Raw genomic sequence first — 56283 nt, 5'->3', positions numbered from 1 at the left:
CCGAACTTGCTCGCCAGCTGCACCTCATCGCGTCGGGTGGCGATCAATCGGGCAATGGTGCGTTCGCTCAACCCGTTGCCGTAGACGTTGGCCGTGTCGATGAAGGTGAGGCCCGAGTCAACGGCGTGCGTCAGCGTGCGCAGGGCATCGTCGGGATCGATCGGGCCGTAGACCGGCGTGAGCGACATGCCTCCATAGCCCTGCGGGCTGACGGTGAGTCCGTCTCCCAGTGTGACTGCGGTCTGGATGGCGGGCGATGAAGTCATCTTGTCAGGATAGCCGCGCGGTGCCTCGGGGTCCCTCGTGTTACGTGCCGTCTCACGAGAGCGCAAAAAATGCCCGATTGAGAGGTCCAATCGGGCACTTTTTGCGCTTTCGCGTGAACACCTAGAGGAACGGCTCGCCGATGAGGGTCTCAGCTCGCTCCCAGAGACGACTCGCGACCGCTCGGTCTCGGGAGGTGCGGGTCGCCGGCTGACGGGTTGGCGCACCGCGGGTGAGCAGGCGCGGGCCGAAGTAGTCGCCGCCGTGGGCATCCGGGTCGATCGCGGCACGCACTGTCGACCAGGCTCCGTGATGCTTGCCCTGCGCGCCGACCAGCGTTTGCAGGCCGTCGATGACCCGCTTGGCCGGGGTGATTTCGTTGACACCGGGAAGGGTGGGGGTCAACCCCGAAATCGAATATCCCGGATGCGCCACCAGCGACTGCACCATGCCCGCCCCATTGGCCCGCAACCGTCGATCGAGCTCGAACCCGAACACCTGCATTGCGATCTTGGACTGCGCGTACGCCTTCCACCCGTTATACGTGGTGGCCAGCTGCAAATCGTCAAGCGAGGAATCCATCAGCCGGGAGATCAGCGACCCGAGGGACACGACCCGGCTGCCGGGAGTACGCCGCAAGGCCATGAGCGACCCCGCAGTCAAAGCAAAATGCCCGAGAAAGTTCGTCGCAAAGACCAGCTCGTTGCCGTCGAGGCTCACGGCGCGATCCGTCGGCGGGTGCACGATTCCAGCGTTGAGAATCAGGCCGTCGAGGCGAGGAAAAGCGCGCAGGGTTTCGCTGACGTCGCGAACTGACTGCAGATCGGCGACATCGAGCTGCAACCCCGAAACGGATGCCCCCGCCACGCGGGCGCGAATCGCCGCGGCCGCGGCATCCGCTTTCACCGGGTTACGGCAGGCGAGCACGACGTGGGCGCCCGCGCCGGCGAGCTGCTCGCTAGTGAAGTAGCCGAGGCCGGCGTTGGCACCGGTGACGACAAAGGTCTTGCCGGTCTGGTCGGGCAGAGCCCGCGGGTTCCAGTTCATGAGTCCTGCTCGGCGACGAGCTGACGCCCGAAAACGTCTGTCTCGACGGTCACAGCGCCGAGATCTCCGAGCCGGCGGGAGTCACGACGCCGAGCTCGGTACGTGCGCGGTCGGCGGGTGCGGAAGCGGGTGCGGCTGCGCGGGAGCGGCCTGCTCGGCGACAGCAGCGGAAGTCGGTGCAGAGCCGGCGGCCCGCCCCGGCTGCACAGCATCCCCTCCGGCGATCTTCACGTGGTGGTGGATGACCTCGGCGATGATGAAATTGAGAAACTTCTCGGCGAAGGCCGGGTCGAGGTGGGCCTCCTCGGCGAGGCCGCGCAGCCGATCGATCTGCATGAGTTCACGCGCCGGGTCAGCGGCCGGCAGCCCGTGCGCTGCCTTGAGCCGCCCAACTTGCTGGGTGAACTTGAATCGCTCGGCCAGCAGATGAATGAGCGCGGCGTCGATATTGTCGATGCTTTCGCGAATGCTGTGCAACTGCGCAATCGCAGCAGCGTCAGCGTCGCCGGGTAACTCCTCGTGTACGACCATACTTTTACGATAATGCATGGCCTAAGCGGATGCCGCCGCCTCCCGGCCGCCGGGCCGCAGCCAGCTGAATCGCAAGCGTTTCTGCGTCAGCAGGATGCCGAGCAGCACCAACAGCGCCCCGGTCGGCTCGTGCCAGGAGAATGTTTCGGCCAGCACGAGCACCCCCAGCACCACGCCAACGACGGGCGTCACGTAGGTAACCGTGGACGCGTTGGTCGGCCCCCAGGCGCGCAGAACGTTGATGTTCCAGATGTAGGCCAGGCCGGTGCCGAGCGCGCCGAGGGCCAGCAGGCACAGCACGATCGGCAGCGTCAGGTGCACCGGGCTCGAGGCCAGAACTGGGGTGAGCAGCAGCATGATCCCGCCAGCGATGCCGATATTGAGAAAAGCAAACGTGCTCGCGGCAATTGGGCGCCCACTCAGAAACCGGCGGGTGTAGCCGAAGGTGAAGCCGTAGCAGACCGCAGCGCCGAGGCAGGCGAGCTGGCCCCAGAGGTCGCCGGTGAGCGAGGAATATTGCCAGGGCCCGATGATCACGACGACACCGATGATGCCGAGCACGACACCGGCCACCTGCGCACGCACGAGCTTCTCCACCCGAAACGCGAGTGTCGCCATGAGCGCGGTCATGATCGGAGTGACGGCGTTGTAGATGCTCGCGAGGCTCGAGGAGACGTACTGCTCGGCCCAGGCGAAGAGCAGGTGTGGAATCACGCATCCGCTAATTGCAATCACCAGAAAGTGCAGCCACACCACGCCTTCCCGCGGCAGTACCGGCCCGTTGCCTATGCGCGGACGGTTCACCAGCACGATCAGCCCCAGGGTCAGCCCACCGAGCACGAGCCTCGACCAGGCGATCTGCCCGAAGCTGACCCCGTCGAGAGCGATTTTCATGAACAGAAAGCTAGAGCCCCAGATCAGCCCCATACCGAGAAATTGCAGCAGGATGAGGCTCTTGCTGGCGGGAGGGGTCGGGGACACGTTCCGAGCCTATAGCTGGCGTCGGCGCACCAGTGCCGGCGCCAGAGCACAAGGTCGGAAAAGCGCCGAAGAATGGCAGCGGATGCTGCACGCCCCCCGCCTGACGTCCACCCCGGTCAAGGCGACGAAACCCGGTCTCGCCGGGTCGTCGCCGCATAACTCCTGCAATCTGTCGCCGGCGGCAGTACCGTGCCCCCGATTATGCGGAACTGAAAGTCCGCCATGAGCAATTTGCAGGAATTATGACGGATGGCTCGGGCTGCCTCGGTGGCTAAGCCAGGAAGTCCTCGCCAGGACCGGCCGAAACGGCCTCGAATCGGCCGTCGCGTCCCAGATTTTCTGAATTCGCCACCAGCCAGGTGCCGAACACAACACCTACTGGGACGTGTCGGCCCCGGCGCTCTGCTCCGCATCGCTTCCAGATTCCGGGACCGGACCGGCCGCACCCGAAGCAGCCTCAGGAGCACTTCCCGCGCTCGGACCAAAGCCGCCCCGCGGCCCGCCGCCGCTGATGGTGCCGCTTGGACCGGCCGGTCGCAGGCTGCGGTAGGTGACGAACCGGCCCTCGAACGCATCAAGGCGTGCCTCGAGCCCGGCGCGCACGGCCGGCCACTCGTCGGCGAGGATCGAGTAGACGGCGCTGTCTCGCCAGGTTCCGTCGGCGCGCGGGCGGTCGCGGCGCAGGATGCCCTCGAATGTGGCCCCGATGCCGAGGATGGCGGCGCGGGAACGCTCGTTGATGGCATCCGCTTGAATCTTGACCCGGCCGAAGCCGTTCTCGAAGGCGGTGCCGAGCACGAGCAGTTTGGTTTCGGCGTTGACAGCGGTGCCCCAGACCCGCGGGTCGTAGGCGGTCCAGCCGAGGTGGATCGACTCGTTTACCTCGTCGATGTCGGCGAGGGTCGTGGTGCCGACGACGTCGCCATCGTTGGGGCCGCCGAGCAGACGCACCACGTAGGGCAGGCTTTCCCACTGAAAGTAGTCGTGTGCCCATTTGATGAAGCTGTCGACATCGCGGTGCAGCGTGGCCGGGCCGCCGCCATAGCCCGCGGCGAAGACTTCGGGGTGCGCGATGGCGCGCGCCAAGTCGGGCAGCACCGCACTTCCGAGCGGTTGCAGCTGCACAAAACGACCGGTCAAGGTCAGGGAATGGGGTCTCACGGCGTTCACTCGCCTAGTGTGACAGGTCAAAGTGAGGAATTGTGCCCTGATTGTGCCAACCGGGCAGATTGGGGGCCCGGTTGGCGATTACTTCTAGTCGATCAGGTCGTGCCGCACCACGATGGCTTCACGGTCGGGGCCGACGCCGATCGCGGAAATGCGCGATCCGCTCATGCCCTCGAGGGCGAGTACGTAGTTCTGCGCGGCCTGCGGCAGGTCGTCGAAGGTGCGCACGCCGGTGATGTCCTCGGTCCAGCCGGGGAAGTTCTCGTAGATCGGAACGGCGTGGTGAAAGTCGCTCTGCGAGACCGGAACTTCTTCAACGCGCACGCCATCGACCGAGTAGGCCACACAGACGGGAATCTCGGCCAGACCAGTGAGTACGTCGAGCTTGGTCAGCACGAAGTCGGTGACGCCGTTGATGCGCGCGGTGTAGCGGGCGATCGGGGCGTCGTACCAGCCACAGCGGCGCGGGCGCCCGGTGGTGGTGCCGAACTCGAAGCCGTTGGAGCGCAGGTATTCGCCCGACTCGTCGAACAGTTCGGTGGGAAACGGGCCGCTGCCGACGCGGGTCGTGTACGCCTTGACCACGGCGATGACGCGGTCGATGCGGTTCGGGGCGATGCCGCTGCCGGTCACCGCGCCGCCGGAGGTGGCGTTCGACGACGTGACGAACGGGTAGGTGCCGTGGTCGACGTCGAGCATGGTGGCCTGGCCGCCCTCGAACAATACGGTCTTGCCGGCGTTCAGGGCCTGGTGCAACAGCAGGGCGGTGTCGGTAACCATGGGACGTAAGCGTTCGGCGTAACCGAGCAGTTCGCTCACGATCTCCTCGGCCTCGATGGCACGGCGGTTGTAGACCTTGACCAGCATATGGTTCTTCTGGTCGAGGGCTCCCTCGACCTTCTGGCGCAGAATGTTCTCATCGAACAGGTCCTGCACGCGAATGCCGACCCGGTTGATCTTGTCGGCGTAGGCCGGGCCGATGCCGCGCCCGGTGGTGCCGATCTGGCGCTTGCCGAGAAAACGCTCGGTGACCTTGTCGAGGGTGCGGTGATACGCGGTGATGACGTGGGCGTTCAGGCTTACCTTGAGCCGGGAGACATCGACGCCGCGTTCCGAGAGAGCGTCGAGCTCTTCAAAGAGCACCTCGACGTCGACGACAACGCCGTTGGCGATGACCGGGGTAACACCAGGACTCAGGATGCCCGACGGCAGCAGGTGCAGCGCATACTTCTCGTCGCCGACGACGACGGTGTGCCCAGCGTTGTTGCCGCCGTTGAACTTGACGACATAGTCGACCCGGCTGCCGAGCAGGTCGGTGGCCTTACCCTTGCCCTCGTCGCCCCACTGGGCTCCGATGAGTACGATCGCGGGCATTTAGTCTTCTCCTCGAATAACGAAAGCTTCGGTGGGCGGCGCCGGGTCGAAACCCGGGCTGCCGGTGTAAAGGGCCCCGATAATGTCGATGGCGTCCACGTCAGCATCCGTCAAAAAAGCCGTCAGGCGGGAGACCTCCTCGGCCTCACCGATCTCCTCGGCACCGCGGCGCAGCGCGAACAGGGCGCGGAGCACACCGCGGTTGGGTTCGTGGCGCCACGGAATGGGGCCGTGGCCGCGCCAGCCAGCCTTACGCAGGGCGTCGAGTCCGCGGTGGTACCCGACGCGGGCGTAGGCATACGACTCGAGGATGCGCCCCTCAGAGTGGGTCGCATCGGCCAGTTCAGCCCAGGCGAGCGGAGAGGTCGGATGCACCTGCACGACGCCGGCGATCTCGCTCCTCGCGGTTCGCCGCAGGGCTTCGAGCACCTCCGGTTCCGCGGGAAGAAGGGTCTCGGGCTCTGAAATCAAATTGTCGCCGGTCACACTGAATGCTATCAAGCCCGGGGCCGGTCTCCCCGGCGACGGGCCAGACGAGCCTGAAACGCCAGTCCCTAAATGGTTAGGCCTGGCTCTGCTGCCGCGCCGCGACCCGCCAGCCACCGTTGACGAACAGGTAGGTCGTCGACATGTTCAGCTCGGCGACGACCTCGCCGCGACGGGCGATCGCCTTGTAGACGACGACACCGGCGTGCTCGCCGAGGCGAATGATGGCGGGTTCGTGAATGCCGTAGCTCTCCCACGGAGCCGCCTGGTCGAAGTAGGCGGTGACCTGGTCGCGCGTAATGACGGCCCCCGGCACAATCATCAGACCGTCGTCGGTCATTTCGCGCTGGTAGTAGGCGCCGCCGTTCCCGCCCAGAATGGCCTCCCATCCGGCGTTTTCTTCGTGGAGGAGTCGGGCCGGAAGATCGTCAGTGATCGCAGTCATACCGTCACGCTAGCCCGTATTCAGCCCGCAAACCAGTAAAGATCAGAACCGGTGCTGAACCACCCAGGCATGCATGGTCACGGCGGCGGCCGCCGAGGCGTTGATCGACCGGGTCGAGCCGAACTGGCTTATTTCGACGATGGAATCGGCGGCGGCGATGGCCGCTTCCGACAGGCCGGGGCCTTCCTGACCGAACAGAAGCACGCAGCGTTCGGGAAATATAAACGTCTCGATGATGACGCTGCCGGGCACATTGTCGATGGCGATAATCGGCAAGTCACCCTTCAAACACCACTCGACGAACGCGGCGACATCCACGTGGTGCAGCACGTGCTGGTAACGGTCGGTGACCATGGCGCCGCGCTTATTCCAACGCTTGCGGCCGATGATATGCACCGTGTCGGCGCCGAACGCATTGGCGCTGCGCACGATCGAGCCAATATTCATGTCGTGCTGCCAGTTCTCGATGGCCACGTGAAACGGATGCCGATGCTCGTCCAGGTCAGCCACGATCGCGGCCATATTCCAGTAGCGGTAGCGGTCGATCACGTTGCGGGTGTCGCCGTGCTCGAGCAGGTCGGCGTCGTAACGGTCTTCGCTCGGCCATTCCCCCGGCCAGGGACCGACGCCGTAGGTTGAGCGCTCTGGCGTGGAGTTGTCGACTGCAGATTCTGGCACTACCCAACCGTATCCTGCCAACTCCGCCCAGAATTGGGGTTTCGGTGCGCCTAAATTCTGGCTAGGGTTTCGGTATGTCTAAAACGGATGCCCCCGCCCCTGACCGCGTGCTCGCCAAGGCTCCCACCACGGTCGCCTCCAGCCGCCTGCTCTGGCTGCTCGGACCGGCCCTCGTCGCCGGGGTCGCCTACCTCGACCCGGGCAATGTCGCGAGCAATATGACCGCCGGTGCCCGCTACGGCTACCTGCTGGTCTGGGTGGTGGTCGCCGGCAACGTCATGGCCTGGCTCATCCAATACCTCTCGGCGAAGCTCGGCATCGTCACCGGGGCGAGCCTGCCCGAGATCCTCGGCGTGCGCATGAAGCGGCCCACCGCGCGCAGGCTGTACTGGATCCAGGCCGAACTCGTTGCCATGGCCACCGACCTGGCCGAGATCATCGGCGGCGCGGTCGCCCTCAACCTTCTGTTCGACCTGCCGCTCATCTGGGGCGGCGTGATCACCGGCACCATCTCCATGGTCGTGCTCATGGTGCATTCTCGACGGGGGCCGCGCATCTTCGAGCGCGTCATCATCGCGCTCATGCTCATTATCACGATCGGTTTCACGGCCGGCGTCTTTATCTCCCCGCCGGATGGCGGTGGCGTGCTCGCCGGAATGGTGCCCCGCTTCGAGGGGTCGAACTCGGTGCTCCTCGCCGCATCCATCCTGGGTGCCACGATCATGCCGCACGCCATCTACGCGCATTCGTCGCTCACCCGTGACCGGTTTCCGGAGTGGCAGGGCATCGTGGCCACGCGTCGCCTGCTCTGGGCCACGAAGTGGGACGTCACCATTGCCATGGCGATCGCCGGAACGGTGAACCTGGCGATTCTGCTGCTCGCGGCATCCGCTTTGCAGGGTGTGGATGGAACCGACACGCTCGAGGGCGCTTACGCGGCGCTGAAGGACACGCTCGGGCCGATCGTTGCGACCCTGTTCGCCGTCGGGCTGCTCGCGTCGGGGCTCGCCTCGACCTCGGTCGGGGCTTATGCGGGGGCCGAGATCATGCACGGCCTGTTGCACGTGCGCATTCCGCTGCTGCTGCGCCGACTGGTCACGCTGATTCCGGCGCTGTTCATTCTCGGGGTGGGGTTCGACCCCACGCAGGCGCTCGTGCTCAGCCAGGTTGTGTTGTCGTTCGGCATTCCGTTCGCGCTGATTCCGCTGGTCTGGCTCACCGCCCAGCGCGGCCTGCTGGGAACCTTCACCAATCGCTGGTTCACGACCGCTGCCGGGGTCGTCTGCGCGTTGGCGCTGGTGGCGTTGAACGTGGTACTGCTCGTACTGGTGTTCACCGGCGCGTGACCCGGATACCCTGAGAGGGTTATGACGCACACGACCGGCGCGGCCGAGGACTACCTCAAGACCATCTATGCCCACACCGAGTGGCAGACCGATTTGATCACCCCGTCGGCGCTCGCGGTGCGACTGGGCGTGGCACCGTCATCCGTCACCGAAATGGTCAAAAAGCTTGCCGCGAGCGGGCTCATCACCCACGTTCCCTACGGCCCACTGGCGCTGACGGATGCCGGCCGGCTGCGTGCGACCGCCGTCGTGCGGCGGCATCGCCTGATCGAGACCTGGCTGGTCGGCGAGATGGGCTATGGCTGGGACCAGGTACACGACGAAGCCGAGATTCTCGAGCACTCCATCTCGGATCGCCTGCTCGAAGCCATCAACGCGCGGCTCGGTTTTCCGGCGCACGATCCGCACGGCGACCCGATTCCGGCCGCCGATGGCACCGTGCTGCGGCCGCCGGCCGTGCTGCTGGCCGACGCCACGGTCGGGCACCGGGCTGCCGTGCTGCGAATCAGTGACCGCGACCCGTCCGTGCTGCGCGAGCTCGCCGCCGACCTGATCGGGCCGGGCACCGAGTTCACACTCAGCGCGCCCTTGACCATCGTTCTAGCGGATGGCCAGAGTCGCCTGGTCACGCCCGCTGCGGCCGCGTCAATCTGGGTGACTGCCTGAGGCTGGGCAGCTTTCACGGACCGAGCAGCCCCAAGGGAATTACCGCAATTCCGTCAGTGCGCCGATAGGCGACTTTTCCGGTCGTGATAACCGCCGAATCCACGAGGTCCGGGCCGATCTCATCGGCCAGCCATCTCAGATGCCGCGTGTCCTTATCGTCTACGGTTCCGGACAGCTTTACTTCCAACGCCACCACCCGGCCGTCCGGTCGCTCGATAATGAGATCCACTTCGTGCTCGCCGCCGTGGGTTCGCAAATGATGCACAGATGCCCCCGCAGCTTGTGCATAGACGCGCACGCTCAGAGTCACCAGGGATTCAAACAGAGCGCCCAGCATCGGACCGTTGCGAAGTTCAGCCGGGCCGATATCTGCCTTATTGATGAGCGTCTCCGCTGAAACACGGAGGAGGCGCGCGGCCAGCGCAGGGTCGGCGAGGTGGTGCTTGGGCGCCTGCCCCAATCCTTTGAGGCGATTTCTGCTCGGCAGCCAGCCGGGAACCTGGTCCAAGAGCCACAGCTTGGTGAGCATTTCCCGGTAGTCCTGCGCGGTGGCTTTTGAGGGTTTGACTGCATCGCCCGGAGTCGCCGCGCGGATAATGCTGTCGTAACTCGCCGTCGTCGAGCTGGCTGCAGCGTAGGCCGCCAGCCACGCTCTGAGCGTTGCCGGACGCCTGACCGCATACCCCGCCTCGGGAAAATCGTGCTCAACGATTGCCGAGAGATAGCCGTCGAGCGTTGCCGATCTATATTCCTTCGTTTGGAGTCGGATCGCCGGAAACCCCGACCGCGTCACCTCGGAGGCATAGTCCTCCAAAGCCAGTGGGCTTGCGCCTTCTATTGCTGCAGGCGGGCCGGCAAGAAGAGTCGCTAGTGAGACTGTAGGCGGGGTGAGCTGCCGCTCGGAGAAGGCCATCGGTCGCATCCGCAGGTGCACAATACGGCCGGCACCGGAATGCGCAGGCGCCTTCGTCGGGCTTGCGCTGCCGGCCAGGATGTACTGACCTGGCCGTGCATCGTGGTCGACGCTGCGGCGAACGGTATCCCAAATCGCTGGAAACGTCTGCCATTCATCAAGCAAAACCGGGCGCGACAACCTCGTTATCCGCTCGCGGTCTGCCTGCAGCAATGCGAGCTGATCCGGATCGTCGAGCTGAATGATGGACCCAGCCCTCCGCGACGCTGTGGCAGTCTTTCCGACAGCCTTTGGCCCGTCGAGGGCGATGGCCGGCAACCCGGCGAGCATGGCTGTCAATTCGGCATCGACGATGCGCGGCGAGTAGTCCATAGGGCTAAGTTACCATTTCTGGGGCTCATACTTTACTGTTTCAAGTCCCTGTGCGTTACCGTTTCCGGAGGCCGTACTTTACTATTTCCGAAATTGGTGGCTGAGGCCCGTCGAGCGGCGACGTGGGAGCACGCGGCGGCATCCGCTTATTTGAGCGATACCCGTAACCGCGGGGAAACGTCGCGCAGCTAGGCTGAGAGTCGACGAAAAGGAGCGCCTGATGGCACGACGCGACGAGATCGAATGCTGGCTCACCGACATGGACGGTGTGCTCGTGCACGAGAACCAGGCCCTTCCGGGGGCGGCCGAGCTGCTGCAGCAGTGGACCGACTCGGGCACGCCGTTTCTGGTGCTCACCAACAACTCCATTTTCACCCCGCGCGACCTGAGCGCCCGGCTGCGTTCGAGCGGGCTGAATGTGCCGGAGGACCGCATCTGGACCTCCGCCCTCGCGACGGCGGATTTTCTGAAGTCGCAGGTTTCCGGCGGCACCGCCTTCGTGATCGGTGAGGTCGGCATCACGACCGCGCTGCACGAGGCCGGGTTCATCATGACCGAGACCGACCCCGACTACGTGGTCGTCGGCGAGACGCGCAACTACTCGTTCGAGGCGATTACCAAGGCGATCCGGCTGATTCTGGGCGGCGCGCGATTCATCGCGACCAACCCCGATGCGACCGGGCCCAGCAAGGACGGCCCGATGCCGGCGACCGGCGCGATCTCGGCGCTGATCTCCAAGGCCACCGGCATGGAACCCTACGTCGTCGGCAAGCCCAACCCCATGATGTTCCGCTCGGCGATGAACAAGATCGGCGCGCACTCGGAGAACACCGGCATGATCGGCGACCGCATGGACACCGACATCGTCGCGGGCATTGAGGCCGGGCTGCACACCATTCTCGTAATGACCGGCATCAGCGACGAAGCCGAAATCAACCGCTACCCGTTTCGGCCCGATGAGATCGTGGCCGGCGTGCACGAGCTGCTCTCGCCGGAGCTCATCGAGAGTGACGAGATCTAGGCGCCTCCTCCACAGGCGCCGGCCTACGGCGTTGCCCCGCCTGAGATCGCCACGGAACAGCCACCACCGAACGCCCCGGGTACCACCCTCCGCTGGTCGAGGATGGTCGAGCAGCCACGGGATCGCCGCGCCGATCTCGGGAACGCCATCATCCCCGGGTCGAGCGGGCCAAGGCAACCCCGCATCCGATCTCGGGAACACCCCCGTTGGTCGAACCGGCCAGAGCCCCGTATCTGATCGCGAGAACCGCAGCAACCCCTGGTCGAGCCTATCGAGACCGCCACAGTCCTGCGATGGCTGGCTGCGCCGCCCAGCCATTCCGTCGGTCGAGTGCAGTTCGGGCTACTTGTCCCAGTTGGGTTTCTCGGCTGGTGTGGCGGCGCGGTTTTGGCCGGCGGGGCGCCAGGTTTGGGTGGGGTCGAACAGGAGCGGGCCGCGGATCCAGGGGCGGCCGTCTCGCATGTCGATGTCCCAGCCGGAGGTGTCGATGCTGGCATGGCCGGCGTTGCAGAGCAGGACGGCGTTGTCGATGTCGGTCAGGCCGCCTTTCTGCCAGGGAACGACGTGGTGAACCTGGGTGAGGTGGGGTGGCACGGTGCAGCCGGGGATGACGCAGCCGCCATCGCGGGCGGCCAATGCTCGGCGGTGACTGGCGGTGAAGAACCGGTTGCTGGTGCCGAGGTGCAGGATTGTGCCGGTGTGGCCGAACAGGATGGGTTGGTAGCCGCCGGCGCAGATGAGTTCGTCGACTTGGTGGGGGGTGAGGGGGCCGTCGATGCCGTCGATCCAGCCGGCGCCGCGGCCGGCGAGGAGGTCGGTGATGTTGATGTGTACGAGCACGGTGGGGGCGGCGCCGCCCATGGTGGGGGTGTCGGGGTGCCGGGCTGCGGCTTCGAACGCGGCGCGGAGGATGCTGGCTTGCTTTTCACTACGGGAGCGGGTGTCGTCGGGTTGCTACGGACACGGACTGAGCGCAGCGGGACTGATCCTGTCGGGGCTGAGCGGGTCGGGTGGGTCGGTGCCGAGCGTGTCGCTGCCCTCCATTTTCGCACCCGCCTCGCCCGCCTGGCCAATTTCGGTGGCTTGGCCCGCCGCGGTGGCGTTCCGCGCCTCGCTGGTTGCTTCTTGTGCCGCTTCGTTGTCGCAGTTCTGGTTGTTCTGGCGGTTCTGGCCGTCGATACCCATCTGCGCGCCGTCGACCCCAGCTTCGGTCTCGCCGTTCTCGTCATTGTCGTTTGTGGTGTCGGGTTCGGGTTCGGTCTCACGGAACGCGACCAGCGCGCGCGGAGTGGCGTCGGAAACTCGACTCGTACCGGACGCCGCGCCGGAAGCCGTGCCAGAGGCGGTGCCGGACGCCGGGGTCGCAGTGCCTCCGGCACCGGGAACGGGGTTGGCCGCCGCGGCGGACAGGTACGCATCAAAAACGTTGCCAACGATGGCGCGGTCGAGGGTGGTGAACCAGCCGCTGAGGCTGTAGCCGCCGTTGCTGAGGGTGCCGAAGGTGAGCCAGCTGCGCCGTTCGGTCGGGGTCTCGCCGGGCGCGGTGCCGTCGGGGGCGAGGCGTGCCTTCCACTGGATGCCCTGCTGCCGCAGCAACTCCGGCGCGAAGGCGATGCCGGCACCGGGGAGCCCCTCGGTTTCGGGAGTGATCGCCCCGGAGCCGCTGGCCACCAGAGAGCGTTCGACCCGGTCGAGGTCCTCCACCAGCACGGAGGAGCGCAGGCCGTCGAGCACCTGCACGATCACCCGGGCCTGCTCCAACCCGAGCTCCCCGCCCTGCAGGGCCTCCCCGAGCACCGGGTAGATGGGGGCCAGCGGGCGGCCGAGCAGCATTCGCTGGCCGGCTTTCTCACCGAGCGCGGACCGCTGACGCACCTCGCTGCGGGACAGTCGGGCGAGGGTGCAGACGAGTTCGACGCCGCTGCGGCAGCCGAGCCGACGGGCCAGCGTCGGCGCAGCCAGAGCCGCCGCCGCACCCTCACCCGCCACGCTCGGAGAAGCCGCAGCACCCTCCGGGATCACGGATTCCGCAGCAGCCTTGCCCGAACCAGCCTTCTCCCGGGCGGCATTCTGCGCGGCGGCGGCACTCTGATCAACAGCAGCCTTCGCGGCGGCTTTCGCTGCGGCAGCATCAAAGTACTGGGAACGGCGCAGCACATCGGTCGTGGAGAGTACCCGGGCCCCGTCGACGACCCGGCCCACGCTCTCCACCGCCAGCAGCAGGGTCAGTGATTCTTCATCGCCCAGCAACCCCAACGACACCCCACCCAACGCCGCCAACAGAATCTCCCGAGCCTGCTCCACCGCCGCAACGACCGGGTTCGAACTGGCCTCGCTCGGGTTTTCCATGAACATGGGCGCCATTGCCTCCTTCACGCCAATTCTACCGTAGATCGAATACAAAAGCGAGAGAACCTCAAAAATAATCCCCGCGAGAAATTGGGCCGCCTGATTTACGCTCGTCACCAATGAGGCCACGTTTATGAGGAAAAACAGGGAGCATCAGGCGTGATTCATCGTCGAAGCGTCTACTGTAAGCGCCAAGCCTACGAATTTATGACTGATTTTTCATCACGAATGTGCCCAAACGTTTGCGCCGGGACCACAGAATCAACGTCAGCCCCGAAGGGCTTCAAAACTCAGCCACGAGCCCGCGCATTTTCGGGTGCTTCGTGCTCATGACCGCTCCAGGCTGGCCACAGCTGCCGGCGCGGCCGGCCGCGCCGGCAGCATCCGCTCGCGCGTGTAGCTTTCGGCCACGCGGTCGAACCTACGGGGCGCTCGTTCCCACGGTCACGAGCGCCGATCCATGCGGGGTCAACATCCGCTCCCGCACCAGAGACGACGCCGACGACCTCGTGGCCTGGCCGAAACCGCAACGACATGAACGAATGCCGCCCGTGCGCGGCGTGCATGTCCGACCCGCAGATTCCCACCACGGTGGAGCACACGAGCACCTCATTGGCGCCGGGAACGGGTATTTCGATATTCTCGAGCACGACATCGGTGGCGGAGTTGACCACGACGCGAACGATTGCTGAGGGCTGCCAGATCAGTAGACCGTGTAGCCGCCGTCGGCGACGAGTATCGAACCGGTGATGAACGACGCTGCTTCGCTGGCCAGGAAGACCACGCAGGGCGCGATCTCCTCGGGCAGGGCGAACCTTTGCTGCGGTGCGTCTTCAACCCAGTAACGCTGGAATTCGGGCCGGTCGACCGGTGCCATCTCGGTCTTGACATAGCCGGGGGCGACCGCGTTCACGCGGATTCCGAATGGGGCCCATTCGGCCGCCAGAGACTTGGTGAGATGGTGCACGGCCGCCTTCGAGGCGTTGTACGCGGGCTGCATTTGCGGGCGGTTGACGATGATCCCCGACATCGAGCCGATGTTGACGATGGCGCCCTTGCCCTCGGTGCGCATGTGGGCACCAACCGACAGGCTCGCTTTCCAGAGCGCGCGAACGTTGAGGTCCCAGACCGCGGCCCATTCGTCGTCGGTGACATCGAATGCCGGTGCGTGGTAGCAGGTGCCGGCGTTGTTCACGAGAATGTCGATCTTGCCGAGGCCGGTGATGGCTTCCTCGGTCATGCGGGCGACCTGATCGTCTTTGGTGATGTCGGCCTGGATAGTGACGAAGTCATACCCGGCAGCCTTGGCCTCCACCGCAACGGCGGCGTTGCGTTCGGCGCTTCGCCCGGCGATTGCGACGTGGGCGCCGGCCTGGGCCAGCGCGAACGCGAAGGCCTTGCCGAGCCCTTGGTTGCCGCCGGTGACCAGGGCTGTTCTTCCTTCGAGGCTGAATACATTCATGGTGGTGCTCCGTTTCTCTCGGGACTAGTTCGGGTAGACGATGGACTTGAGGCTGTCTTCGTTCCGATCACTGTCGAGGGCTTCCGCGACATGCTCCAGGTCGAATTTGCCGGTCACGAGCGAGTCGAGGTCGACCTGTCCGGAGGCGACCAGGTGGATAGCGGTCGGCCAGGTGTCCACGTAGCGGAAGATGCCGGTGACGGTCAGTTCCAGGTTTTGAATTTGCGACACCGGCAGGATCATCTCGGGGTTGCCGAGCCCCACCAGAACGACCGTGCCGGCTGGCCGCACCGAGCGGATGCCGCTGTCCACGGCCCGCGCGGAACCGCTGGCGTCGATGAACGCGTTCACGTCAAGGCCCAGCGTTGCCGGGTCTTCGGCCACGGGGTCGATGACCCGGGTGGCTCCGAACTTTAGCGCACGCTCACGCTTGGCTGCAATCAGGTCGGAGACGATGATCTCGCTCGCGCCGAAGGCCCGCGCGGTCTGGGCGGTGATAATGCCGATCGGGCCGGCGCCGGCGATGAGAATCGATGACCCGGGGACGATACCAGCCTTGCGGATGCTCGCGATGGCGACCGAGAGCGGCTCCAGCAGGGCGGCAGCCTCAAACGACACCGAGTCGGGAATTGCGTGGGCGAATTCGGTCTGGATCGTCACGTAGCCGCAGAAGGCACCGTCGATGGGCGGGGTTGCGTAGAATTCCATCTTGGAGCACAGGTTGTACCGGCCCGCGCGGCATTCCCGACACAGCCGGCAGGCGCGCTGCGGTTCCACGGCCACGCGCTCCCCCACGCGAGCGGGATCGACGTCCACTCCGGCCGCCACGATGGTGCCGCTGAGCTCATGGCCCAGAACCAGAGGGGCATCGACGATGAAGTCGCCGATTCGGCCTTCGCGGTAGTAGTGCACGTCGGAGCCGCAGACGCCGACCGCGGCCACCTTTACAAGCACCTCATCGGCGCCGGCCGTGGGCACGGCACGGTCCTCGATCGTCAAGTCCTGTTGTTTCAGCAAAACGCTCGTTCGCATTGTCGCCGGGAGCGTGGATGAACTGGCCATGACTAGTCTTCTCTCTGAACTGGGTGGGATTCGTAGGGACTGAAAAATAGGGCTCGGCCGGAGACGATGTATTCGGCGCCCAGGGAGCGGGCGGAGTCGGCCACCACTGAGGTGACGCCGCCGTCAACGCCGACCGGCAACATCCGCCAATCGAACGACCCGATGGGTGCGGTCGAGGGCGACGAGTCTGTGGCATTGCCCTGCGATGGCCAGGCCCACAATCGGGTCAGTCAAACCCGCCCCGGCCTTCGCAGCGGCAATCGCCGTGGTGAAAGTCGCCCACGAATCCTCGGGGTGCTGCTCGCCGTATGAAGGCACACGCTACTTCCAGCACCGAAACGTCGTTGTCGCTCACATGAACCCCGGACACTCTCTTTTGTCTAGATCTTTATCCTGATGGGGCCGTACTCAAATGTCAAGTTGCCCGCTCATATGAGAGAATTAGCGTGCGAGAATGGATACTCGCGTAGAGCCCGAGGTCAAGGAGAGTCATGGATATCGGTCCCAGCGAACTTGTTCAGATGGCTTTTGTCGCCCAGCAGCACTATCGCGCCGGAAAATCTCTCGTCGAAATCGCGGACGATATCGACATGTCACGCTTCAAAGTCGCTCGTCTTCTCGCGCGCGCCCGAGAAACCGGGCTCGTCACCATTCGGGTGAATACCCCCGGCACCCTGCACGCCGATCTCGCTTCTCGACTGGCGAAGGCCTACGGACTGAACCGGGCGATTGTGGCCAACACGACCACCGATCTCAGCCCGGCCATTCGCACCGAACTGGGGCGGATTACGGCCAACCTGCTTATCGAGATCGTCACGGAGTCCGACGTGCTGGGCATTGCGAGTGGACGCACCCTCACGGCCATCGTGGATCAGCTCGACCGGCTCGCGCCTTGCGATGTCGTGCAGCTCACCGGCCTGGCCGGGGATCCCAGCCAGACCTCCAGCGATCTGGTGCGACGAATCTGCGAGATTTCTGGCGGTCGCCCGTACCCGATCTATGCCCCGCTCGTCGTTTCCGATTCGCAGGCTGCCGAAGCTTTCAAACGTCAGCCATCCATTCAAGCCACATTTCAGCGGATGAGCCGAGTCACCAAGGCGGTGCTCGCGGTCGGCAGCTGGGAACCACCGGAGTCGCAACTCAGTGATGGCCTCAGCGGCGAGGAGCGCGCCGAACTGCTCGCACGCGGCGTACGCGCCGAGATCAGCGCCACCCTGCTCGATGAGCGAGGCCAGCGCGTGCCGGCCCTCGAGGGCCGCACGCTCGCGATCGACATCGACCAGCTGCGTGATATTCCCGAGGTCATCGTCGTGGCCGGTGGTGCGAAGAAGACGGAGGCGTTGCGGGCGGCGCTCAATACCGGGATTGTGACGATTCTGGCGACCGATTCCCACACGGCCCAACGACTTCTGGGCGGCGCCCAGCGAGTTCAGTGACCCGGCGCACACGCAAACGGTTTCGCCGCTGGCGAGAAAACTTTCTCGCCAGCGGCGAAACCGTTGTGTCAATAGGACGCTAGCTACTCGCCCTGTCCCGGCAGGTTTTCAAAGGCGATATCGCCCGTGATGAGGTTGCCAGCGATCAGTTCACTGAGCGCGTCGAGGAACGTCGGACGGTCGCTGACAACGTGCTCGATAGCGTCACCGACGTTGTCGGTCGTGATCGGGGGCATGAGGTAGACGAGGTTCTTGTCGACGTCTTCTCCGCGGGCGATCTTTGCGGCGACCGCGACACCGGTGGCGAGCTGAACGGTACCGTTCTGCAGGCTCGTGCCGATGAAGTCACCGTTCTGAACAGCGTTCAGGCCGTCTTCGATGCCGTCGATACCCACAACGGGCACGCCCTCGATGCCGGCTTCGCGCAGCGCCTGCACGGCGCCGAGGCCCATGTCGTCGTTCTGGGCGATGACACCGTCGATGTCGCCGCCGAACGCGGAGATCCAGTTCTTGACCTTGTTGATGGCTTCGTCGCGGCTCCAGTTGGCCGTGTCCTTGGCCAGAACGGTGATTCCGGGGTTTTCGGCCAGGACGTTGTCGATTCCCTGGCCACGGTTGATTTCACCGGATCCGCCGAGGGGGCCCTGCAGGATCACGACATTTCCGGAGCCGCCGAGGGCTTCCATCATCATCTCGGCTTCCTGCTCGCCAGCCGCGACGTCGTCGGGCTGAACGCTGCCGGCAACTTCGGAATTGTTCAGCGTTGCGTTCACGTCAAGGAACGGAATGCCGGCAGTCTTGGCCGCAGCAACCTGCGGCTGGAGGGTCTCGAGCTGCACCGGTACGACGACGATGGCGTCAACGGCAGCGCTGATGTACTGGTCGATCTGGTTCGCCTGGGTGCTGACATCCATGCCCGCTGAATTCCAGAGAATGTCAATGTCATTCTCTTCCGCATAACGGTCGATGCCTTCCTTGCCCTCAGTAATGAACGACGACATGTCGTAAACCGTCACACCGATCGTGACCCGGTCGCCGGCGTCCGCGCCCTGATTGGCCGTGGGGTCGCCCGCGCCGCACGCGGTGAGCGAGAGCGCGGTGAGCCCTGCAATCGCGATTCCGGTCGCGCGACGGATGTTGCCTGTGATCTTCATTGATTCCTCCGTGTTGAGTTTCCCGGTGCCGGGAGTGGATGGCGCCAGTGCGAATGCACGTGGGCCAAGTGCGTGGCGACGAAGCTAAACGCGTCGTTTGGAGGCCCAAACGTCGACCGCGACGGCCGTGACGATGAGCACCCCCTTGATGACGTCCTGCCAGTAGGCGGGGACAGTGAGGATATCGAGTCCGTTATTGAGGGTTTGAATGAGCAGGAGCCCGAGCGCAGTGCCCCAGATGGTGCCGCGGCCACCGAGCAGGCTGGCGCCGCCGATCACGACGGCCGCAATGGCGTCGAGTTCGTAGCCCTGGCCAAGGTTCGGCGACCCGCTGATCACGCGCGAGGAGAGCATAATTCCGGAGAGCCCCGCGAGCGCGCCGCTGATCGCGTAGACGCTGAACAGGATGCGCCCGGTTTTGACACCGGCGATCTCGGCGGCCAGACGATTGCCGCCGACGGCGTAGACGCGCATCCCGTAGGCGGTTCGCTTCATCATGATGCCGAAACCCACGATGCTGACGATCATCAGGATCACGGGGATCGTCAGCCCGAAGATTTCAGTGTTGGCGATCTGGCCGTAGGCTTCCGGCATCCCGTTGATTGGTGCGCCCCCGCCCACGACGAAGGCCAGGCCGGATGCCAGGGTAAGCATGCCCAACGTCGCAATGAACGGTGGCACGTTGATCACCGAGACGACCAACCCGTTGATCGAACCGGCGATGAGGCCCACGGCCACGGCCACGAGCAGTGCCAGCCAGATGCGGTCGGGGAACGTCTTGGCGGTCAGGGCGCCCGACATCGCACTGAGCGCGATGATGCTGCCGACGGACAGGTCGATACCGCCGGTGAGAATAACGAGGGTCTGACCGAGTGCGATCAGCGCAAACGGCGCCGCAGCGATGAGGATCGTGACGACATTGTCGACGGTTCCGAATCGTGCGCTGCGATAGAGGAAGAACGAGATGATGAGAACCATCACGATCACCATCGCGTAGCGAACCGCGAGGTCCTGCAACCATTTGCCGGAGAATCGTCGCGTGGTGTCCTGGGTAATTGTCATGCTCAGTTGTCCTTCTGCTTGTTCGTGGACGGGTCTGCACTGGCGGGAACGGTCAATGCGGCGGGGTCGATGCCATCGAGTCCGCTGGCCAGCCGAAAGATCGTGTCTTGCACCCCGGGATGCGCCAGCTGCTCGGCGTTGAGCTCACCGGCGATGATGCCGTTTCGCAGGACAAGTGCCGTGTGCGACAGGCTCAGAATTTCCGGCATATCGCTGGATGCCATGACGACGGCCATGCCTTCCGCTGCGAGGTCGACGATGATGCGGTAGATCTCGCTACGGGCACCCACGTCAACACCACGGGTCGGCTCATCGAGGATGAGGACGTCAACCGGGGAGGTGAGCCAGCGTGCGAGCACCACCTTCTGCTGGTTACCTCCCGACAGCGTCTCCATGGACTGGTCCAGGCCTCGGCTGCGCAGCTTCACGGCGTCCATGGCTTCGCGAACCTGCGAACGTCGGAGGCCCTGCCGCAGCAGTCCCCCCGCCGAGAATTGCTGGATCCGGGGCAGCGTGGCGTTGTCGAGCACACTCATCGAGAGGATGGCACCGGCACCCTTGCGATCCTCCGGTACAAAGGCCATGCGTGCCGCAATTGCCGCTGCCGGCGTGCCTCCCTTGACCGTGACACCCTTCACGGCAATCGAGCCGGCCGTGCTCTTGCGAATGCCGAACACAGTTTCCAAGAGTTCCGTTCGACCGGCGCCGACGAGCCCTGCCAGGCCTACGATCTCGCCGCGGCGCACGGTGAGGCTGAGTGGGGCGCCAGCACCGATGACCTGCAGGTTGTCGATCGCCAGCACGATTTCTGTTCCAGGCTCGGGAAGTTCGGGAAAGAGGCCTTCGAGTTCGCGACCGATCATGGCCGTGACGATGTCGTCGTCGGTGAGGTTGCGCAGGGGCTCATCGAGCACGAGCTCACCGTCCCGCAGCACCAGAACGCGGTCGGCGAGTGCGCGCATTTCTTCCATCTTGTGAGTGGTGAACAGGAGGGCGACTCCGCGGTCGCGCAGGGTGCGCATTACCTCGATCAGCCGGCCAACTTCACGCTCAGCGATCGCGCTGGAGGGCTCGTCGAGCAGAATGACACGTGCTCCGGTGTTGGTGGCCTTCACGATTTCGACGATCTGGCGCAGGCCGACCGGCAGGCTCCCCATGCGTTGAGTCGGCTCAATATCGACGCCGAAGACGTGCAGAATCTCCCGCGCGGAGTCGATCATGGCCCGGCGCCGCAGGCCCAGCGGCCCGCGCAGTTCGCGGCCGATGAAGATATTCTCATAGACCGTCATCTCGAGAACAGAGGCGAGTTCTTGCGGAACGATGGCGACCCCGAGACGATACGCCGCCTGCGGATTACCGCTCGGCAGGCTCTCTCCACGCACCAGCACTTCACCAGAGTCTGGCCGGTACTGGCCGGACGCAATCTTCATGAGCGTGGATTTGCCGGCGCCGTTTTCACCCGCCAGAGCAGTGATGGTTCCGGGAGCCAGCGACAGCGAGATCCCCTTGAGCACCGGTACGCCACCGAATGCCTTGGTCAGGTCGCGGCACTCCAGGGTGCCCAATTCGTCTGTCATTAGCCTCACCTTTCGCGCAAGGAGTGCTGGTGACAGAGCCTCATTGCGATCAACCACGTAAAACGGATGTTTTCAAACTCTAACCTCAAAAAATACATATGAGAAACTAGCGTGCACAAATGAGCGAAGTGCTAACCTTGAGCGCCGCCAAGGTCAATGGAAGAGAGTTGCGTTGAAACGGAATGATGAAGAACAAATGGCCGACGTGGCGACACGTCACTTCATCGGCAACCGGTCGAGAATCGAGATCGCTGAAGAGCTCGGAATCTCCCGGTTCAAGGTTGCCCGGCTCCTGGAACAGGCGATTGAGCTGGGGATCGTCACGATCGATATCGGAATGCCCGGCGTCGTCGATCTGGACATCTCCATTGCCCTCCAGAAACGTTTTGGTCTGAAGCGGGCCATCGCCGTCATGACCCCCAGCCCGCGCCCCGAGGTAGTGCAGGAAGCCCTGGGGCGAGTCGGCGCCCAACTTCTGAGCGAGATCGTCGTCGACGGCGACGTGCTGGGCGTCACCGCCGGTCGTACGCTCAGCCACATGGCCCATCACATTGGCGAGATCGCGCACTGCGAGGTTGTGCAACTCGCCGGTGTTGCCGGACCGGTACGCGAGAACGGTATCGACATCGTGCGTCGCATCGCCCAGGCATCCGGCGGTAACGCCTACCCGATTTTTGCACCCCTGCTGGTGAAAGATCGTGCGACAGCTATAGCGCTGCGCAGCGACCCGGTTATTCATGAGACCTTCCGCCGCTTCGACGGCGTCACCAAGGCCGTCGTCGCCATCGGAAGCTGGAATCCACCGGATTCCCAGCTCTACGACAACGCCCGAAATATCGGTGTGCTCGACGATTTGCTGAGCCGAAACGTGTTGGCCGAGGTAGCAGCCACCCTGCTCGATCCGCACGGCCAGGAGATCGACACCGTCGTCGACCGGTCGGTGGCCGTCAGCTCGGCTCAGCTGCGCGCCATTCCCGACGTAATCGGCCTGGCTGGCGGCACTCTCAAAGCCGCGGCGGTGCGCAGCGCAATCGACAGCGGACTCATCACCTCGCTCGTCACCGATACCGGTTTGGCCCAACGGCTGTTGAGCCAGCCGGTTTAGAGCGCGTTATCGGCGCGTTCCGTCCGACCTCAACTCACAACCAGACCTGGAGTAACCGCATGCATGCAGACCTGACCGGCAAAGTCGCCGTCATCACCGGAGGAGCCCGCGGGCTCGGCTATTCACTCGCGACCGCTCTCGCAGCCCAGGGTGTCTCCGTTGGCCTGATCGACCTGCTCGACGGTGTCGCCGAATCTGCAGCGACTCTGGCCCGCGACTATGGTGTGGCCACCGCGAGTGTTCGGGTCGACGTGACCGATGCCGCGGCGCTGGATGCAGCATTCTCCGCACTGGAGTCGAAGTTGGGAACGGCTAACCTGCTCGTGACCGCCGCGGGGATGACGCTGTGGGGCGATAGCGTCGACGTGACGCCGGCGGCCTGGAACAAGGTGATCGAGGTGAACCTGAACGGGACCTTCTTCGCCAGCCAGTCCTTTGCGCGGCGACTTCTCGCATCTGGTGCACCGGGATCAGTTATCTTCATCGCATCGATGTCGGGCCTCATCGTCAATGTCCCCCAGTTTCAGGCGTCCTACAGCGCGTCCAAGGCAGCGGTGAGCCACCTCGCCAAGTCTCTAGCCGTGGAATGGGCGCAGTCCGGAATTCGTGTGAACGCGATAGCTCCCGGTTACTTTCTGTCGGATATGACCCGGCAGTTCACCACGGAGAATCCTGACCTGGCCACCCAATGGACCAGCACGATCCCGCTCGGTCGCATGGGTGAGCCCGAAGATCTGCACGGACTCACGACGTTCCTCGCTTCGGATGCGTCCGCGTATATCACCGCGCAGACCATCGTCATCGACGGTGGCTACACCGCGCTTTAGCCCTGCTTCAGGCTGAAAGAAGCTGCAGGCGGCGGCTGGCCTGCCGGCCGCATCCGCTCGCGCCTGCAGCCGGCCGCGCGGGTCAGGCCGGGCCGGTGCCCATGATGGTCGCGGCCAGCGGTTCGGCCGAGGCTCGGCTTACGAAGCAGTAGTAGTTGCGCGGGCCGGTGGTCCACTGTTCGTCGGTGATCGGGTAGCTGCCCTGCATTTGCAGGTTCGGGTAGGCGCCGGCGGCGTTCAGGTCGAGGATGCCGGGTGCCGTGCAGAGCAGGTTGATCTGGGCGGCGAGCGCGGCCTCGCCCGGAAACACGGTGGTCGTGTCGCCGCCGAAGCTGCCGCGATGGACCAGCTGGGCGGTGTGTGCGACGGCGCAATCGACCACCGTGAACTCTTCCTCCCACGGCGAGACATACGGTTCGAGGCACTCGCCACCGAACAGGGTGTTCCACTCGTGCGCACCGGCGGCCTGCACCGCGGTGATCTCCGGGGTCCGGGTGGGCGTGGGGGTCGGCGTGGGCGTCGGCGTCGCGGATTGGGTCGGTGCCGGAGCCGCTACCGGACTCGCGACCAGACGCTGGCCGAGATAAAACAGCCCAACCAGCACGATGAGGGCAAGCAGCCCGACGGCGGTCCAGACTAGGGTGGCCTGCGTTCCCCCGGCAAGGACTCGCCGGGACCGGTGTCGACTCGGCGCCTCAGTGTGCGTTGGCTGGTCGGCTTCGGCCTCGGCTTTGGCTTTGGCGTCGGCCAAGCGGATGCCCGCGCCCGCGTCGGGCGCATGAGTATCCGTTGCAGATACCGGCAGCAACTCGGTTGCGGCCGTGGCCTGCGCCTCGAGAGGCTCAGGCGCGACAACGGCCGGTGACGCCGGCGCGAGCTGTTCGACAGAGGCGACCGTGGCCGTTTCGTGGTCGGCCGCGACGGGCTCAGCAGCAACAACCTCTGCCCTTACTGGGGCGGCCGTCACCGGACCGTCCGTGACGGGTTCGACGGCTGCCGATTCGCTCATAATCGGTTCGCTCACGGCCGGCACAACGACGGCCGGGATGACTGCGGCCGGAACTTCGGCCGTTGGAATGGCTGGGGCGGGATCGGCTGCGGCCGCCACGACATCGGCCGCGCTGGGCTCGGCCCCTGCAGTGGACTGCTGGTCCGGCTCTGGCTCACTATCACTCGGCGGAATGACTTCGGGCTCGGCATAAGTGGCCGGTGCAGCGTCATCCGCGGAATCAGCGGCGCCGGCGGCGGCAGCTTCTGCTTCGACCGGTTGGGGCAGCGGGGTGGTCCACCAGGGAGCCGGCCCGGCCGGAACTGCCGGAACGGGCGGCTCAACCGGCTCGGCGACCTCGGGCTCGTCGACGACCGGCTTGGCTCGGCGCGCACGGCGACCAAAGCGGCTCGTGGGTGCGGCGGTATCCGGTTTGGCGGCATCCGTTTTAGCATCGCCTGTAGCTTTGGCAGCTGAGTCGTCCGGCGAGTCAGCCCCGGCACCGGTGGTTTCCGGGTCGAGCTGCGACGCGAGCCAGTCGATTCCCCGCTCGTCGTCTGATGCCACTAGTTGAGCCCCAGGTCCTCAAGGGAAATCGCGGCGTAATAGGGGTAGCCGGCGGCCTCGATCACTTCGCGAGCACCAGTGTTGCGGTCGACCACGACGGCGACGCCGGCGATCTCGGCGCCGACCTTGAGCAGGGCTTCAATGGCGGCCAGGGGCGACCCGCCGGTGGTCGAGGTGTCTTCGAGCACGATCACGCGCTTGCCGGCGAGGTCTGGCCCCTCCACCTGGCGGCCGCGACCGTGGTCCTTGGGTTCCTTGCGCACGACGAAGGCGTCGTAGGTCGCGCCGCGGGCCGCGCCCTGGTGCATGACGGCGGCGGCGATCGGGTCGGCGCCCATGGTCAGGCCGCCGACGGCGACGACATCGGGCACGTCCTTGATGAGATCGAGCATGACCTGCCCGATTAGGGGGGCAACCCGATGGTCAAGGCTCACCCGGCGCAGGTCCACGTAGTACGTGGCCTTCTTGCCGCTGGTGAGAACGAAGTCTCCGTGAAAAACGGCCTCGGCCGAGATGAAGTCGATGAGTTTCTGCCGCGTATCAGTCACAATCGCCAGTTTAGGGCATGCCCGACAGCCCCCTCCGTGTCCAGAACACGAGGCGGGGGCAGGGTATTTTCCGCGGGGTTGCGAGTTTTGACGTGTGGCGGCGTCCCGCGCACGCCGATTGTTGAGCTTGTCGAAACACGCGGAGGCCTCCGGAACGCCTCAATGTCTGAGCGGGGAGCGGGTGACCCCCGCCCCCGCCGACACCCAGAAAACACAAGCAAAAGCCGCAAAACAAGCCGGCAAGCGGCTCTTTTCGCAGGCCGCTCCCGTGAATCTCGGGGGCGGAGCCTAGAAGATGCGAACCAGGTTGCGACGCTCGGTCTGACGGTAGCCGTCGCGGTGAACCTCGACGACGAGGGCTGCGATGGAAACAACGGCAACGAGCAGGATGGCGATGAGGATGAACACGAGATGCCTTTCGAAGGAGGTGGCGTGGCCCGGCACGGAGGCGACATTGCTCGTGTGTGACCCTCTCATTTGACCACTCCTGACCGTGCAGCACAATCGTATTATTCTGCATGCATTGTGTAGGTTGGCTACATGGACGTGCAACGACTCGAACTGCTCCGGGAACTCGCCGACCGCGGCAGCGTTACGGCGGTCGCCCTGGCCACTCACCGCACTCCGTCGGCGGTCTCCCAGCAACTCAAGGTGCTCGAACGCGAAGCCGGGTTGCCGCTCACGCAGCGTCAGGGTCGCGGACTCGTGCTCACCTCGGCTGGCCGCGCCCTCGCCCGCAGCGCAGCGGATGTGGCGGTATCGCTCGCGAAGGCCACCGCGCTCTGGGACGAATTCCGCAACCACGCCTCGGGTGAAGTGAGCCTGGTCACCTTTCCCACGGCCGGCCAGATGCTGCTGCCCGGCGTCATCAAGATTCTGGGGCCGGACCTCCTGCTCAACTGCGCCGATGAAGACCCGGAGCTGAGCGACTTTCCCGCCTTCACTGCCGAGTACGACATTGTGCTCGCGCACTCCATGAGCGGCCAGCTCTCCTGGGCCGGGCGTGGCCTCACGGTTGTTCCACTCATGACCGAGCCGCTGGATGTGGGACTGCCGGTGGGGCATCCGCTCTCCGATCGCGCCTGGGTTGGCCCACGCGACCTGATCGGCGAGACCTGGATCGGCGTGACCGACGGCTACCCGTTCGAACGCATTCTGCACGCGATCGAGCAGGAGGCCGGCGCCCGCCTGTCGATGTCGCAGCGGTTCGCCGACCTTGCGCTGATCGAATCGTTCGTGATTGCAGGGCTCGGCATTGCGCTCGTGCCGCGGTATACCTCGGGTGGCGGGCAGCCCGGTCGACTCGTGCTCAAACCGCTGCGCGGCATCGAATCGCAGCGGCAGATCGTGGCTCTGATGCGCCCCGACCGAGCCGAGCGCTTAGCCGTGCGCACCGTCATCCAGGCCCTGCAATCCGAGGCCGCCAAGGTTGAGCAATCCCACAGCACCGCAACAGCTCGTTGAGAGCGCAAAAAGTGCCCGATTGGATGGGCCAATCGGGCACTTTTTGCGCTCTCGCGGGGTGTGACTAGGCGTTTTGGGGGAAGCCCAGGTTGATTCCTCCGTGGCTCGGGTCGAGCCAGCGACTCGTGACCGCCTTCTCCCGGGTGTAGAAGTTCACTCCGGCGGGGCCGTAGGCCTTGGCGTCACCGAACAGCGAGTTCTTCCAGCCGCCGAAGGAGTGGTACGCGACCGGCACCGGAATTGGCACGTTGATGCCAACCATGCCCACCTGCACCTCGTTCTGAAAACGGCGAGCAGCTCCGCCGTCATTCGTGAAGATCGCGGTGCCGTTGCCGTACTGGCTCGCGTTGATGAGGTCGAGACCCTCCTGGTAGCTGGCCACGCGCACGATCGACAGCACCGGGCCGAAGATCTCGTCGAGGTAGACGGCGGAGTCGACGCTGACCTTGTCGAACAGAGTCGGGCCGAGCCAGAAGCCGTTGGGGTCACCGTCAACCTTGACGCCGCGGCCGTCGATGACGATGTCGGCGCCGTCTGCCTGGGCGATGTCGATGTAGCCAGCCACCTTGTCGCGGTGCACCTTCGTGATCAGCGGTCCCATGTCGCAGCCGCGCGTGCCGTCACCGACCGTGAGGCCCTTGACCCGCTCGGCGATCTTCATGATGAGTTCGTCGGCCACGGGCTCAACGGCGACGATGACGCTGATGGCCATGCAGCGCTCACCGGCGGAGCCGAACCCGGCGTTGACGGCGGCATCCGCGCTCAGGTCGAGATCGGCATCGGGCAACACCAGCATGTGGTTTTTCGCGCCGCCGAGGGACTGCACGCGCTTGCCGTTTCTGGCCGCGGTCTCGTAGATGTAGCGGGCGATCGGGGTGGAACCGACGAAGGAAATCGCCTGCACGGTGGGGTTCGCCAGCAGGGCGTCGACAGCCTCCTTGTCGCCGTGCACGACGTTGAGCACACCATTGGGCAGGCCGGCCTCGGTGAAGAGCTCGGCGAGCCAGTTCGACGCCGAAGGGTCTTTCTCGCTCGGCTTGAGTACGACGGTGTTGCCGGCCGCGATCGCGATGGGGAAGTACCAGAGCGGCACCATCGCCGGAAAGTTGAACGGGCTGATGATGCCGACCACGCCGAGCGACTGACGAATCGAGTAGACGTCAACGCCGGTCGAGACGTTCTCGGAGTACTCGCCCTTGGTCAGGTGCGGCATCCCGAGGGCGAATTCGACGACCTCGAGGCCACGAATAATCTCGCCGAGCGCGTCGGAGGTGACCTTGCCGTGTTCGGCGGTGAGGATGTCGGCCAGGTCTCCCTTGCGCGCGTTCAGCAGCTCGCGAAAGTTGTACATGATGGTCTGGCGGCGAGCCTGGCTCGTGTCACGCCAGGCCGGGTAGGCGGCCTGAGCGACGGCGACGGCTGCGTCGAGGTCGGCGGTGCTCGCCAGCAGCACGTTCTTGGCGACTGTGCCGGTGGCCGGGTTGTAAACGGGCGCGGTGCGGGTCGAGGTACCGGCGGCGGCTTCGCCGTTGATGTAGTGCTGAATGGTCGGGGTGTCAGTCATTGTGAAAATCCTTAATGGTTGGAACGGTTAGGCGAGAAGGTCGAGGCTGAGCACCTCGTCGTAGATGGCGAGCGCTTCGGCCACCTCAGCGTCGGTGACGACACAGGGCGGCACGACATGGATGCGGTTCTCCATCAGGAACGGCAGCAGGCCGCGGCCGAGCAGTTCGGCCTTCACCCGGGCCATGACGGCGGCGCTCACCGGTTCGCGGGTGGCCGGGTCGGCGACGAGTTCGAGCGCCCAGAACACGCCGACACCGCGTACCTCGCCGATGATCGGGTGCTTGGCCTGCAGGGCCTTGAGGCCCGGCTCGAGCACGTCGCGCCCGATGCGGGCCGCGTTCTCGACGATGCCCTCGGCCTCCATCGCGTCGAGGGCGCCGACGATCGACGCCATAGCGAGCGGATGCCCGCTGTAGGTGAGCCCGCCGGGAAAGACGGTCTCGTCAAAAGTTGCAGCGATGGCATCGGAGATGATCACGCCGCCGGTGGGCACATAGCCGGAGTTGACGCCCTTGGCGAAGGTGATCAGGTCGGGCACGACGTCGTAGGCCTGGAAGGCGAACCAGTGGCCGGTTCGGCCGAAGCCGCACATGACCTCGTCGAGAATCAGCACGATGCCGTATTTGTCGCACAGTGCGCGCACTCCGGGCAGGTAGCCGGCCGGCGGCATCATGATTCCGGCGGTTCCCGGAATCGACTCGAGCAGAATGGCCGCGACCGAGGCCACACCCTCGCCCTGGATGACGCGTTCGAGATGGTGCAGCGCGCGGGCGCACTCCTCGGCCTCGCTGGAGGCCCAGAATTCGCTGCGGTAGAGGAACGGACCGAAGAAGTGCACGTGTCCGCGCGCGAATTCGTTGGGAATGCGACGCCAGTCGCCGGTGGCGACCACGGCAGCTCCGGTGTTGCCGTGGTACGACTTATAGAGGGAGAGCACCTTGTCGCGACCGGTGTGCACGCGGGCCATGCGCATGGCGTTTTCATTCGCATCCGCTCCACCGTTGGTGAAGAAGACCTTGTTGAAACCGGCCGGGGCACGGTCGGTGATGCGCTTGGCCGCCTCGCCGCGGGCCAGGTTGGCGGTGGACGGCGCAATGGTCGTCAACAGCGCGGCCTGCTCGGTGATGGCTTGCACCACGGCCGGATGCTGATGGCCGATATTCACGTTCACCAACTGACTCGAGAAGTCAAGATACGAACGTCCGTCATGATCCCAGACGCGGCAGCCCAACCCGCCGGCGATGACGAGCGGTCTCAATGCCGCTTGTGCCGACCAGGAATGGAACACGTGCGCCCGGTCGAGTTCGCTGGTGTGCGCGTTGAGAGTTTGTGTGCTGGTGTCAGTCACGTATATCGCTGGCTTTCTGTGGTGTTGGTATGAACGGGTGGTTTGGTGAATCGGAAAAATTGTGGGCCGGGCGGCCCTCGCGGGCCGCCCGGCAGGTGAGCTAGTTGCCGCCCTCGTTGAGGGTGACCTCGGTGGGCTTCCAGTCGGTGCCCATGACATCGACGCCGTCAGCCTTCAGCTCATCGAGTGCCTTGGTCACGTACTCGTTGGAGTACGCGGTGGCGGGCGGGTCGGTGGTGATGATGGTCGCCCCAGTCTCATTCTTGGTATTCATGGCGATGTCGACCGTGTTGGCCCAGGCCGCTTCGTCGATCATTCCCACGCCGTTGCTCGACGGGAAGATGAGTTTGCTGACCTCGTTGGTCATCCACAGCTGGTGGCTCTCGCCGAGGGTCGAACCGGCCGCGGTGACGATACCGGCCGCTTCGGACGGGTTGTTGGCCGCGTAGATCCAGCCCTTGATCGACGCCTTGATGAACTTCACCGTGTTGTCGGCATAGTCGGCGTCACTTTCGAGTTTGTCGGCGTTGGCCCAGATGGAGTCCTGGAGCATCGCGGTGCCCTCGTCGTTCCAGTCGATGACGTTGAGTTCATCGGGCTGGAACAGCTCGCCGGTGTCGGGGTTGATGGTTTCCAGAACCTGGGCGTACTCGTTGTACGTCATGGCCTGGGCGGCATCGATATCGCCGGCGAGGAATCCGGTCATGTCGAAGGCCTGCTGAATGAGGTTGATGTCGCCGAGCTCAACGCCGGCTTTCTGCATGCCGGCAAAAAGTTCCCACTCGTTGCCGTAACCCCAGCTTCCGACGTTCTTGCCCGCGAGGTCGGCCGCGGTCGTGATGTCCTTGTCCTTGAGCGAGATCTGGGTGGTGGCGCTGCGCTCGAAGATCTGGGCGACGTCGGTGATGTTGGCGCCCTGCTCGATCGAGCCGAGCACCTTCGGCACCCAGGAGATGGCGTAGTCGGCGTCGCCGGCGGCGAGTACGTCCTGCGGCACGATGTCGGCGCCGCCTTCGTCGATGGTGACGTCGAGGCCCTCATCTTCGTAGTAGCCCTGGTCGAGCGCGGCGTAGTAACCGGCGAACTGGGCCTGCGCGAACCACTGCAGCTGCAGGGTGATCGGGGTGAGATCGCCGGCGGCATCCGTTGAGGGAGCAGTGCTCGCCGTGCTGCAGCCGGAGAGAACGAGCGCGCCGACGGCCGTGATTGCGCCAACCCATGTGATGCGGTGTTTCATGGTGCCTCCTTGGTTACTGGTGCTGTGTGTGGCGGGGTGGGTGGTCTAGCCGCCGGAACGGCGGGTGACAAGCTTCTCCACGATGAGAGCTGCACAATAGAAAGCGAGTCCGAGAATGATCGAGCCGAGCACGTAGGCCCAGGCCAGCCCGTAGTTGCTGCTCGACGCGGCCGAGGTGATGGACTTGCCGAGGCCGCCGACCGGTCCGCCGAAGTACTCGGCGATCAGGGCGCTGATCACGGCGAGCGACGATGCGATGCGCAGCCCGGTGAAGACGAACGGCAGCGCGGTGGGCAGGGTGACCGCCCGAGTGGCCTGCCAGCTGGTGACGGCGTAGGCACGCATCAGGTCACGGTGCACCGGGCGCACCTGGCGCAGGCCCTTGAGGGTGTTGAAGTAGACCGGCACGAACACGGCGAGCGCCGCGACCAGCTGCCGAGCGGTCTCGGCGCCGGCGCCGAACATCGTGTAGAGCACCGGCGCGAGAGCCACGATCGGCACCACCGAGAGGGCTGCGACGATCGGTGCGGCCATCTCATCGAGCAGGCGGGCGAGCGCCGCCACGATCGCCAGCGCAATGCCGAGCACGGCGCCGATGACCAGGCCGATCAGGGAGTTACGGCCGGTGACCGTCATTCCGCCGGCGACATTGTTCAGATTGCCGGCGAATTCGGCGCCGATCGCAAACGGTGCCGGCAGGATGAACGCCTTGATCGCCAGCCCGGTGACCAGGCCCTGCCACAGCAGAATAACGGCCACCCCGAACACGATCGGGGCGAGTACGGTCTGCAGCAGTCCGGGCTGGGCGGTTCTCATCGCGTCTCGACCCCGCGAGCTCCGGTCTTCGGCACGACTCCCGTCGGCAACCCCGTGCCCGATGAATCGGGGTCGCCGTGCAGCAGATCGCGCACCTCGCTGAGGGAACGAAAGAAACCCTCGTCTTCGCGCAGGTCTTCGCCGCGGCCACTCATATCGCCAAGCCCAACGCCCACAATAGAACGGATGCGTCCGGGCCGTGGCTCCAGCACCACCACCCGGTTGGAGAGAAACACCGCTTCGGGAATGGAGTGGGTGACGAAGACCACGGCGGCCTGAGTTTCGGCGCAAATGCGCACGAGTTCGTTCTGCATGCGCTCACGGGTCATCTCGTCGAGGGCGCCGAACGGTTCGTCCATGAGCAGCAGGCTCGGGCTTTCGGCGAGCGCGCGGGCAATCGCCACGCGCTGCTGCATACCGCCGGAGAGCTGGTCGGGATAGTGCGCCGCGAAGTCGGAGAGCCCGACCAGCGCGATCAGTTCGGCGGCACGCCCCCGCCTCGCCGCCTTACCGACCCCGTGCAGCTCGAGCGGCAGCTCGATATTGCCGGCGACCGTGCGCCAGGGCAGCAGGCCGGCCTGCTGAAAAGCGATGCCGTAGTCCTGGTCGATGCGGGCCTGCCGGGCCGGTTTGCCGAATACCTCGACGCTGCCGCTCGTGGGCACGTCGAGGTCGGCGATGAGTCTCAGCAGCGTGCTCTTGCCGCATCCGCTTGGCCCGATCAGGCTGACGAATTCGCCGGGCGCGACGTCAAGGCTCACGTCGTCGAGGGCGGTGACGCCTGGACCCTTGCCGGCGGCGAAGATGCGGCTGACGCCGTGCACATTCACTGCGGGCACATCGACTGCGGGCACATCGCCTCCGGGCACATTCAGTGTGTCGGTCATGCTACTTCTCCCCTGCGAAAACGACGAAGGAACAGCCCGATCAGGCCCACAAAGCCGGCGGCGACGAGGCCGACCAGGATCGATCCGAAGATGGGTGCCCAGGGCTTGCCCGGGTCGTTGCCGGCCGCGCCGGCGTACTCAACGATGAGCCGGCCGATGCCGCCGCGCAGCCCGATCGATACCTCGGCGACGACGCTGCCGACGACCGCGCTGACCGCGGCCAGGCGCAGGGCCGGCAGCAGGTAGCCGACGCTGGCCGGCAGGCGCAGCCGCCACAGCGTCTTCCACCAGCCGACCGCATAGCAGTGCATGAGGTCGACGTAGTTGGCGTCGGGCGAGGCGAGGCCGCGTAGGGCGCCGATCGACACCGGGAAGAACGCGAGGTAGGAGGCGATCAGGGCCACCGACATCCAGCTTTCCCAGGTGAATTCGCCGAACTGGATCTGCGCGCCCCAGCGCCGCACCAGCGGGGCGATCGCGATGAGCGGCACGGTCTGGCTCAGAATGATCCACGGCAGAATCGCCGACTCGGCCAGGCGAAAGCGCTGCATCAGCAGGGCGAGGGCGAGCCCAACGGTCACGCCGACCAGCCAGCCGACCGCGGCGATGCCGAGGGTGAACAGCGAGCCCTGCAGCACCGCCTGCCACAACGGCAGAGCGGATGCCGCGCCCGTCACCGGGTCGAACAAGCGCTCGGCCATGACCGCGAGGTGCGGCATGGCGAGGTCGGTCGTGCGCGGCAACACCGTGATGCCGCCAAGAACCACTCCGTCGGCGGGTCCGAGCGTTTTGTAGAGCTCCCAGATCAGGGCGAGCAGCACGAGACCGGCCAGGCCGAACAGACCGCCGCGCAGCCGCGGGTGCACGACGGCGCTCCGGCGGCGGGACACGCGCGGTTTGGGTACGCCAAGCGCGCCGCGATTAAGCGGTGCGCTCTGCTCGGTCTGGGTGGTCATCCGCTTATTTCTTATTACTTCTTAGCCGTGATGGCGTCGGTCAGAGCCGGAATCACGGTCTCGCCGTAGACGCGCATCGTTTCTTCCTTGTTGTCGTGCTGCAGGTAACCGGCGAACTGGTCGACCCCGAGCTCCTTGAGGGCCTCGAGCTTCTCGATGTGGTCCTTCGCCGTACCGAGCAGGCAGAACCGGTCGACGATCTCGTCGGGCACGAACGCGGCGTGCTCGTTGCCGGCCTTGCCGTGCTGGTTGTAGTCGTAGCCCTCACGGTCTTTGATGTAGTCGGTGAGCGCCTTCGGCACGGCGGAATCGGCACCATACTTGGTCACGATGTCGGCCACGTGGTTGCCGACCATGCCGCCGAACCAGCGGCACTGGTCGCGCATGTGCTCCCTGTTCGAACCGACATAGGCGGGGGCGGCGACACAGAATTTGATCTCCAGCGGGTCGCGCCCGGCGTTGGACGCTGCGGTGCGCACGCTTTCGATCATCCACTTGGCCACGTCGAGGTCGGCCATCTGCAGGATGAAGCCGTCGCCCACCTCGCCGGCGAGCTTGAGCGCGAGGGGACCGTAGGCGGCGACCCAGACGTCGAGGCTCGACCCGCGGCTCCACGGAAACTGCACCGTGGCACCGTTGTATTCCACCGGGCGGGAGTTGGCGAGCTCGCGAATGACGTGGATCGATTCGCGCAGGGTCTTCAGCGTGGTGGGCGCACCGTTGGTGGTGCGCACCGCCGAGTCGCCGCGGCCGATGCCGCAGATGGTGCGGTTGCCGTACATCTCATTGAGGGTCGCGTACGTGGATGCCGTGACTGTCCAGTCCCGCGTGGCCGGGTTGGTGACCATGGGGCCGACGATGATCTTGCTGGTCTCGGCCAGGATGCGGCTATAAATCACATACGGTTCCTGCCAGAGCAGGTGCGAGTCGAAGGTCCAGACGTGGCTGAAACCGTGCGCCTCGGCCAGTTTGGCCAGTTGCACGGTGCGCGCCGACGGCGGGTTGGTTTGAAGTACTGCTCCGAAATCCATGTCCTGTCCCTGTTATCCGGTTCTTGGCCTAAATCAAGTACTGGCTCAGGCCGCGCTTGATGTAGCGACCGTCACCCTTGGCGCCGAGATAGGCGAAATCGTCGACGACGACCTTGCCTCGGGAGATGACGGTATCGACGTGGCCGTCGATCTCGTAGCCTTCCCAGGCGGAGTAGTCCATGTTCATGTGGTGTGACTTTCCCACTCCGATAGACGTGTGCCCGTTCGGGTCGTAGATCACCACGTCGCCGTCGGCTCCGGGAGCAATCACGCCCTTCTGGCCGTACATGCCGAACATGCGTGCCGGGGTGGTGGAGCAGACTTCGACCCAGCGTTCGAGCGAGATCTTGCCGTCGACGACGCCCTGGTAGAGCAGGTCCATGCGGTGTTCGACCGAGCCGATGCCGTTGGGGATCTTGGAGAAGTCGGTCAAGCCCATGTCTTTCTGGCCCTTCATGCAGAACGGGCAGTGATCGGTGGAGACCATCTGAATGTCGTTGGTGCGCAGGCTTTGCCACATGTGGTGCTGGTGGCCTTCAGCCTTGGCGCGCAGCGGCGTCGAACAGACCCATTTGGCTCCTTCGAAGGTGCCCCACTCGTCGCTCTCGGCGCCGAGGTTGTCCTCGAGCGAGAGGTAGAGGTACTGCGGGCAGGTCTCGCCGAACACGTTCTGGCCGTTGTCTCGGGCCTGCGCAATCTGGTCCACGGCCTGCTTCGCCGACACGTGCACGACGTAGAGCGGAGCGCCGGTGAGGTTGGCGAGCATGATGGCTCGGTGGGTGGCTTCTTCTTCGGCCTGCCAGGGCCGGGTGAGACCGTGGTAGAGCGGGCCGGTGTTGCCGGCGGCGACGGTCTGCTGCACGAGCAGGTCGATGACGCTGCCGTTCTCGGCGTGCATCATGATCATGCTGCCGTTCGTGGCGGCACGCTGCATGGCCTTGACGATCTGGCCGTCGTCGCTGAGAAAGACCCCCTTGTAGGCCATGAACAGTTTGAAGCTCGAGACGCCTTCGTCGACGAGCGTGTCCATCGCGGTGAGGGAGCTGTCTTGCACGTCACTGAGGATCTGGTGGAAGCCGTAGTCGATGGCGCACTGGCCGGCGGCTTTCTGCTGCCAAGCGGCATAGCGCTCGAGCACGTCTTCGCCGGCGTACTGCACGACGAAGTCAACGATGCTCGTGGTGCCACCCCAGGCGGCCGCGCGGGTTCCGGTTTCGAAGGTGTCGCTGGCCTGGGTACCGCCGAACGGCATTTCCATGTGGGTGTGGGCGTCGATGCCGCCCGGGATGACGTACTTGCCGCCGGCGTCGATGACGCGGTCGACGTTGCTCGCCACATCGAAACCGAGCAGGGTGGAGCCGGGTGCGAGCACGGCGACGATTTTCTCGCCATCGATGAGCACGTCGGCGAGGCCTCGACCCGTGGCGTTGACCACGGTGCCGTTCTTGATCAAAGTCTTCATGGCATCCTCTTCGCTGAAAGTGTCAGGGGTAGCGGATGCTGCCGGCTGCGTTTTGCAGGCCGGCCGGCAGCATCCGCTTGTGGCCTAGTTACTAGGGGGCGACGAGGGGCTCGTAGGAGTCGGGGCGACGGTCCCGGTAGAACTGCCAGGAGTTGCGCACCTCGCGGATGACGCCGAGGTCGAGGTCTCGCACGAGGATCTCCTCGGTATCGGTCGAGGCGACCTCGCCGACGTAGTTGCCCTTGGGATCAACGAAGTACGAGCTGCCGTAGAAGGTCACGGCTTCGTCGCCGAACTCGGCCTCTTCATTGCCGATGCGGTTGTTGGCGCCGACGTAATACTGGTTGGCGACGGCGGCGGCCGGCTGCTCGAGCTCCCACAGGCGGTTGGAGAGGCCGGGCTTGGTGGCCGAGGGGTTGAACACGATCTCGGCGCCGTTCAGGCCAAGTGCACGCCAGCCCTCCGGGAAGTGGCGGTCGTAGCAAATGTAGACGCCGATCTTGCCGTACGCCGTGTCGAACACTGGGTAGTCGGTGTTGCCGGGGCGAAAGTAGAACTTCTCCCAGAACTGCGGCAGGTGCGGGATGTGGTGCTTGCGGTATTTGCCGAGGTAGGTTCCGTCGGCGTCGATGACCGCGGCGGTGTTGTAGAGCACGCCGGGCTGTTCTTCTTCATACATCGGCACGACGATGACCATCTTGTACTCGCTCGCGAGCTTCTGAAAGCGCTCGACGATGGGGCCGGGCACGGCCTGTGCGTAGTCGTAATACTTGGCGTCCTGCACGATACCGAAATACGGCCCGTGGAAGAGTTCCTGAAAGCAGATCACCTGCACGCCCTGGGCGGCCGCGGTGCGCACGAAGCCTTCGTGCTTCGCGATCATGGATTCTTCGTCGCCGGTCCAGGTGGCCTGGGTGATGGCGGTTCGAACAATGTTTCTTTTGTCGGTGCTGGTGCCGGTCGTACCCGTGTTCATGCTGTGCCTTCCACTTGCTTTCGTTAGTCAAGGGCCGATACGAACCGCGCTGTTCGTATTGTTATTATTTGACGTAAACATTTCAAATGTGTTTCTCTGTGTATCGCACGCATTAATCATCCTGTCGTCCGACGCAGCCAGGGGCAAGAGCAATGCAGAACTTTATCGACGAAATCGAACAACGCACGCCCGCAGGCATCGCCGCGGCCATCGGCCGACTGATTGCCTCCGGGCGACTCGCGCCGGGCGACCGTCTGCCGACCGTTCGAGTGCTCGCCGGCGAGCTCGGCGTGAGTCCCGCCACGGTCAGTCATGCCTGGCAGGCCCTCTCAGCCGTCGGCCTGATCGTGTCGCGTGGTCGGGGCGGCACCTTCGTTCAGGATGCCGCGCCCAAGTGGCTGCCGGCGCGCAGCCAGTCAATGGTCGGCCCGATCGGCCCGGCCCGCCTCGATCTCTCCCGCGGCACGCCCGACCCGCGGTTGTTGCCAGCGCTCGGGCCGGCCCTCTCCCGGGTATCGCAGCGCGCGGTGACGCCGAGCTATCAGGACCTGCCCATCCTTCCGGAGTTGCTCGAGGTGCTGCGCGGGTCGTGGCCGTACCCGGTCGAGACGATCACCATCGTCGACGGTGCCCTCGACGCCATCTCGCGCTGCCTCGACGCGGTCACCCGGTTCGGCGACCGGGTCATCGTGGAGAACCCGTCGTTTCCGCCGTTCTTCGACCTGCTCGACCAGCTCGGCCTCGAGCGACTCCCGGTAGCGGTCGACGAGCACGGCATTGTTCCGGCCGACTTCGCCGCGGCGCTGAAGCTCGGCCCGACCGTGGTGCTGCTGCAGCCGCGGGCGCAGAACCCCACCGGCGCCTCGATGACGGCGCATCGGGCCGAGGAGCTGGCCCGTCTGCTGCGCGCTACGCCGGCGAGCGCCGACACCATCGTGATCGAAGACGACCACTCCGCCGAGATCAGCATCGCCCCCGACGTGAGTCTCGGCCACTGGCTGCCGGAACGCACCCTGCACGTGCGCAGCTTCTCCAAATCGCACGGCCCCGACCTGCGCATGGCCGCGCTCGGCGGCCCGGCCGCGCTGATCGACCCGATCGTATCGCGGCGCATGCTCGGCCCCGGCTGGACCAGCCGCATGCTGCAGACCATTTTGCACGACCTGCTCACCAACGGCGAGAGCATGGCCCAGGTCAGCGAGGCCCGCCGCATCTACTTCGCCCGCCAGCGTGCCCTCGCTGATGCCCTAGCCGAGTTCGGGCTTGACGTGGTGCAGGCCGACGGCATCAACACCTGGCTGCCCGTGCAGAACGAGCGGGATGCCATGGTGCGGCTCGCCGCCTCCGGCATTCGCGTGGCTGGCGGTTCGCCGTTTCTGGCCGCCCCGGATCTGTCCAACACTGGCGGCCCCGCATTCATTCGCGTGACCGCCGGCGCCCTGCCCGACGATATCCGACCGGTGGCCGAGGCGCTGGCTGCGGCGGCGCATCCGCTTGATTCGGCCGTGCACCCCATCGGTGCGCGCTGGTCGTAGCCGGATTCGTTCGCTTAGGCCTCAGCCCAGCTGGCGCAGCCGCGGGGCCAGGTCACGCTCGAACAGGTCGAGAAAACGCTTCTGGTCGTGGCCGGGCGCGTGGAAGACCAGGTGGTTGAGGCCTGCGTCGAGGTAGGGCTTGATCAGAGCGACGGCTTCGTCGGGGTCGGAGGCGACGATCCAGCGCTTGGCGACCTGCTCGATCGGGAGCGCATCGGCGGCGGCCTCCATCTCGAGCGGGTCGTGAATGGACTGCTTCTGCTCGGGCGTGAGCGACAGCGGGGCCCAGAACCGGGTGTTCTCCAGCGCGGCCTGCGCGTCGGTGTCGTAGGAGATCTTGATCTCGATCATGCGGTCGATGTCGTCCTGAGCGCGACCGACCTTGTCCAGCCCCTCGGCGACGGCGGGAAGGAGTTTCTCGGTGTAGAGCTCCATACCCTTACCCGAGGTGCAAATGAAACCGTCGCCGGCACGGCCGGCATAGCGGGCCACGACGGGGCCGCCGGCCGCGATATACACCGGCACCGGGGCATCCGGAGTGTCGTAGAGGGTGGCGCCGACGGTGGAATAGTACTCACCCGTGAAGTCGATGCGCTCGCCGGTCCAAAGCTGCCGCATGAGGTCGACGGCCTCGCGCAGGCGCGCAAAACGTTCCTTGAACTCGGGCCACTCGCCCTTGTAGCCCGTGGCGATCTCGTTGAGGGCCTCGCCCGTTCCCACACCGAGCATGATTCGCCCGGGGTACAGGCAGCCCATGGTTCCAAAGGCCTGCGCCAGCACGGCCGGGTTGTAGCGGAACGTGGGGGTCATCACCGACGTGCCGATCTGCACCCGCTTGGTGCGTTCGCCGAGCGCGGCCATCCACGCCATCGCGTAGGGCGCATGGCCGCCTTCGTGGCGCCACGGCTGAAAGTGGTCGCTCACGGTGACGCTGTCGAGCCCGTGCTCTTCGGCCATGACGCCGAGTTCCACTAGCTCTCGCGGTGCGAACTGCTCCGCCGACGCTTTCAATCCCAGCTTCAACATGCGCTCTCCCTCTTGTCGTACCCAATATTCGCACTGGCCGGTCCCTGCTACGGTATTCGTGACCACCAATTAGGTTTTATTGGTTGAGCTTGCCTCGATTTGGGCAGCAGGTCTCTGGACAATCCAGTCTCCCGTGCCCAAAATAATGAGGTTCTGCATGCGTCATTCTCGTTTTCTGTTCATCGGCGTGGCCACCAGCGCCGCTCTGCTGCTCAGCGGATGCGCCGCCGCCGCAACACCGGCCGCCACCCCGGCCGAGTCCCCCGCTGCCAGTGCGAGCTACCCGGTCACCGTGGAGAATTGCGGCACGAACCTCACCGTCACGAAGGCACCCGAGCGGATCGTGTCGATCAAGTCGTCGGCGACCGAGCTGTTGCTCGCACTCGGCCTCGGCGACCGGATCGTCGGGTCGGCCTTTCTCGACGGTCCGCTGCCCTCGGAACTCGCCACCGCGGGCGCCGACCTCAACGTGGTCAGCGACTTTCTGCCCGGCCAGGAGGTGGTACTCGGCCTGAACCCCGACTTCATCTACGGCGGCTGGGAATCCAACTTCAGCACCGACGGTGTGGGCGAACGCGACGCCCTGACGGCGCTCGGCGTCGGCACGTACGTCTCACCGGCAGCGTGCAAGGGCGACTTCATGCCGAACCCGCTCACCTTCGACTCGGTGTTCACCGAGATCGAGGAAGCCGGCGCAATCTTTGGCGTCGAGTCCGCCGCCGCCAAGCTGGTCAGCACCCTGAACGACGACCTCGCCGGACTGACGCCGTCGACCGCCGGAACCACCACGGCCCTCTGGTACTCCAGCGGCACCACCACCCCCTACGTGGGCGCCGGCATCGGCTCACCCGAAATGATCATGGACGCCGCCGGGCTCACCAATATCTTTGCCGATGTGCGCGACACCTGGACCTCGGTGGGCTGGGAATCGATCATCGAGGCCAACCCGAGCGTCATCGTGCTCGTCGACGCCACCTGGAACACCGCCGCCTCGAAGATCGCCCACCTCGAATCGGACCCGGCCACCCAGGTCCTCGATGCGGTGAAGAACCAGCGCTACATCATTTTGCCGTTCGCCTCCACCGAGGCCGGGATCCGCAACGTAGAAGCGGCGTCGTCGACGATCACCCAGTTAGCCGACCTGAACGAGTGATCTCCTCCCCCGTGACGCGAAAGCGGGTGAAGTGTTGCTTCAGCAGGGTTGAGGCAACAATTCACCCGCTGTCGCGAACCTGGCGGGGGCTCGCGTGACCCGGAGTGCGTACCTCGGGTGGTTCGTTGCGGCCTCTATCGCGCTCATTCTCGTGTGCGCGGTCGCGGTGACCATTGGGCCGGCAGCCGTCAGCCTCGCGCAGGTGGCGGGCAGCATCGGCGCCCACCTCGGGCTCGCGGCCCCGCCGGTACCAGTGTTGGTCGACTCGATCGTCTGGCAGCTGCGGCTCCCCCGGGTGCTCACGGCCGCGCTGGTCGGCGCCGGCCTCGCCCTCAGCGGCGCGGTGATGCAGAGCGTGACGCGCAACCCCCTCGCCGACCCGTACCTGCTCGGGTTGTCGAGCGGGGCATCCGTCGGAGCGGTGTGCGTGGTCATTCTCGGCATCGGATTCGCCTTGCCGGCCGCAGCCTTTCTCGGCGCGCTGCTCGCTCTTGTCGCCACGCTCAGCATCGCCCGGGTCGGTGGCACGATCACCCCGGTGCGGGCCGTGCTCGCCGGGCTGGCCATCGCCCAGCTCGCCGGCGCGCTGACCTCGTTCATCATCTTCTGGGCCGCCAAGGGCGACTCCTACCGGGAGATTCTCAACTGGCTGCTCGGCTCCGTGGCCGGCGCCACCTGGGAGAGTGTCGCGATCGCCGGAACGGCCGTTTTGGTCGTGGGCACCGGCATCCTCTTGTCGGCGACTCGGCTCGACGCGTTCGCGTTCGGTGACACCTCGGCGGCGAGCCTCGGCATCAACGTGAACCGCACCCGCTGGGCGCTGCTCGGATCGGTGGCCTTGCTGACCGGTGCCATGGTGGCCGTCAGCGGCTCGATCGGGTTCGTGGGGCTTATCCTGCCGCACCTCGTGCGCGGCGTCAGCGGGCCGGGACACCGCCGACTGCTGCCGCTCGTGGCCGTCTGCGGCGGGCTGTTCCTGGTCATTGCCGACACGCTCGCCCGCACAGTGTTCGACCCGCGCGAGCTTCCCGTGGGGATCATCACGGCGTTCATCGGCGTGCCGGTGTTCATTCTGCTGATCAAGAGAAAGAAGTCGCACCTGTGGGCGTAGACCTCGACCAGCTGTCGTTCTCGATCGACGGCACCAGAATTCTGCGGAACGTCTCAGCGTCGCTGCCCACCGGCAGCGTCACCGGCCTGCTCGGCCCGAACGGCGCCGGCAAGTCCACCCTGCTACGGCTCATTGCCGGCATCGACAAAGCGGATGCCGGCACCGCCGCCCTCGACGGCGTCTCGGTCGGGTCACTGAACCGGCGCGACGCGGCCCGACGCATCGCCCTGCTGGAACAGAATGCTGCACCGAGCGTGGAGCTGACCGTGCTCGAAGTCGTGCTGCTCGGGCGCATTCCGCACCGCACCAGGCTCATGGGCTCCTTCAGCGGCGACGAGGATCGCGCCGTCGCTCTCGATGCCCTCGAGGCGGTAGGTGCCCTAGCGCTCGCCGACCGGTCCTGGCACACCCTGAGCGGCGGGCAGCAGCAGCGCGTGCAGATCGCGCGGGCCATGGCGCAGCAACCGCGCCTGTTGCTGCTCGACGAACCGACCAACCATCTCGACGTGAGCGCCCAGCTTTCGCTGCTCGGCCAGGTACGGGAGCTCGGGGTGACGTCCATCATGGCCCTGCATGATCTCAATCTCGCGGCGGCGTATTGCGACCACATTCTGTTGCTCGACGGCGGCCTGCTGGTGGCCTCCGGCACGCCCGCCGAGGTGCTCACCCCGGAGATCATCGGCGCCGTCTACGGCGTGGACTGCTTCATTCTGGAGCATCCGCGCGGCGGGCATCCGGTCATCGTCTATTCGGCGGCGGTGTCGGCGTGAAGCGAGTCACGGTTTTGGCCGGCGGCGTCGGCGGTGCCCGCTTCACTCGCGGGCTGCTCGCGCACCTCGCCGTTGTCGCCCCGGACGCGGCCGTGACGGTGATCGTGAACACCGGCGATGACATGTGGCTCGACGGGCTGCGAATCTGCCCCGATCTCGACACCGTCATGTACACACTCGGCGGCGGCATCAACGAGGAGCAGGGCTGGGGGCGCCCCGACGAATCCCGGCGCGCGTCGGCGGAGATCGCCGCCTACGGCCGCGGCTGGTCGTGGTTCACCCTCGGCGACCTCGACCTGGCGACGCACATCGTGCGCACCGACCTGCTGAGAAACGGCTCAACCCTGTCGCAGGCCACCGAATTTCTGTGCCGCCGCTGGCAGCCCGGGGTGCGCTTGCTTCCCATGAGCGACCAGCCGGTCGAAACCCACGTATGCCTCACCGAGAATATTGATGATCACACGGCGGGCGACTATATTCACTTTGAAGAATGGTGGGTTCGGTATCGGGCTCGAGTGGCGATCACCGGGTTCGAGCAGCGCGGACTGGCCGACTCGGTCGCCGCACCCGGTGTGCTCGCGGCCATCACCGAAGCCGACCTCGTGGTGCTACCACCGTCGAACCCGGTCGTGTCGGTCGGCACGATCCTGGCCGTGCCAGGCGTGCGCCAAGCCCTGCGTGCCACCCGCGCGCGCGTCGTCGGGGTATCCCCGATCATCGGCGGCGCGGCGGTGCGCGGCATGGCCGATGCCTGCCTGCACACCATCGGCGTCGAGACCAATGCTCTCGCCGTCGGTCTGCACTACGGCGCGCGCACGAACGGCGGAGTGCTGGACGCCTGGCTGATCGACGAAACGGATGCCGCGGCGCTGCCCGCTCTCTTGCATGCTGGCATCCACTCTGCTGCTGCGCCGTTGTGGATGACCGACCTGCCCGCGACAACCGCGATGGCCGCGGCCGTGCTGGCTCTTGTCTGACAAGAAATCTCGCGAATCTGCATTGGTCTGGCTTCGCTCAACTGGCTGCGTTGATCTGGCTGCGTTGATCTGGCTGACCTGATTCGGCTGACCTGATCTGGCTTGATTGATTGATTGATTGATTGATCTAGCTTGATTGATTGATTGATTTGACCGGTGTCGCGAGCTAGACGTTACTTTTCCCAGGTGGGCTTCTCAACAGCGGTGGCGGCGCGGTTTTGGCCGGCGGGGCGCCAGGTGTGGGTGGGGTCGAAGATGAGGGGTCCGCGGATCCAGGGGCGTCCGTCTCGCATGTCGATGTCCCAGCCTGAGGTGTCGATGCTTGAGTGGGCGGCGTTGCAGATCAGCACGGCGTTATCGATATCGGTGAGGCCGCCCTGGCGCCAGGGGACGACGTGGTGAACCTGGGTGAGATGGGGTGGCACGGTGCAGCCGGGGATGACGCAGCCGCCATCGCGGGCGGCCAACGCTCGGCGTTGACTGGCGGTGAAGAACCGGTTGCTGGTGCCGAGGTGCAGGATTGTGCCGGTGTGGCCGAACAGGATGGGTTGGTAGCCGCCGGCGCAGATGAGTTCGTCGACTTGGTGGGGGGTGAGGGGGCCGTCGATGCCGTCGATCCAGCCGGCACCGCGGCCGGCGAGGAGGTCGGTGATGTTGATGTGCACGAGCACGGTCGGGGCGGCTCCGCCCATCGTCGGGGTGCCCGGGTGTCGGGCGGCGGCTTCAAACACGGCGCGGAGGATGCCGGCCTGCTTCTCACTACGGGAGCGGATGTCGTCGGGTTGCTGCGGGCACGGACTGAGGAGGTGCGGACTGATCCTGTCGTACGCCCGGTTCCCGGCGCCGTCGGCGCCGGGAACCGGGTTGGCCGCGGCGGCGAACAGGTGCGCGTCACTCAGTTGACCGGCACAGACGTTGCCGATGATGGCGCGGTCGAAGGTGGTGAACCAGCCGTTGAGGCTGTAGCCGCCGTTATTGAGGGTGCCGAAGGTGAGCCAGCTGCGCCGCTCGGTCGGGGCCTCGCCGGGCGCGGTGCCGTCGGGGGCGAGGCGAGCTTTCCACTGGATGCCCTGCTGCCGCAGCAACTCCGGCGCAAACGCGATGCCAGCACCGGGCAGGCCTTCAGTTTCGGGAGTGATCGCACCGGAGCCGCTGGCCACCAGGGAGCGTTCGACCCGGTCGAGGTCGGAGGCCAGCACCTCGGAGCGCAGGCCGTCGAGCACCGGGTAGGTGGGGGCCAGCGGGCGGCCGAGCAGCATCCGCTGCCCAGCCTTCTCACCGAGCACGGCCCGCTGACGTACTTCGGAGCGAGAGAGGCGGGCGAGGGTGCAGACCAGCTCGACGCCGCTGCGACAGCCGAGCCGCCGGGCCAGCGTCGGCGCAGCCAGAGACGCCGCCGCACGCGCCACGCTCGGAGAAGCCGCATCAGCCGCAGCACCCTCCGGGATCACGGATTCCGCAGCAGCCTTGCCCGAACCAGCCTTCTCCCGGGCGGCATTCTGCGCGGCGGCGGCACTCTGATCAACAGCAGCCTGGGCGGCGGCTTTCGCTGCGGCAGCATCAAAGTACTGGGAACGGCGCAGCACATCGGACGTGGAGAGCACCCGGGCCCCGTCGACGACCCGGCCCACGCTCTCCACCGCCAGCAGCAGGGTCAGTGATTCTTCATCGCCCAGCAACCCGAACGACACCCCGCCCAACGCCGCCAACAGAATCTCCCGAGCCTGCTCCACCGCCACAACGACGGGGTTCGAACTGGACTCACTCGGGTTTTCCATGAACATGGGCGCCATTGCCTCCTTGACACCCATTTTACCGCAAATCGAACACAAAAGTGAGAGAAACTCAGAAATAGTCTTGCCAGCAAAGTTGATCGATCAATCCATGATTGCCGCTCTTGGCGCCTCTCCCGCCCGTCAATACGTAAACCGTCGCTCGCAATTCACGGCCTCAGCGTCGTGGTGCCACTTGTGCGGTTTCGAAGTAGTAGACGATTCAGTATCACGAACTAGAACAGAGCGCTCGTGTGCGGCCCAAGTCCGATCAGTCGCGCGGCTTCGAGGTCGGCCGCGGTGTCGACGTCGCGCCGCAGAGACGAAGTCGGCGGCAGGTCGAGCACGACGTGTCCGTCGCCCTGGTGCGCATCGCGGGAGCCGAGACCGAACCGCGGCGTGACCATGACTCCTACGCGGGCGAGCAGGGTCGTCGTGCCCACACCTTCGGCATCGGGCACCATCGAGCGCGGCTGCGCTGCGGCGAGCGCGAATGCAGCGTCGATGTCACCTGGCCGCAGGGCGGGCAGATCCCCGGTCATCACCGCCAGATTTACTTGGGGATAGGCGAGCCGAGCGGCAGCGATGCCCTGCACGATCCCGGCGTTCAAGCGGGCATGCCCCGTTTCAACGACCGGCGCCTCCGGCACGATGACAGCACCGAGCCCGCCGAGCAGCGCGCCCAAACGCGCACTCGCGGTCACCACGAACACGCGCTCCACAGCGGATGCTGCCACCAGCGCCGTCACCGTGTCAAGCGCGAAAGCGTCGGCGAGCGCCGCCCGCCCCGGCCCGACACCGAGCCGGCTCTTCGCCTCGGAGCTTCCCTTCACCGGGACGACGACGACCCAGTTATCGGCCAACGATTTCAACCCGAACGCCAACGGCGTCATATGTTGGCTTGGCGCGAGAATCCCGGGTGGCGAGAACACAATCGTTTTCCTGCGCCGCGAGGGCCACCACGGCGTCGTAGACGGCACCACCGGCAATGCCCAAGTTCGCGAGTAAGGCTGGCAAACGAAAGGCCGTTTCGGCGGTCATCACAAGGGGCAGAGCAAACCGCGACGCCAGGAGCCGGGCTGCCGTTTCAGGCGCAAGCCGGGCCTCGCTCGGCAATCTCGTGAGCACCGAATAAGTTTCCGCCAGAGCGTGACCCGCCAAGGCGACTTCACGCCCCTGCCACCAGTCAACGACAGCGTGGTGCGCTGGGTGGGTCGTGACGAGCAGTGGCACCGCCACACTGGTATCGAGTGCGAGCACCTTCAACGACGTCCGGCATCGATCAGGCCGAACATGGTGTCATCGTCTATGGCCGTCGAGGACGTAGCGACGAGGACCCCGTCTTCGTCGACGAGCCGAGCCGTTCGCCCTGCCGGTACAACCTGCAGCCCGCTGCCGTACTGAGAAATATCCACGGTTGAACCGGGATGGAGCCCCAGCGCATCGCGCAGGGCCTTGGGAACCATGAGACGCCCGACCGCGTCGAGGGAACCTTCCATAGGGAATACGTTACCAGCGACTTCCCGCTCCAGCTAGGGCGATCCCTGGCGCGCCCGGCGCGCGGTAGCCTCAAGGGTCGACTGCAAACATCCGTCGACTCGATTACGTTCGCTTTGAACGGCCCAGGAGGTTCCATGTCACTCACCACTCAGTCCCGCACGTTGCCGATGGCCATCATGATCTACCTCGAACGCAGCGCCAGCGCGAAGCCCGCCTCCGCTGGAGCAACCTTCACCGAAAATGCGGTCGTCATCGATGACGGCAAGACCTACATGGGCGAGACGGCCATCACCGCCTGGCTCGCCGGCGGCGCCGCCGAATTCGAGTACACGACCACCCAGCTGCGCACCGAGAAGGACGAGTCGTCGACGACCGTCGTCAACCGCGTCGAGGGCAACTTTCCGGGCCGCAGCGTCGACCTGAACTACCGCTTCGAGCTCGACGCCGAGAGCGGCCTGATCCAGGCCCTCACCATCTCGATCTAGCTTTTACCGGCCGCTGCAGCCAAGCCGGCCGCGAACCCCTCGGCATACCCTTCAGCGCGCGCTTCGGCTGTGCCGAGTCGGAACATGTCGGTGTCGCTCGGGCGCTGCAGCGCCCGAGCGCCAGCGGCGTCCAGCTCGCCGACCAGTCGTCCGAGTCCGCGCACGACGGCGACCGGGTTGCCGCTGGTCTTGCCCTTGACCAGATCGGCGGCGCCGGCGATCTCGTCGGCGACCGCCGCGACGGTGACGTCGAGGCGACGACCCGAGACATCCGCTGTGCCGCGCAGGTCGTCGAGCACGGCGAGCCCTGCCGCGCCAATGGCGATGTCGGTCTGGCCTTCCCGCCAGGGGCGCCCGGCGGTGTCCGTGATCAGCACGCCGAGGCGCAGCCCGGTGCGTTCGCGGAGGGCCGAGCAGATCGCCCGCGCCGACGCGTCCGGATCGACCGGCAACAGCAGCACCACACCCTCGGGTGCATTGCTCGTGTCGACGCCGGCCGCCGCCATGACGAGGCCCTGCCGGTTCTCGACGATGCGGGTGACCCCGCCCGGGTGCGCCCGCGATGCTACGACGCGCACGGTCTCGTCGGTGATCGCCTGTTCGCGGTCGGCGGCCTGAACGACGCGTCCCTCAGCTTTGGAGACAATCTTGCTGGTCACCGCCACAATGTCGCCGTCGGCGAGGCGGGACTGCGCGGCTTCAGCGATCAGGTCCGCGAGGTCGTCGCCGGCAGTGATCTCGCCGAAACCCCCGAGCGTGAATACTTTGAGACCGAACAGCTCCATGGCGCCCACTTCGGCGGCGGCAGCGTCGGGCAGCGAATCGTGCGGCATCTAGCGCACCAGTTTCGGCAGAACGGATGCGCCGAAGACGTCGATCCACTGTTTCTGGTTACGGCCAACGTTGTGCAGGTAGATACGGTCGAAACCGAGGTCGACGAACCTCTGAATGTATTTGCGGTGCTCGTCGGGGTCGGCCGAGATGATCATGCGACCCTCGAAGTCCTCCGGGCGCACGAGTTTGGCCAGCTGCTCAAACTCGAATGGCGAACGGATGTCGCTCTTCGGAAATCGCATGCCGCCGTTCGGCCACTCGTGCAGCGCATTGGCCCTCGCCTCTTCGTCGGTCTCGGCCCAGCTCAGGTGCAGCTGCAGCACCCTGGGCATCGTCGAGGGGTCTTTTCCGGCCTCGCGCGCACCGTCGTCGAATTTGCCGAACAGCATCGAGATCTTCTCCAGCGGGGCGCCGACCGTGATCAGGCCGTCGGCCAGCCGACCGGCGCGCTTGGCGGTGACCGGGCCGGCGGTGGCGACCAGAATCTCGGGGGCAACCGGCGGCATGGTCCACAGCCGGGTCGACTCGAGCTTGAAGAACTGGCCGGCGTGCTTGACGTCCCGGCCGGCCAGTGAGCCGGCGAACAGTTTGGAGATGATCTCGATGGCCTCGAACATGCGGTTGATGCGCTCGGGGGCCTCGGGCCAGTAGCCGCCCACGATGTGTTCGTTCAGAGCTTCTCCACTGCCCAGTCCCAGCCAGTGTCGGCCGGGGTACATCGAGGCGAGCGTCGCCGAGGCCTGGGCGACCATGGCGGGGTGCCAGCGAAACGTCGGGGCGGTCACGCCGGGCCCGAAGTTGCCGGTGGTGCGCTCGGCGATCGAGGCGAGCACGCCCCAGACAAAGCTCGACTGCCCCTGCGCCGGAACCCAGGGCTGAAAGTGGTCGGCCGCCATCACACCGGTGAAACCGTGCTGCTCGGCGTACGCCGAGAGTGCGACCGCTTCGGCCGGTGGAAACTGCTCCAACATGGCCGCATAGCCAATTTGCAATTGGGTCACTGTGACCTTTCCGCGCTCAAGAATGTTGTACCCATTCAACCGCACCACGGCCGGGGTCGCTTCCGATACCGCCGCCTGGCATCCGCTTCAGGCTTATAGGCTTGACGAATGCGCATTGCCACCTGGAACGTCAACTCCGTTCGTGCCCACTCCGGGCGAATCGTCGACTGGATGGAACGCGAGGACATCGACGTTCTCGCCATGCAGGAGATCAAGTGCAAGCCGGAGCAATTTCCGTCGCAGGCGTTCGAGGATGCCGGCTACGACCTGGCCATTCACGGCCTCAGCCAGTGGAACGGTGTGGCGTTCGCGAGCCGGGAACCGATGACGGATGTTGTCACCACCTTTCCGAATATGCCCGGCTTCCAGAAGGGGTCAGTTGGCCCTGACCAGCCTCTCGAGGCGCGCGCGCTCGGCGTGACCGTGACCGACCTGCGGCTGTGGAGCCTCTACGTGCCGAACGGTCGCGCGCTCGGCGACCCGCACTACGCCTACAAGCTGGCCTGGCTGAAGGCGCTCCAGACCCACGCGGCCGAGGAACTCAGCCAGCACCCCGCGCTCGCGCTGGCCATGATGGGCGACTGGAACGTCGCGCCGCGCGACGAAGACATGGGCGACCCGAGCTTCGTGCCCGGGCTCTCGACCCACATCTCTGTGGCCGAGCGGGCCGCGTTTGACGCCTTCGAACGGGCAGGACTGACCGACGTCGTGCGGCCGATCGTGCCCGAAGGGTTCACCTTCTGGGACTACAAGCAGCTGCGTTTTCCGCGCAACGAGGGCATGCGCATCGACTTCATCCTCGGCTCCCCCGCCTTCGCCGATCTGGTGACGGATGCCAGCATCCACCGCAACGAACGCAAGGGCGACGCCCCGAGCGACCATGTGCCGGTGCTCGTCGACCTCGATCTCGGCGGCGATGACGACGACCGCCCGATGATTTTCTAGATGGCTCTCACACCCCCACCCGCGTCAGCTTCCGTCACCGTTTCCATCACCCGCACGGTCGATCCGGCGCGCTTCACCGAGGCGAGCGAGTGGGTGAAGCACGGTATCAACCTCGCCCACAAATACCCCGGGTTTCTCGGGTCGGGTTGGGTGCGGGGCAGCGAGGATTCCGCCACCTGGAACAGGCTCTACCGCTTTTCCAACCACGAGAGCCTTGAGGCCTGGGAGAACTCCGACGAGCGCACCGAGTGGCTCGAGGCCGGAACCGACCTGGTGCTCGACGCCCACGTGGAGAAACGCACCGGCATCGAGGGTTGGTTCGACGGCATGCAACCGGAGCCGGGAGAACCTGCCCTGGTGCCGCCGCCGCGCGGGAAGCAAGCGATCAGCATCTGGCTCGGCTTCTTTCCGGTCAACCTCGTCTTCACCCTGCTCGTGACCTGGTTCGTTCCCGGCTGGGGCGACCTCGCGACGGCGCTCAAGGTGCTGCTGACCACCCTCGTGCTCACGCCGCTGATGGCCTACTTCGTGCTGCCGTGGGTGACCCGGATGCTGCGCCCCTGGCTGCAGAAACAGCCCCGCTGACCAAGGCCAACACCAACACCAACGGCATCCGTCGGCGAGAAGCCGACGACGGATGCCGCCCAGGTGTGAAGCGCGAGGTGCGTTAGACGGACACCTTTTCGGGCGCCACGTACTTCGAGTGCGCCTGTTCGGCGGCCAGATCGAACTCGGCGTCGATCTCAGCGTTGGGCTTGTAGGTGAGCAGCGAAACGACGACGGCCACGATCAGGCTGGCGGCGAAGCCCGGCACGATCTCGTACATCACGCCGGCCAGGGGGGAATTTCCCCAGATGAACACGACGACAGCGCCGGTGACCATCGAGGCGAGCGTGCCCCAGGTCGAGAGCTTCTTCCAGAACAGGGAGAGGAGTACGACCGGTCCGAACGCGGCACCGAAGCCGGCCCAGGCAAAGCCGACCAGCGCGAGGATGGTCGTGTCGCGGTTCAAGGCGATGATGCCGGCGACGACGGCCACGAGCAAAACTCCGATACGGCCGAGCATCACCAGGTGCTTCGACGAGGCGTTCTTCTTGCCGACGATCTTGTAGAGGTCTTCGACCAGCGCCGAGGACGAGACGATCAGCTGCGAGGAAATGGTGCTCATGATAGCGGCGAGAACGGCTGCCAGGACCAGACCCGCGATGAACGGGTGGAACAGGGTCTGAGCCAGCATCAGGAAGACCGTTTCGGGGTCGGCCAGAGTCAGGTCCGGGTTCTGCTGGAAGTAGGCGATGCCGATGAGGGCGGTGGCGACGGCGCCGAGGGCGGTGAGAATCATCCAGCCGATGCCGATGCGGCGACCGGCCGTGGCATCCTGCGGGGTGCGCATGGCCATGAAGCGCACGATGATGTGCGGCTGACCGACGTAGCCGAGGCCCCAGGCTGCGGCGGAGATGATGCCGAGGGCGGTTCCACCGGCCGTGAGGGAGAGCAGGTCGGGGTTGAACTCACGAATGGAGTCCAGGGTGGCCGTGATTCCGCCGGTGGCATTGAGGGCCACGACGGGAATCGCAATCAGCGCGACCAGCATGAGAATGCCCTGGGCGACGTCGGTGAGGGTGGCGCCAAGAAAACCGCCGAACAGTGTGTAGAGCAGGGTCACTCCGCCGACGATCAGCATGCCGGTGAGGAACGTCGAGCCGAAGGACGTCTCGAAGAACACGCCGCCGGCGACCATGCCGGAGGCCACGTAGAAGGTGAAGAACACCAGGATGATCACGCCGGAGACGATGCGCAGCAGGCGTGATGAGTCTTTGAGCCGGTTCTCGAAGAAGCTCGGGATGGTGATCGAGTTGTTTGACACGAAGGTGTAGGAACGGAGCCGCGGGGCCACGAACTTCCAGTTCAGCCAGGCGCCGATGGTCAGGCCGATGGCCATCCAGGCTTCGACCAGGCCACCCACGTAGATTGCTCCGGGAAGGCCAAGCAGAAGCCAGCCGGACATGTCGGAGGCTCCGGCGCTCAGGGCTGCTGTGCCCGGTTTGAGGCCTCGGCCGGCGAGCATATAGTCGTCAAGATCTTTCGTTTGCCGAAAGGCAAAGTACCCGATGGCGACCATGCCAACGAGGTATAAAACGATTGCGATTAACTGAAATGTTTGATCCGTCAATGGGATTCCTTTGTTGGGATGCCCGACGTACTGGACGTGATTACCCGAGGTGCCGGGCAAGCTCAAAGCTCCAGTCTCGCAGAAACACGGGCTTTTTACCATTGTTTGTCCCCCATTTACTCATCCAGCTCGCGAGGGTGTGCGATCCTGAGTGGTCATGCACACAAATGACAGAGCTGTCGGCGTTGACCGCAAACTGACCAATTATGCCGACCGGGATTTCAGCAAATTCATTCGGCGGGCCTTTCTTGCCTCGGCCGGATTGGACCCCGAAGACCTCGACCGACCGGTCGTTGGCATCGTCAATACCTCCTCGGATTTCACGACCTGCCACCGGGATATGCCTCAGCTCATCGAGAGCGTGAAACGCGGAGTACTCGAGGCCGGCGGCCTGCCCTTCGTCTTTCCGGTCATGTCCATCGGTGAAATTCTGACCACCCCCACGAGCATGCTCTTTCGCAATCTCATGGCCATGGAACTCGAAGAGCAGCTCGGCAGCCAACCGATGGATTCGGTGGTTCTGCTGGGAGGCTGCGACAAGACCGTGCCGGCCGAACTCATGGCGGCAGCGTCTGCCGACATCCCGGCGATTTCGCTCGTCGTCGGCCCGATGTCCGTCGGAAGCTACAAGGGCGAACGGCTCGGCGCCTGCACCGACTGTCGCCGCCTGTGGTCGGAGTTCCGCGCCGGTACGATCGACGAGACCACCATCGGCGAGATCAACCAGGAACTCGCGCCGACCGCCGGTACCTGCATGGTGATGGGTACGGCCTCAACCATGGCCTGCGTCGTTGAAGCGATGGGAATGTCGCTCCCCTTCGCCGGCACCGCACCGGCCGTCTCCGCCCACCGGCTGCGGCTCGGCGTGCAGACCGGCCGTCGGGCCGTCGAGATCGCCGCCGCCGACCGCCGACCGTCGCAGATCATGACTGCGGGGGCATTCCACAACGCGGTGACCGTACTCGCTGCCATCTCCGGTTCGACGAACGCGATCATCCACCTGACCGCGATTGCCCGGCGGCTCGGCATTGAGCTCGACCTCGACGACTTTCACGAGATCGCGGCGCGCACTCCGCTGCTGGTGGACTGCAAACCGGCCGGCCAGAACTACCTGCCGGACATGCACCGCGACGGCGGGGTGCCCGCCCTGCTCAAAACCCTGTCCCCGCTGCTCGACCTCGATGTGCTGACCATCACCGGCCAGACCCTGGGCGAAGCCCTCGACGGAGCCGTTGCTCCCCAGGCCTGGCAGAGCACGGTGCACGCGCTCGACGATCCACTCGGACCGACCGGTGCGCTCGTGGCGTTGACCGGCTCCCTCGCGCCGGACGGCGCCGTGATCAAAGTGGCAGCGGCATCCGCTCACCTGCTGGTGCATGAGGGGATCGCTGCGGTGTTCGATTCCCTCGATGATCTGGAGGCGCGGCTGAACGATGAGAGTCTCGCGCTGACCCCGGATCACGTGCTGGTCATGCGCAACATCGGCCCGGTCGGGGCCGGCATGCCGGAAGCCGGATCGATTCCCATCCCCCGCTATCTGGCCCGGCAGGGCGTTCGCGACATGGTGCGCATCTCGGACGGGCGCATGAGCGGCACCGCCTATGGCACGATCGTGCTGCACTGTGCACCGGAGGCCGCGATCGGCGGGCCGCTCGCCCTGGTTCGTGACGGCGATCGGATTCGGCTCGACGTGCCCGGTCGCACAGTCGACCTGCTCGTGGACGACGAGGAGCTCGCCCGTCGGCGTGCCGACCTGCAGCTGCCGGCCCTGCCTGCGCGCGGCTGGAGTCGACTGCACGCGTCGACGGTTCTGCAGGCCCCAGAGGGTGCCGATCTGGCCTTCCTGCAATAGGTACTGTTGCGCTAGTTGTCAGGACGGGTCGAGCAACTGCGCCAAGTGGATGCCGCAGCGGTCGCTGAGATCCTGCAGCTGGGTTCGGCAGGAGAAGCCATCGGCGAGCATCACGGTCGCAGCCGCGGCGCCGCGCACCGCCGGAAGAAGTTGCTGTTCGGCCACGGCGATCGACACGTCGTAGTGGCCGCGCTCCACGCCGAAGTTGCCGGCCAGCCCACAGCATCCGCCCAGTTGGGTCAGTTCGGCGCCGGCCTGCTGCAGCAGCGCAGCGTCGGGGCTCCAGCCCATCACGGCGTGGTGGTGGCAGTGCGGTTGGGCCACGACGGTGGTGCCTTGAAGGTTCGGCGGCAGGTAGTCGGGGAGCGTCGCCAGAAATTCGGCGAGCGTATGGGTGGCCGCGGCCACTGGCTGCGCCGCCTCATGGCCGAGTAGTTCGAGGGCGTCGGAGCGGAGCACACCGGTGCAGGAGGGCTCGAGTCCGACGATCGGAATACCGGCGTGCGCGACCGCGGCGAGCTGGCCGACGGTTTTGCCGAGAATGGTGCGCGCCGCATCGAGCTGCCCGGTGGAGATCCAGGTGAGGCCGCAACAGAGCGGCTGCTCGGGGATCTGCACGGTGCATCCGGCGGCTTCCAGCACCCGCACTGCGGCACGGCCCACCTCCGGCGTGAAATAGTTCGTGAAGGAATCCGCCCAGAGCAGTACCGGGCGCGCATTCTCGGCGCTAGGGCGCGGCTCGCGAGCCTGAAACCAGTCAGTGAAGGTCTGTTCGGCGAAGGTTGGGATCGAGCGACGGTGGTCGATGCCGGCCAGCCAAAGAGCCAGTCGGCTCAGCAGGGGCAGCCGCACCAGCCGGTTGAGCAGCTTCGGGGCGACGGAGGCCAGGCGAGCCCACCTTGGCAGCCAGCCCAGCGAGTAGTGGGTGATCGGGCGCAGCCGACCCTTGAAACTCTGGTGCAGCACCTCCGCCTTGTAGGCCGCCATGTCCACCCCGGTCGGACAATCCGAGGCGCAGCCCTTGCAGGACAGACACAGATCGAGGGCATCGTGCACTTCCGGTGAACGCCAGTTCGCGCCACCCTGGTTGATCATCTCCTGCAGCACCCGGGCCCGGCCTCGCGTGGAATCCTTCTCCTCCCGGGTCGCCAGGTAGGAGGGGCACATCACGCTGTCGCCGGTGTTCTCGGCGCGACACACGCCCACTCCGGTGCAGCGGTGCACGGCCTGGCTGAAGTCGCCCCCGTCAGAGGCATAGGACAGGGCCAGCCCGGTGCGCACCGACGGCGCGTGCGCCGAGCGGATGTCCGCATCCAGCGGGCGCGGATCCACGACGATCCCCGGGTTCAGCACGTTGTCCGGGTCCATGATGGCCTTCACCGAGCCGAACAGGGCGAGCGCAGCCTCGGAGTACATGATGGGTAGCAGCTCGCTCCGGGCCCGGCCGTCGCCGTGCTCGCCGGAGAGCGACCCGCCATAGCTGGCCACGAGCCGGGCCGCATCCGTCATGAACGCCCGGAATCGGGCCCGGCCGTCGGCGCGGCCGAAGGGAAAATCGAGGCGGACGTGCACGCAGCCATCGCCGAAGTGCCCGTAGGGAAACCCGACCAGGTCATGCCCGCGGAGAAGCTCGTCGAAGTCGCGCAGGTAGGCGCCGAGGCGCTCCGGCGGAACGGCGGCGTCTTCCCAGCCGGAATGGGCCGGTGCCCCCACCGGCGACCGACCGGCCAGTCCGGCGCCGTCTTCCCGAATCTTCCACAGTTGGGCGGCCTGGCGCGGGTCGGTGATCACCCTCGCGTCCACCGCGGAATCGATCCGGCTCACGCGCAGGGCTCGGTCGCTGACCTCCTGCGGGTCTCCGCCGGACACCTCGATGAACAGCCAGGCCGTGCCGGCCGGAAGGTCGGGAACGGCCTCTCGGCCTTTTCGGGTGCGCACGACATCGACGATGCGCGAGTCGAGCCCCTCGCAGGCGGTC

55 protein-coding genes and 1 pseudogene (2 of these 56 only partly in view) are annotated in these 56283 nt (G+C 65.7%); 16 read left to right on the top strand and 40 right to left on the bottom strand.

What is annotated here, in order from left to right; genetic code table 11:
* The 9 genes from CXY78_RS15490 to CXY78_RS15450 all read right to left on the bottom strand — a co-directional run.
* A protein-coding gene (locus tag CXY78_RS15490) for an aldo/keto reductase (protein WP_104090130.1) crosses the window boundary here: on the bottom strand, window positions 1-266 show its 5' portion. It extends 745 nt beyond the left edge of the window; only the first 266 of its 1011 coding nucleotides appear in the window; its start codon is at window positions 264-266; the stop codon falls past the left edge of the window.
* A gap of 121 nt (window positions 267-387) precedes the next feature.
* Entirely contained in the window at window positions 388-1311 is a 924-nt protein-coding gene (locus CXY78_RS15485) for an SDR family NAD(P)-dependent oxidoreductase (protein ID WP_104090128.1), read from the bottom strand.
* 81 nt (window positions 1312-1392) lie between these two features.
* Entirely contained in the window at window positions 1393-1842 is a 450-nt protein-coding gene (locus CXY78_RS15480; protein ID WP_092338106.1) for a chorismate mutase, read from the bottom strand.
* Between the two features lie 21 nt (window positions 1843-1863).
* A complete protein-coding gene (locus CXY78_RS15475; protein ID WP_338061534.1) occupies window positions 1864-2823 on the bottom strand; it encodes a DMT family transporter in 960 nt (319 codons plus the stop codon).
* 375 nt (window positions 2824-3198) lie between these two features.
* The gene (locus tag CXY78_RS15470; RefSeq protein ID WP_104090127.1) at window positions 3199-3993 is read right to left on the bottom strand and encodes a GNAT family N-acetyltransferase; all 795 of its coding nucleotides are present in this window, start codon (window positions 3991-3993) and stop codon (window positions 3199-3201) included.
* 84 nt (window positions 3994-4077) lie between these two features.
* Window positions 4078-5364, bottom strand: a complete 1287-nt coding sequence (locus CXY78_RS15465) for an adenylosuccinate synthase (protein WP_104090125.1) — start codon at window positions 5362-5364, stop codon at window positions 4078-4080.
* Window positions 5365-5850 (bottom strand): DUF3151 domain-containing protein, encoded by a 486-nt coding sequence (locus CXY78_RS15460; protein WP_092338112.1) that lies wholly within the window; start codon window positions 5848-5850, stop codon window positions 5365-5367.
* Window positions 5851-5926: 76 nt separating this feature from the next.
* Window positions 5927-6295, bottom strand: a complete 369-nt coding sequence (locus CXY78_RS15455; RefSeq protein ID WP_092338114.1) for a nuclear transport factor 2 family protein — start codon at window positions 6293-6295, stop codon at window positions 5927-5929.
* A gap of 42 nt (window positions 6296-6337) precedes the next feature.
* Entirely contained in the window at window positions 6338-6973 is a 636-nt protein-coding gene (locus tag CXY78_RS15450; RefSeq protein WP_104090123.1) for a TrmH family RNA methyltransferase, read from the bottom strand.
* A 74-nt stretch (window positions 6974-7047) separates the two neighbouring features.
* Here CXY78_RS15450 and CXY78_RS15445 point away from each other — a divergent pair, with 74 nt between their 5' ends.
* Window positions 7048-8319: an Nramp family divalent metal transporter gene (locus CXY78_RS15445; RefSeq protein ID WP_104090121.1), complete on the top strand. Its 1272-nt coding sequence runs from the start codon at window positions 7048-7050 to the stop codon at window positions 8317-8319.
* Window positions 8320-8340: 21 nt separating this feature from the next.
* A complete protein-coding gene (locus CXY78_RS15440; protein WP_104090120.1) occupies window positions 8341-8985 on the top strand; it encodes a metal-dependent transcriptional regulator in 645 nt (214 codons plus the stop codon).
* Between the two features lie 13 nt (window positions 8986-8998).
* On the opposite strand, the gene CXY78_RS15435 is transcribed toward CXY78_RS15440, so the two are convergent.
* Complete coding sequence (locus CXY78_RS15435; protein ID WP_104090118.1) at window positions 8999-10270, bottom strand: ATP-binding protein; 1272 nt, start codon at window positions 10268-10270, stop codon at window positions 8999-9001.
* Window positions 10271-10490: 220 nt separating this feature from the next.
* Here CXY78_RS15435 and CXY78_RS15430 point away from each other — a divergent pair, with 220 nt between their 5' ends.
* Window positions 10491-11291 carry an HAD-IIA family hydrolase gene (locus CXY78_RS15430; RefSeq protein WP_104090116.1) on the top strand — a complete coding sequence of 267 codons (801 nt, stop codon included), beginning with the start codon at window positions 10491-10493 and terminating at the stop codon, window positions 11289-11291.
* 342 nt (window positions 11292-11633) lie between these two features.
* Here the strand turns inward: CXY78_RS15430 and CXY78_RS21870 are convergent, their stop codons facing one another.
* The 6 genes and pseudogenes from CXY78_RS21870 to CXY78_RS15405 form a co-directional block, all read right to left on the bottom strand.
* Entirely contained in the window at window positions 11634-11885 is a 252-nt protein-coding gene (locus tag CXY78_RS21870) for an HNH endonuclease (protein ID WP_255409995.1), read from the bottom strand.
* 39 nt (window positions 11886-11924) lie between these two features.
* Window positions 11925-12227 (bottom strand): annotated as a pseudogene (locus CXY78_RS21865) (hypothetical protein); the annotation flags it as partial.
* Window positions 12228-12245: 18 nt separating this feature from the next.
* Window positions 12246-13655, bottom strand: coding sequence for a DUF222 domain-containing protein (locus tag CXY78_RS15420; protein ID WP_104090113.1), 1410 nt, complete (start codon window positions 13653-13655; stop codon window positions 12246-12248).
* Window positions 13656-13930: 275 nt separating this feature from the next.
* Window positions 13931-14206, bottom strand: coding sequence for a hypothetical protein (locus CXY78_RS15415; RefSeq protein WP_233197294.1), 276 nt, complete (start codon window positions 14204-14206; stop codon window positions 13931-13933).
* 137 nt (window positions 14207-14343) lie between these two features.
* Entirely contained in the window at window positions 14344-15102 is a 759-nt protein-coding gene (locus CXY78_RS15410; RefSeq protein WP_104090110.1) for an SDR family NAD(P)-dependent oxidoreductase, read from the bottom strand.
* A 24-nt stretch (window positions 15103-15126) separates the two neighbouring features.
* A complete protein-coding gene (locus CXY78_RS15405) occupies window positions 15127-16164 on the bottom strand; it encodes an NAD(P)-dependent alcohol dehydrogenase (RefSeq protein WP_104090109.1) in 1038 nt (345 codons plus the stop codon).
* Between the two features lie 491 nt (window positions 16165-16655).
* On the opposite strand from CXY78_RS15405, the gene CXY78_RS15395 reads away from it, so the two are divergent.
* Window positions 16656-17600, top strand: coding sequence for a sugar-binding transcriptional regulator (locus CXY78_RS15395; RefSeq protein WP_104090106.1), 945 nt, complete (start codon window positions 16656-16658; stop codon window positions 17598-17600).
* Window positions 17601-17683: 83 nt separating this feature from the next.
* Here the strand turns inward: CXY78_RS15395 and CXY78_RS15390 are convergent, their stop codons facing one another.
* The 3 genes from CXY78_RS15390 to CXY78_RS15380 form a co-directional block, all read right to left on the bottom strand.
* On the bottom strand, window positions 17684-18754 hold the full coding sequence (locus tag CXY78_RS15390; RefSeq protein ID WP_104090104.1) for a substrate-binding domain-containing protein: 1071 nt from the start codon (window positions 18752-18754) through the stop codon (window positions 17684-17686).
* 84 nt (window positions 18755-18838) lie between these two features.
* Complete coding sequence (locus CXY78_RS15385; RefSeq protein ID WP_104090102.1) at window positions 18839-19816, bottom strand: ABC transporter permease; 978 nt, start codon at window positions 19814-19816, stop codon at window positions 18839-18841.
* Window positions 19817-19818: 2 nt separating this feature from the next.
* Window positions 19819-21393 carry a sugar ABC transporter ATP-binding protein gene (locus CXY78_RS15380; protein WP_104090100.1) on the bottom strand — a complete coding sequence of 525 codons (1575 nt, stop codon included), beginning with the start codon at window positions 21391-21393 and terminating at the stop codon, window positions 19819-19821.
* Window positions 21394-21598: 205 nt separating this feature from the next.
* Between CXY78_RS15380 and CXY78_RS15375 the strand changes: the two genes are divergently transcribed.
* Together CXY78_RS15375 and CXY78_RS15370 are read left to right on the top strand one after the other, a co-directional pair.
* Window positions 21599-22498 (top strand): sugar-binding transcriptional regulator, encoded by a 900-nt coding sequence (locus CXY78_RS15375; protein ID WP_158253329.1) that lies wholly within the window; start codon window positions 21599-21601, stop codon window positions 22496-22498.
* Between the two features lie 59 nt (window positions 22499-22557).
* A complete protein-coding gene (locus tag CXY78_RS15370) occupies window positions 22558-23325 on the top strand; it encodes an SDR family oxidoreductase (protein WP_104090097.1) in 768 nt (255 codons plus the stop codon).
* 82 nt (window positions 23326-23407) lie between these two features.
* On the opposite strand, the gene CXY78_RS15365 is transcribed toward CXY78_RS15370, so the two are convergent.
* From CXY78_RS15365 to CXY78_RS20815, 3 genes are all read right to left on the bottom strand, one after another.
* Window positions 23408-24880, bottom strand: a complete 1473-nt coding sequence (locus CXY78_RS15365; protein WP_104090096.1) for a hypothetical protein — start codon at window positions 24878-24880, stop codon at window positions 23408-23410.
* Window positions 24880-25428, bottom strand: a complete 549-nt coding sequence (gene pyrE, locus CXY78_RS15360; protein WP_104090094.1) for an orotate phosphoribosyltransferase — start codon at window positions 25426-25428, stop codon at window positions 24880-24882. The genes CXY78_RS15365 and pyrE overlap by 1 nt, the downstream gene beginning before the upstream one ends.
* A 288-nt stretch (window positions 25429-25716) precedes the next feature.
* Entirely contained in the window at window positions 25717-25905 is a 189-nt protein-coding gene (locus tag CXY78_RS20815) for a hypothetical protein (protein ID WP_134505220.1), read from the bottom strand.
* Window positions 25906-25968: 63 nt separating this feature from the next.
* Here CXY78_RS20815 and CXY78_RS15355 point away from each other — a divergent pair, with 63 nt between their 5' ends.
* The gene (locus CXY78_RS15355; RefSeq protein WP_104090092.1) at window positions 25969-26892 is read left to right on the top strand and encodes a LysR family transcriptional regulator; all 924 of its coding nucleotides are present in this window, start codon (window positions 25969-25971) and stop codon (window positions 26890-26892) included.
* 64 nt (window positions 26893-26956) lie between these two features.
* Here CXY78_RS15355 and CXY78_RS15350 read toward each other — a convergent pair whose 3' ends face one another.
* The 9 genes from CXY78_RS15350 to CXY78_RS15310 form a co-directional block, all read right to left on the bottom strand.
* Window positions 26957-28456 carry a CoA-acylating methylmalonate-semialdehyde dehydrogenase gene (locus tag CXY78_RS15350; RefSeq protein WP_104090091.1) on the bottom strand — a complete coding sequence of 500 codons (1500 nt, stop codon included), beginning with the start codon at window positions 28454-28456 and terminating at the stop codon, window positions 26957-26959.
* 27 nt (window positions 28457-28483) lie between these two features.
* Window positions 28484-29806 carry an aspartate aminotransferase family protein gene (locus CXY78_RS15345; RefSeq protein ID WP_233197282.1) on the bottom strand — a complete coding sequence of 441 codons (1323 nt, stop codon included), beginning with the start codon at window positions 29804-29806 and terminating at the stop codon, window positions 28484-28486.
* A gap of 100 nt (window positions 29807-29906) precedes the next feature.
* The gene (locus tag CXY78_RS15340; protein ID WP_104090087.1) at window positions 29907-31043 is read right to left on the bottom strand and encodes an ABC transporter substrate-binding protein; all 1137 of its coding nucleotides are present in this window, start codon (window positions 31041-31043) and stop codon (window positions 29907-29909) included.
* A gap of 45 nt (window positions 31044-31088) precedes the next feature.
* The gene (locus CXY78_RS15335; RefSeq protein ID WP_092338139.1) at window positions 31089-31859 is read right to left on the bottom strand and encodes an ABC transporter permease; all 771 of its coding nucleotides are present in this window, start codon (window positions 31857-31859) and stop codon (window positions 31089-31091) included.
* Window positions 31856-32746 (bottom strand): ABC transporter ATP-binding protein, encoded by an 891-nt coding sequence (locus tag CXY78_RS15330; protein WP_104090085.1) that lies wholly within the window; start codon window positions 32744-32746, stop codon window positions 31856-31858. Before CXY78_RS15330 ends, CXY78_RS15335 begins: the two co-directional genes overlap by 4 nt.
* Complete coding sequence (locus tag CXY78_RS15325; protein ID WP_104090084.1) at window positions 32743-33702, bottom strand: ABC transporter permease; 960 nt, start codon at window positions 33700-33702, stop codon at window positions 32743-32745. Before CXY78_RS15325 ends, CXY78_RS15330 begins: the two co-directional genes overlap by 4 nt.
* Window positions 33703-33716: 14 nt before the next feature.
* Complete coding sequence (locus tag CXY78_RS15320) at window positions 33717-34733, bottom strand: TIGR03842 family LLM class F420-dependent oxidoreductase (protein WP_104090082.1); 1017 nt, start codon at window positions 34731-34733, stop codon at window positions 33717-33719.
* A 28-nt stretch (window positions 34734-34761) separates the two neighbouring features.
* Entirely contained in the window at window positions 34762-36195 is a 1434-nt protein-coding gene (gene hydA, locus CXY78_RS15315; RefSeq protein ID WP_104090081.1) for a dihydropyrimidinase, read from the bottom strand.
* A 91-nt stretch (window positions 36196-36286) separates the two neighbouring features.
* Window positions 36287-37171 carry a nitrilase-related carbon-nitrogen hydrolase gene (locus CXY78_RS15310; protein WP_092338149.1) on the bottom strand — a complete coding sequence of 295 codons (885 nt, stop codon included), beginning with the start codon at window positions 37169-37171 and terminating at the stop codon, window positions 36287-36289.
* 152 nt (window positions 37172-37323) lie between these two features.
* Between CXY78_RS15310 and CXY78_RS15305 the strand changes: the two genes are divergently transcribed.
* Window positions 37324-38706: a PLP-dependent aminotransferase family protein gene (locus tag CXY78_RS15305; protein WP_104090079.1), complete on the top strand. Its 1383-nt coding sequence runs from the start codon at window positions 37324-37326 to the stop codon at window positions 38704-38706.
* Window positions 38707-38727: 21 nt separating this feature from the next.
* Here CXY78_RS15305 and fgd read toward each other — a convergent pair whose 3' ends face one another.
* Window positions 38728-39732: a glucose-6-phosphate dehydrogenase (coenzyme-F420) gene (gene fgd / locus CXY78_RS15300; RefSeq protein WP_104090078.1), complete on the bottom strand. Its 1005-nt coding sequence runs from the start codon at window positions 39730-39732 to the stop codon at window positions 38728-38730.
* 157 nt (window positions 39733-39889) lie between these two features.
* Here fgd and CXY78_RS15295 point away from each other — a divergent pair, with 157 nt between their 5' ends.
* From CXY78_RS15295 to cofD, 4 genes are all read left to right on the top strand, one after another.
* Complete coding sequence (locus tag CXY78_RS15295) at window positions 39890-40885, top strand: putative F420-0 ABC transporter substrate-binding protein (protein ID WP_233197281.1); 996 nt, start codon at window positions 39890-39892, stop codon at window positions 40883-40885.
* Window positions 40886-40979: 94 nt separating this feature from the next.
* The gene (locus CXY78_RS15290; RefSeq protein ID WP_233197280.1) at window positions 40980-41996 is read left to right on the top strand and encodes a putative F420-0 ABC transporter permease subunit; all 1017 of its coding nucleotides are present in this window, start codon (window positions 40980-40982) and stop codon (window positions 41994-41996) included.
* Window positions 41987-42766: an ABC transporter ATP-binding protein gene (locus tag CXY78_RS15285; protein ID WP_104090077.1), complete on the top strand. Its 780-nt coding sequence runs from the start codon at window positions 41987-41989 to the stop codon at window positions 42764-42766. Before CXY78_RS15290 ends, CXY78_RS15285 begins: the two co-directional genes overlap by 10 nt.
* The gene (gene cofD / locus CXY78_RS15280) at window positions 42763-43743 is read left to right on the top strand and encodes a 2-phospho-L-lactate transferase (RefSeq protein ID WP_104090075.1); all 981 of its coding nucleotides are present in this window, start codon (window positions 42763-42765) and stop codon (window positions 43741-43743) included. The genes CXY78_RS15285 and cofD overlap by 4 nt, the downstream gene beginning before the upstream one ends.
* Before the next feature lie 173 nt (window positions 43744-43916).
* On the opposite strand, the gene CXY78_RS15275 is transcribed toward cofD, so the two are convergent.
* The 4 genes from CXY78_RS15275 to CXY78_RS15260 all read right to left on the bottom strand — a co-directional run bounded on the left by CXY78_RS15275 (window position 43917) and on the right by CXY78_RS15260 (window position 47014).
* Window positions 43917-45536 (bottom strand): HNH endonuclease signature motif containing protein, encoded by a 1620-nt coding sequence (locus tag CXY78_RS15275; RefSeq protein ID WP_158253328.1) that lies wholly within the window; start codon window positions 45534-45536, stop codon window positions 43917-43919.
* Window positions 45537-45751: 215 nt separating this feature from the next.
* The gene (gene cofC, locus CXY78_RS15270) at window positions 45752-46378 is read right to left on the bottom strand and encodes a 2-phospho-L-lactate guanylyltransferase (RefSeq protein ID WP_233206208.1); all 627 of its coding nucleotides are present in this window, start codon (window positions 46376-46378) and stop codon (window positions 45752-45754) included.
* Window positions 46368-46775 carry a PIN domain-containing protein gene (locus tag CXY78_RS15265; RefSeq protein ID WP_233206207.1) on the bottom strand — a complete coding sequence of 136 codons (408 nt, stop codon included), beginning with the start codon at window positions 46773-46775 and terminating at the stop codon, window positions 46368-46370. Before CXY78_RS15265 ends, cofC begins: the two co-directional genes overlap by 11 nt.
* Window positions 46776-46777: 2 nt before the next feature.
* Window positions 46778-47014, bottom strand: a complete 237-nt coding sequence (locus CXY78_RS15260) for an AbrB/MazE/SpoVT family DNA-binding domain-containing protein (protein ID WP_104090070.1) — start codon at window positions 47012-47014, stop codon at window positions 46778-46780.
* A gap of 135 nt (window positions 47015-47149) precedes the next feature.
* Here CXY78_RS15260 and CXY78_RS15255 point away from each other — a divergent pair, with 135 nt between their 5' ends.
* Window positions 47150-47500: a hypothetical protein gene (locus tag CXY78_RS15255; RefSeq protein WP_092338171.1), complete on the top strand. Its 351-nt coding sequence runs from the start codon at window positions 47150-47152 to the stop codon at window positions 47498-47500.
* On the opposite strand, the gene CXY78_RS15250 is transcribed toward CXY78_RS15255, so the two are convergent.
* Together CXY78_RS15250 and CXY78_RS15245 are read right to left on the bottom strand one after the other, a co-directional pair.
* Window positions 47497-48285 carry a coenzyme F420-0:L-glutamate ligase gene (locus CXY78_RS15250; RefSeq protein WP_104090198.1) on the bottom strand — a complete coding sequence of 263 codons (789 nt, stop codon included), beginning with the start codon at window positions 48283-48285 and terminating at the stop codon, window positions 47497-47499. The genes CXY78_RS15255 and CXY78_RS15250 overlap by 4 nt on opposite strands.
* Window positions 48286-48333: 48 nt before the next feature.
* A complete protein-coding gene (locus CXY78_RS15245) occupies window positions 48334-49335 on the bottom strand; it encodes a TIGR03557 family F420-dependent LLM class oxidoreductase (RefSeq protein WP_104090196.1) in 1002 nt (333 codons plus the stop codon).
* A 108-nt stretch (window positions 49336-49443) separates the two neighbouring features.
* On the opposite strand from CXY78_RS15245, the gene CXY78_RS15240 reads away from it, so the two are divergent.
* Both CXY78_RS15240 and CXY78_RS15235 read left to right on the top strand, forming a co-directional pair.
* Entirely contained in the window at window positions 49444-50280 is an 837-nt protein-coding gene (locus CXY78_RS15240) for an exodeoxyribonuclease III (RefSeq protein WP_104090068.1), read from the top strand.
* The gene (locus CXY78_RS15235) at window positions 50281-50865 is read left to right on the top strand and encodes an antibiotic biosynthesis monooxygenase (protein ID WP_104090067.1); all 585 of its coding nucleotides are present in this window, start codon (window positions 50281-50283) and stop codon (window positions 50863-50865) included.
* Window positions 50866-50947: 82 nt separating this feature from the next.
* Here CXY78_RS15235 and putP read toward each other — a convergent pair whose 3' ends face one another.
* On the bottom strand, window positions 50948-52453 hold the full coding sequence (gene putP, locus CXY78_RS15230; protein ID WP_092338179.1) for a sodium/proline symporter PutP: 1506 nt from the start codon (window positions 52451-52453) through the stop codon (window positions 50948-50950).
* Window positions 52454-52610: 157 nt separating this feature from the next.
* Here putP and CXY78_RS15225 point away from each other — a divergent pair, with 157 nt between their 5' ends.
* Window positions 52611-54305 (top strand): dihydroxy-acid dehydratase, encoded by a 1695-nt coding sequence (locus CXY78_RS15225; protein WP_104090065.1) that lies wholly within the window; start codon window positions 52611-52613, stop codon window positions 54303-54305.
* 18 nt (window positions 54306-54323) lie between these two features.
* On the opposite strand, the gene CXY78_RS15220 is transcribed toward CXY78_RS15225, so the two are convergent.
* Window positions 54324-56283, bottom strand: partial view of an FAD-binding and (Fe-S)-binding domain-containing protein gene (locus tag CXY78_RS15220; RefSeq protein ID WP_104090064.1) — the 3' portion only. It continues 857 nt past the right edge of the window; only the last 1960 of its 2817 coding nucleotides appear in the window; its start codon lies beyond the right edge, outside the window; the stop codon is at window positions 54324-54326.

It is taken from the genome of Cryobacterium sp. N19, from assembly GCF_002929595.1.
GTDB classification, from domain to species: Bacteria; Actinomycetota; Actinomycetes; order Actinomycetales; family Microbacteriaceae; genus Cryobacterium; species Cryobacterium flavum.
The sequence above is the reverse complement of the archived record's forward strand: the minus strand, read 5'-3'. Positions and strand labels throughout refer to the sequence as shown.

Excerpts from the sequence above, each read along its gene's own strand:
- CXY78_RS15385 (WP_104090102.1), bottom strand. The coding sequence starts at position 19,816 with ATGACAATTACCCAGGACACCACGCGACGATTCTCCGGCAAATGGTTG.
- CXY78_RS15310 (WP_092338149.1), bottom strand. The coding sequence starts at position 37,171 with ATGAACACGGGTACGACCGGCACCAGCACCGACAAAAGAAACATTGTT.
- CXY78_RS15240 (WP_104090068.1), top strand. The coding sequence starts at position 49,444 with ATGCGCATTGCCACCTGGAACGTCAACTCCGTTCGTGCCCACTCCGGG.
- CXY78_RS15430 (WP_104090116.1), top strand. The coding sequence starts at position 10,491 with ATGGCACGACGCGACGAGATCGAATGCTGGCTCACCGACATGGACGGT.
- CXY78_RS15455 (WP_092338114.1), bottom strand. The coding sequence starts at position 6,295 with ATGACTGCGATCACTGACGATCTTCCGGCCCGACTCCTCCACGAAGAA.
- CXY78_RS15320 (WP_104090082.1), bottom strand. The coding sequence starts at position 34,733 with ATGGATTTCGGAGCAGTACTTCAAACCAACCCGCCGTCGGCGCGCACC.
- CXY78_RS15260 (WP_104090070.1), bottom strand. The coding sequence starts at position 47,014 with ATGGAAGGTTCCCTCGACGCGGTCGGGCGTCTCATGGTTCCCAAGGCC.
- CXY78_RS15405 (WP_104090109.1), bottom strand. The coding sequence starts at position 16,164 with ATGGCCAGTTCATCCACGCTCCCGGCGACAATGCGAACGAGCGTTTTG.
- CXY78_RS15445 (WP_104090121.1), top strand. The coding sequence starts at position 7,048 with ATGTCTAAAACGGATGCCCCCGCCCCTGACCGCGTGCTCGCCAAGGCT.
- CXY78_RS15480 (WP_092338106.1), bottom strand. The coding sequence starts at position 1,842 with ATGGTCGTACACGAGGAGTTACCCGGCGACGCTGACGCTGCTGCGATT.
- fgd (WP_104090078.1), bottom strand. The coding sequence starts at position 39,732 with ATGTTGAAGCTGGGATTGAAAGCGTCGGCGGAGCAGTTCGCACCGCGA.
- CXY78_RS15330 (WP_104090085.1), bottom strand. The coding sequence starts at position 32,746 with ATGACCGACACACTGAATGTGCCCGGAGGCGATGTGCCCGCAGTCGAT.
- CXY78_RS15485 (WP_104090128.1), bottom strand. The coding sequence starts at position 1,311 with ATGAACTGGAACCCGCGGGCTCTGCCCGACCAGACCGGCAAGACCTTT.
- CXY78_RS15335 (WP_092338139.1), bottom strand. The coding sequence starts at position 31,859 with ATGAGAACCGCCCAGCCCGGACTGCTGCAGACCGTACTCGCCCCGATC.
- CXY78_RS15465 (WP_104090125.1), bottom strand. The coding sequence starts at position 5,364 with ATGCCCGCGATCGTACTCATCGGAGCCCAGTGGGGCGACGAGGGCAAG.
- CXY78_RS15350 (WP_104090091.1), bottom strand. The coding sequence starts at position 28,456 with ATGACTGACACCCCGACCATTCAGCACTACATCAACGGCGAAGCCGCC.
- CXY78_RS15390 (WP_104090104.1), bottom strand. The coding sequence starts at position 18,754 with ATGAAGATCACAGGCAACATCCGTCGCGCGACCGGAATCGCGATTGCA.
- CXY78_RS20815 (WP_134505220.1), bottom strand. The coding sequence starts at position 25,905 with ATGAGAGGGTCACACACGAGCAATGTCGCCTCCGTGCCGGGCCACGCC.
- CXY78_RS15420 (WP_104090113.1), bottom strand. The coding sequence starts at position 13,655 with ATGGCGCCCATGTTCATGGAAAACCCGAGCGAGGCCAGTTCGAACCCG.
- CXY78_RS15395 (WP_104090106.1), top strand. The coding sequence starts at position 16,656 with ATGGATATCGGTCCCAGCGAACTTGTTCAGATGGCTTTTGTCGCCCAG.
- CXY78_RS15325 (WP_104090084.1), bottom strand. The coding sequence starts at position 33,702 with ATGACCACCCAGACCGAGCAGAGCGCACCGCTTAATCGCGGCGCGCTT.
- CXY78_RS15380 (WP_104090100.1), bottom strand. The coding sequence starts at position 21,393 with ATGACAGACGAATTGGGCACCCTGGAGTGCCGCGACCTGACCAAGGCA.
- CXY78_RS15410 (WP_104090110.1), bottom strand. The coding sequence starts at position 15,102 with ATGAATGTATTCAGCCTCGAAGGAAGAACAGCCCTGGTCACCGGCGGC.
- CXY78_RS15305 (WP_104090079.1), top strand. The coding sequence starts at position 37,324 with ATGCAGAACTTTATCGACGAAATCGAACAACGCACGCCCGCAGGCATC.
- CXY78_RS15355 (WP_104090092.1), top strand. The coding sequence starts at position 25,969 with ATGGACGTGCAACGACTCGAACTGCTCCGGGAACTCGCCGACCGCGGC.
- hydA (WP_104090081.1), bottom strand. The coding sequence starts at position 36,195 with ATGAAGACTTTGATCAAGAACGGCACCGTGGTCAACGCCACGGGTCGA.
- CXY78_RS15295 (WP_233197281.1), top strand. The coding sequence starts at position 39,890 with ATGCGTCATTCTCGTTTTCTGTTCATCGGCGTGGCCACCAGCGCCGCT.
- CXY78_RS15435 (WP_104090118.1), bottom strand. The coding sequence starts at position 10,270 with ATGGACTACTCGCCGCGCATCGTCGATGCCGAATTGACAGCCATGCTC.
- CXY78_RS15440 (WP_104090120.1), top strand. The coding sequence starts at position 8,341 with ATGACGCACACGACCGGCGCGGCCGAGGACTACCTCAAGACCATCTAT.
- CXY78_RS15415 (WP_233197294.1), bottom strand. The coding sequence starts at position 14,206 with ATGCACGCCGCGCACGGGCGGCATTCGTTCATGTCGTTGCGGTTTCGG.
- CXY78_RS15225 (WP_104090065.1), top strand. The coding sequence starts at position 52,611 with ATGCACACAAATGACAGAGCTGTCGGCGTTGACCGCAAACTGACCAAT.
- CXY78_RS15340 (WP_104090087.1), bottom strand. The coding sequence starts at position 31,043 with ATGAAACACCGCATCACATGGGTTGGCGCAATCACGGCCGTCGGCGCG.
- CXY78_RS15370 (WP_104090097.1), top strand. The coding sequence starts at position 22,558 with ATGCATGCAGACCTGACCGGCAAAGTCGCCGTCATCACCGGAGGAGCC.
- CXY78_RS15275 (WP_158253328.1), bottom strand. The coding sequence starts at position 45,536 with ATGGCGCCCATGTTCATGGAAAACCCGAGTGAGTCCAGTTCGAACCCC.
- CXY78_RS15235 (WP_104090067.1), top strand. The coding sequence starts at position 50,281 with ATGGCTCTCACACCCCCACCCGCGTCAGCTTCCGTCACCGTTTCCATC.
- CXY78_RS15255 (WP_092338171.1), top strand. The coding sequence starts at position 47,150 with ATGTCACTCACCACTCAGTCCCGCACGTTGCCGATGGCCATCATGATC.
- CXY78_RS15250 (WP_104090198.1), bottom strand. The coding sequence starts at position 48,285 with ATGGAGCTGTTCGGTCTCAAAGTATTCACGCTCGGGGGTTTCGGCGAG.